We start from the raw sequence: 57671 nt of genomic DNA, 5'->3' as shown, positions 1-57671 counted from the left end.
TTTTGATGCGATGCTCGATCAGGAACTCGGTCGCATCGTTAACTTGAATCAAGAGGGTTTTATGCTGATTGGAGACAGTGTTAAAGAAAACTGTCTCTATCAGTTGAACTTCTTTTTGTCCGAGCCGATCGGCGACGTAAGCACGCTTAGTATTGGTGCAGAATGCCTTTGGGTAAGAGAAACCGTAGGCGACGACCGCAACTGGGCCGGTTTTCATATTCTTGATATTGCCGATGCCGATCTAAAGGTGATTGATGAATTGATCAGCCAAATTGACGATAACTAGGCTGCGAAAGTTCGCAGCCGTGGTTTGTACTTCACATCTGGCTATCGACAAAAGTTGATAGTGTAGAAAAGTTGATAGCTAAAGTTTGCTAAATACTTTTTCTGCAGCACTTAGGGTGAAGTCGATGTCATCTTCAGTGTGGGCTGCAGACATAAATGCCGCTTCGTAGGAAGCCGGTGCCAAATAGACTCCCTGCTCCAACATCCCGTGAAAAAAACGATTGAAGCGCTCATTGTTACAGGCCATAACCTGCTGGTAGTTGGTTATAGTTTTCTCTTCCGTGAAGAATCCGCCCCACATTGTGCCGACGTGATTAGTGGTAAAAGGAATACCGGCGACCTTGGCGATATCTTCCAAGCCTGCAACCAACCGAGACGTTTTCGCGAACAGTGGCTCGTAAAAGCCTGGCTGGGCGATTTTATTCAGGGTTGTTAGGCCGGCGGCCATAGCCACAGGATTCCCCGATAGCGTGCCCGCTTGGTATACAGGGCCAAGTGGCGCAATGTGATTCATCACCTCTTCTTTGCCCGCGAACGCGCCCACAGGCATGCCGCCACCCATTACCTTGCCGAAGGTGGTCAAGTCTGGCTCTATGCCGTAGTAGCCTTGTGCGCCGGTTAATCCTAAGCGGAACCCTGTCATCACTTCGTCCAAGATCAGCTGTGCGCCTGATGCGCTACACACTTCACGCAAAGCCTCCAGAAACCCGGGCACGGGTGGTATGCAGTTCATGTTGCCGGCAACGGGCTCAACAATCACACAGGCAATTTGCTCGCCCTGTTCTGCAAAAAAGCGGCGCACCTGCTCAGTATCGTTATAGGTAAGCGTTACTGTGTGCTCCGCCAAGCAGGCGGGAACTCCGGGTGAACTGGGTACCCCAAGGGTGAGCGCGCCGCTACCGGCTTTAATTAATAGCGAATCGGAATGGCCGTGGTAGCAGCCTTCGAATTTAACGATTTTATCGCGCCCTGTGAAGCCGCGCGCCAACCGGATAGCGCTCATGGTGGCTTCGGTTCCTGAGCTGACAAAACGTATCTTGTCGCAGCCGGGCATAATCTCGCAGATGCGCTCGGCAAGGTCGGTTTCAATTTCGGTGGGTGCGCCAAAGCTCAGGCCTAGCTGCATCTTTTCTTGTACGGCAGATAATACGTCGTCATCGGCATGGCCGAGAATCATCGGCCCCCAAGAGAGTACGTAATCGACATATCGTTTATCGTGAATGTCGTAAAGGTAAGCCCCTTTCGCTCGCGCCACAAATACGGGTTCACCACCAACGGCCTTGAAGGCTCTGACCGGCGAGTTGACGCCGCCTGGAATGGTTTTTTGGGCGCGCTGGAAGGCGCTGCTGAATTCAGACATGTTAATACTCGCAGGGTTGAACGGGGAAAAGTGAACGCAAAGTTTGAACGCGGGATTGTACATCATCGCCGCTAAAAAGGTGGTGGCAAAGCGCGAGGCTATCGGCGCCGGCAGCATAAACCTCTGCGGCGTTGTTGGCATTGATACCACCGATGGCGACGATGGGTAACTGAAACCGAAGCTTTGCCTCTGCCAATATACTCAGTGGAGCATTCTCGGCGTTTGGCTTGGTGTGAGAGCTGAACAGCCGCCCAAAGGCCAGATAACTTGCACCGGCGTTATAAGCTTGCTGAGCGAGGTCGAGCGAGGCATGGCAGGTAGCGCCGATAATGATTTTGTCGCCAAGACGTTCGCGTGCCACGGCTACGGGGGTGTCGCTTTGACCGAGGTGTAAGCCTGGGGCGTCAATGGCTTTTGCCAATTCTAGATCGTCATTAATAAAGAGCAGCGCACGGTGATCACTGCACAGTGTCATCAGCGCCGAAGCTTCTGCAAGTCGCTTGCGCTTATCCTTGGATTTATCGCGATACTGAACCCAGTGCACTCCGGCGGTAAGCGCTTGCTCGACTTTTTCCAAGAGCTGTATTCCTGGCATTAACTTGGAATCGGTTATGGCGTAAAGCGGGGCTACAGGGCTAATGTTCGCAGGCCTTGAGTTTGACGAGGGGCGGATCTGTGACACAGCAAGGCTTCCATAAGTCGATGAACGAGGGGCGGCATTCTAGCAGGTGCTGGGCCTATGCGCTCTGCTACGGCCTAGTGGTTGCGATGTGAAGCGGGCAGGCTTGTCGGTGCTTCGATATTTTGGTCGGCCCAAAAAAATCGGTGCGGGGTACGCTTGCCAAAACCGAGTTCGCGAGACGCCCGCAAGGTTTGCCAGGTGAAATTTTGCGCCTGCTCAATAGCTTGAATGGCGTCACTGCCGTGAGCCAAATAGGCCGCTGCGCTCATCGCCATAGTGCTTGATGCTCCGTGGCAGGTTGGCGCCTCTTGCTCCCACGAGTAGTGCTGAAATAGACCGCGGTCGAAATAACAGCTATTGCGGAATGCTGGGTGGTTCTCGCCGGTACCGGTGATCAGGGTATAGGTGCAACCGTTGCTGTTCAGCGCTCGGGCAGTGGTGGTAATGGTGTCGGTTTCTGCGGCGATGGTGCGGGCTTCGTAGAGTGAAAATATGCCAATTGTCGAGAGTGGAACAATTAACGAGTTAAACGCTTTTGGGTAGTCGATTTGGTCGCCTTGCTCTTCATCCCAAAGGCAGAGTGCTGGATGGGCGACGACGGGGACTTCTTCATAGTCACGTAAAATGGTATGCACGGCCTCAATGTTGGCAACTGAGCCCAAGAAGCCAATTTTTATCGCCGCGATTTGCATGTGCTCGAGCACGGAGCGCGCCTGGGATATTACTACGGGAGCTTCCGTCGCCAAGGTTTCGGTATGACTGGCGAAGCCTTCTAGGGCCGATGCCGTCGCAATTGGCGCGCAGTGGCAGCCGAGACTTGCGGCTGTTTCAATATCCGCAGAAAGACCGCCAGAACCAGACGGGTCCAGAGTTGCAAAGCTAAGAATAATGGGTGGGTTTGCACTGTATGGCATCATGGGTATTTGCCTCTATTGTACGACGTCACCTATGTTTCGCTGCGTGTTGTTGAGAGGGCTGTGCGAACTAGGGAGTTGCTAGCAGTTTAGCATAGCGGGCTTTGGCGTTAAGCTTATTTGGAGGTTTAACTGTTTGGAGGTTTTAGCGAGCTGGCAATTCCGCTGTCTTGCCAGCTCCTTGTCAGAAAGTACTAAAACGGCTGCTTTAGTACCACTAACAAAACGATCGCTATTAGTAAGACCGTGGGTAGTTCGTTAAACCATCTAAAAAAAACGTGGTTACGTGTCACCTTGTCTTTTTTGAATTGTTTTACGTAATAGCCACAGACGTGGTGATAAATCACCAGCACTAGAACCAGGGCAATCTTTATCCAAAACCAGGTGCTTGCGAAGTAGTATTCCCAAGCATAAACCACGGCCCAGGCGCCAAATCCCAAGGTTGCGATTAATGAAGGGACACCGATCCCATAATAAAGGCGACGTTCCATAATTTTAAACTGTTCGCGCAGGGTGTCGTTGTCCGCCATGGCGTGATAAACAAACAGTCGCGGCAAATAAAATAACACCGCAAACCAGCATACGACGGAAATAATATGAAGGGCTTTAACCCACAGCATTTTTGAACTCCTTCGGTTGATAATAGTTTTCGATGGCCGTTAAAGTCACAATTCCCAGCACGTCGCCGGATAGCGGTGAAAAGGGTTTGGAGATAAAGAGACCTTCGGTATTTTTGGCCTTTATGGCTTTTAATGCTTCAAGCAGGCTTGCTGACTCGTGAATTGGTGCAAGGTTGATGCGGCGGCCCGCGATCTCGCTGAGGTCTATCTCTTGCGCAGTCGTTACTTCGTCGCTGGTATCTTTATTTTCACTTGCGGCTAATTCTTGCTCAAAGGCAATTTTCTTTTCGGCTTCTACCGCTTTCGCTAGATCGGCTGCGAGAATCGCGTGTTTACTACCGTCCTCTTCGTATACCACCCAAACAGGGCCCTTCTCAAGTAACCTTTGGGCTTCGCTCAGGCTGACTTTTATCGTGCCGTTGGCAAAGCGTGTATTCATAATACTCCGCACCCCTGCACGGCGCAGTGCTTGGTTGGCTGGGCCGAAATCCAAGGTGCGGCCGGTGTATTTTAATTGTTCAATAAAAATACTATTCAGTTTGAAAAACTGACGAGTGCTCACGCAAGCGACGACGATTACTAGCATCGCGGGGAAAATCATATTGGGGTTATAACTGAGTTCTAACACTGCGACTAACGCCGCCAGTGGAGCATTTAGTGCTGCGGCCATCATACCGGTCATGCCGAGAATAACGTAAATTCCGATGCTGGTATCGAGTTGAGGAAATAGTGTGCTAATTAAAATTTCCATTGCTCCACCAACGCAGGCGCCAATGACCAGAAGTGGGCCAATAACGCCGCCGGGAATACCGAGAGCGATAACCACGGGGGTGACACATAATTTCGCTATTGCAATGATTACTAACGCGCCGAGTAGCAGTTCGCCCGTCATAGCTTGATTCACTGTATCGTAACCTAGCCCCATTATTTCGGGCACTTGAGAGGCGACCAAAGCCGTAAGCGCGCCAGCGGCCAACAGACGCGGCAATATCGGATAGGTTTGAAAGCGTAGTACGATAATATTCAACTTGATATAAGTTGCGGCGCAGATGGCGATAACCAAGCCAACAGCCACCATATAGGGAAGCTCTAGCAGGCTGTTGATGTCGCTACTGCCGGTGAGAATTAGCCCGCTTTGGCCAAATGCGGCTTGGCTGATCATGGTGCCCATTACCGATGCCATAATGACCGGAACAAAGCCGATAATGGTGTATTCCATCATAATCACTTCCATGGCGAAAATAACTCCCGCCATGGGGGTGTCAAACGATGCAGCGATGGCAGCCGCTACACCGCAAGCGATTAGGGTGTGCATGCTGTTGTTGGGTAGTTTTAACCAGCGGCCGAACATGCTGGCGATGCCGGCGCCCAAGTGGACGGCCGGCCCCTCGCGGCCAACTGACTGGCCGCTTATTAGAGCCACCGCCGCGCCGCTAAATTGCAACATCCAATTTGCCGCTGGCAGTTTGCCTTGATAATTGTGGAGACGATCCAAAACGTGGCTGACACTAAGGTCACGAAACTTCTTGTCAGAAAAGTGAATGAGAATCGCGAGTGCGAAAACGCCGCCAAAGATCAGTAGGGTACGATCATTTACGGAGAGCAATTCAAACGAGTCCGATTTGCCATCCAAAAAAAAGGCTAATGGGCTATCTACAACAAAACGAAATAGAACAATAAAACAGCCAGTGATAGTGCCAATAAAAAAGCCGAGCAGGGTCAGCTGAGGGAGGGCGTCAATATACGCAAGCGAATGGCGAAAGCGAGTGAGGTGTTCGTTGAATTTGGCGCGATAAGGTTTAATTTTCATGCTCAGCGAACGGGTTCCTTTCTGTTTGGCGTAAAGAACTTTATCATACGCGGTTCGTGTTGGGGCCTCGCCTAGGTTAAGTTAGCTTAACTTTTGCTGTGAATCATCAGGTCTTTGAATTGTTATCTTGTGCAGTGTTGCCCTGTGAGTTCACCTCGGCAGCAATAGAGAGGGGAAGTTTAGTGATTAAAGTCGGCATTGTCGGTGGTACGGGCTATACCGGAGTGGAACTGTTGCGTCTTTTGGCTCAGCATCCAGAGGTAAGCGTAGACGTTATTACTTCTCGAGGAGAGGCGGGCAAACCCGTCTCGGACCTATTCCCGAACTTGCGCGGCCACTATAGCCTTTGTTTCAGCGAGCCGGATTTGGATCAGTTGTTGGCGTGCGATGTCGTGTTTTTCGCAACGCCACATGGCGTTGCGCAATCGATGATGCAGAGCCTTATTAGCGGCGGCGCTCGAGTCATTGATCTCTCTGCCGATTTCCGGATTAAAGATATCCCCACCTGGGAGAAATGGTACGGCCAAGCTCATGGCTGTCCAGACTTGGTGGCGGAGGCCGTTTACGGTTTGCCTGAGGTTAATCGAGCCGCGATTAAAACCGCGAGGTTAATTGCTTGCCCTGGGTGTTATCCTACCTCCGTTCAGCTCGGCTTCCTCCCGCTACTTGAAAATGATCTAGTCGATCCGGAACATCTGATCGCCAACTCCGCGTCTGGTAGCAGCGGCGCGGGGCGCCAAGGCAAAATTGACTTCTTATTGTCCGAAGTGTCCGATAGTTTTAAAGCTTACGGTGTTGCTGGGCATCGTCACCTACCCGAAATTGAACAGGGTTTGCGGGCTTTCCAGCCTTCTGGGACTAGCCCAGCGTCGGTGACGTTTGTGCCTCATTTACTGCCTATGGTTCGCGGCATTCACTCCACCCTTTATGCGCGGCTTAAAACATCTGGCACCGATTTGCAGTCACTTTATGAGCAACGATACGCCAGCGAACCTTTTGTGGATGTAATGCCTCAGGGTAGTTGCCCTCAAACACGCTCGGTCAAAAGTTCTAATATGTGCAGATTGTCCATAATCGAACCCCAGGAAAAGGGTACCGTGGTGGTTATGGCTGTGATTGATAATTTGACTAAAGGTGCATCCGGTCAAGGTATTCAAAATATGAATATTATGTTTGGATTTAGTGAAACGCTTGGCTTAGAGGCGCCAGCGCTATTGCCGTAGCAGGCCACAATAAAAATAACAAAAGGAGAGATGATGCCGGTTGTAAAAGGTACTAAGCTGCGCCCGCTTAAAGTGGTCGAGAATCGACCTTGGCAGCGTATGTTATTCATTCTTGTACTGTTGCTGACTGCCGCAGCTGGCGTTCGTGGAGCTTATTTTAAGGGGCTGCTAGATGGCAAGGCTGGGCAGGCGCAAACATCTGCGGATCTCGCGCGGCTTGAGCAGGAATTGGCAACTAGTCGCGTTAGCGTTGAGGAGTTGCAGCAGCAATTGGCAAATATCAATCTAGGTGCAGAGGTCGATCGGCAATCTGCGGAGAGTGTGCGTCAGGAAGTTATCCAGTTGAAAGACCAGCTATCTCAGCTGGAAGAGGAAAACAGTTTTTATCGCAATTTAATGGCGCCTACGGATAACAAGCGTGGTTTGAATTTTGGCGCGGTTGAGATCGTGGAAACCGATAAAACTCGTGCGTTCGGTTACAAGGTCGTATTGCAGCAGTTAGCAACTAATCACGAGCTTTTGACCGGTACATTGACGTTTAATATCATCGGCCGATTAAACGGCTTTGACGCTACGTTTTCGTTGAATCAGTTGTCTGACTCTGTTTCGGAAAAGGCTATTCGGTTGCGATTTAAGTATTTTCAAACTGTGCAGGGGGTACTCTCTCTGCCTGAAGGTTTTGAGCCAGAACGGATCGAACTGGTAGCAAAATCAACTGGCAAAACGCCGGTAACTGTAGAAAAACGATTCGGCTGGCTGGTTGAGGAGACCTAGGCAATGTTTAAGAAAAAAGAAAACCCATTTGCAAACGGTGGGCATACGATTTTTGATCACCCTTTAGCAATCGAAGGGAATGTTCGTTTCGCCGGTACCCTTGATATTGAAGGCACGGTGCACGGCAATGTTTCTGCAGAAAAGGGTGCGGATGCACTCGTTCGAGTTCGTACCAAAGGTGTTGTTAACGGTGAAATTCACGCGCCAAAAATTATTATTAATGGCAGTGTGAATGGCGATGTCTATTGCAGTAAGCATTTGGAGTTAGCGGCTAAAGCGGTCGTTAATGGCAATGTTCACTATCGCGTAATAGAGATGGTTAAAGGCGCCGAGGTTAATGGAAATTTGGTGCATATGACCGAAAAAGCTGAGGCCGAGTCTGCATCACGGTCAACGCCAGCCAAGCCGGAGCCCGTTAAGGCATCATCGCAGCCTGTGAATGCAGGCTAGCGTCATAATACTTGACCAAATTGCTTGGTTAATTGGATAATCCATCTCGGTTTACGTAATTCATATGCGCAGCAGCTGCTTGCTGCGCTCTCAGGAGCTGACATGGCTGATTCTTCAGGTGCACAAACCTTCGTTCCAGAACCCCTTTTGGTTACCGAAAATGCGGTGGCCAAGGTGCGAAGCTTGGTTGATGAGGAGGGCAATCCGGACTTAAAACTGCGGGTATACGTTACTGGCGGCGGTTGTTCCGGGTTCCAGTACGGCTTTGCTTTTGACGAAGCTTGCGGTGAGGATGATGCTCGTATCGAGCGCGAAGGCGTTACCGTGGTGGTCGATTCGATGAGCTACCCCTATTTGGTTGGCGCTCGCCTTGATTATCAGGAGGGTTTACAGGGGTCAAAATTTACGGTGGAAAACCCTAACGCCTCCAGTACTTGTGGCTGCGGCTCTTCCTTTTCCATCTAATTCTCTTAGTTTTCGTTAAATTATCCCCTTCTTTTGGTTGTGAGCACGCTTTACCCGCGTGTTCACGCCTACTTCTATATTTCCGTCTCTTGGGTGTTCGTCGAGCTTTCGATGGCGTATCTACCTGCAATTCCTCGCTCCGACTGAGTATCGCCTAGGGTTTCGCCTATTCTTTGCGAAAATTGAGGAAAAATAATGTTATTCACCGAGATAGATTGAGCTGTAGCCCCATTGTTTGGTAACGTGGCGCCTGAGTTGACTAGACAATCGCGCTGTACCCACTTCGGTGGTTGCGGGGAGGAAAGTCCGGGCTCCATAGGGTAGAACGCCAGGTAACGCCTGGGGGGCGCGAGCCTACGGAAAGTGCAGCAGAAAGGAAACCGCCGGATGTTCGCATTCGGTAAGGGTGAAAAGGTGCGGTAAGAGCGCACCGCGCAGCTGGCAACAGTCTGCGGCGATGGTAAACCCCGTTCGGAGCAAGACCAAATAGGAATCCTACAGGTGCGACCCGCACTGGATTCGGGTAGGTCGCTAGAGGCCTGTGGTGACGCAGGTGCGAGATGAATGATTGTCCACGACAGAACCCGGCTTATCGGTCGACTCAATTTTTTTAGTTAGCTTCAGCAGTAATTTCGTTAGAACTTTTCACGCCAAATCGGCTCTTAATTAGCCAGATGAATTGTGATGTTGGTCGTAATTGGCTTCTATAGGCCAGTTCAATAATGGTCTGTGAGCGTTGCTGAAACTCGGTACTTGGAGAATAATAATGAGAAAAACTCTTTTAAATCATATGTTTGTACGTACGTGTTTGGTTGCTATTGGTGTTGTGTTTACATCTTTCGCAAGTGCATACCCAGAAAATAATCAATATTTTCGGTTTGATGACTATTCTAATTGGGTAAATGAAAATAAAGCCCAGCTACTTGAGGTCGTAACACTATTCAAGGCGGAAGATAGTTTGTTCGCAATTGAATATGCGGACAATAAACTTAAGTCTCGAGGCGGTCATACGGACAAGCCAAAAATCTATACCGGTGCCAATACTAAAGTCTACCGAGCGGTTCTGTCGGAAGGTTATGTCACCATGATGCTAAAGAAAAAAGATTCAGTTGGGCTATTGCTACCGGAAAAGCATCGTTGTTCGTACAAAAACTGTACCGTCGAAGTACTCTATTCTAAAGCGGCTCCGGAGCTGCCAGCTTGTCAGCACGGTATCCTTTCTGGGTCTGAAGGCAAGTGTGTTTTTGATATGGGTGAAAGCTGGTACTTGCAATATTTTTGGCGCTAGCAGCTAGGTAAGAGCCAGTAGATATACTGCTAAAAAGCCGAACTTTAGATATTTAGAGTTCGGCTTTTTTGTGCCTGTATGTAAGTGATGGTCGCTTCTGTGATACCGCTCAAGTGGTTGGCGCAGTAATCATCGACCCTTGCTACTTTCGTCTTATTGCCTCGCTTGGAGCGCGGTGCGACACTAGGCTTGATTGTTTTTTATCCACACCAGAATAATAAGTCAGGGAAGGTTGTGATGGACGTCATTTGGAATCCGCAAGCAGGCGAAGCCGCCGATTCAGTCACTCTCGCCGATGAAATGGCGCGATATCAAAGAGCTATGCTCGGCAGCGGCCACGGGTTTTGGGAGTGGGATCTACTCAATAACAAGATGTATTGGTTTGGCAGTTTTTGGCGTGAGCTGGGCTATAGCGAAGCCGAAGCGTTAACCATGACCGAGCCGCGGGTAATGCTGCGCTATGTACATCACCTCGATCGACATAATTTGGATTCGGCCTTAAAGCAGACGATCAAGTACGGAGCTGCGCTCGACCTTTGCTATAGAGTTCGCAGTAAGCTTGGCTACTATATTTGGGTGCGCGTGAGTGGGCGAGATTTTCGCAACTCAGCGGGTAAGGTGGTGCAGCTGGCTGGGGTCAATTACAACATCTCGCAGTTGAAGCAAACTGAGCAGGCGCTGCGGGCGAGCGAAGCGCGATACAGTCGTATCGTGGCGGGCACTCGAGATGCGATTTGGGATTGGGATATTGAGACCGGTAAAATTGAATTTGCCGATGTTTGTTGGGAGCAAATTGGATTTTCTCTAGAGGAGGTACGAAGTAAGAACCTCTACGATATTGCTGATTGGGGCGCACGGATGTCGACCCATGATGTGGAGCGGTTTAGCCTGCTGCTGCGTCAGCATATTCTTGAGCGAGTGCCGTTTGATATCGAATATCAAATTAAAGCGAAAGATGGGTCGATGCGCTGGCTGCGTGCGCGGGCTGAAGCGACCTACAACAAGGATGGCAGGGCAACGCGTGTCTCTGGTAGCAATATGGATGTGACTGAGCTGAAAACAACACAGCTAGCGGTGGTGCAAGCAAAGATCGCGGCAGAAAAAGCTAATCAGGCTAAGTCTGAATTCTTGAGCAGTATGAGCCATGAGTTGCGAACGCCGTTAAATGCAATTTTGGGTTATACCCAGTTATTTGATTACGACTCCAATCTGCAGTTAGAGCAAACTGAAAATCTCACCGAAATCCGTCAAGCGGGTACCCATCTACTACACCTCATTAACGAAGTTTTAGACTTGGCGCGGATCGAGGCTGGCAAGCTGACGTTATCGCTGGAACCGGTAATCCCCGAGCGTGTGTTGGATGATTGCTTTAGGCTGTTACAGCCGTTGGCGGAGGAGCGCAAGGTACGCTTACTCAGGCAGGGAGAATCGCTAGGGCAAATAACGTTGTTCGCCGATAACACGCGTTTGAAGCAAGCCTTAATTAACTTAATTAGCAATGCCATTAAATATAACCGCGTTGCTGGTGAGGTGGTTGTGTCGCTGGAGCAGCCTAATTCTAGTCATTTACGTATATTGATTCGCGATACTGGTTATGGGATACCAGAAGATAAGCATAGCCAGGTCTTCGAGCCGTTCAATCGATTAAATGCAGATCGCGGTGTGATCGAGGGCTCAGGCGTGGGCCTGGTGATTACGAAGCGGCTAGTCGAAATGATGAAGGGCCAAATTGGCTTTCAAAGCAAAGACGGTGCAGGCTCGCAGTTCTGGATTGATCTGCCGATCGCGAAAGATGGCGAGATGGCTGTGTCGATCCGGGCTGACGAAGCCTTTAGTGCTAAGCGGCGCGAGCTTCAGCTCAGTCGTCGCTGTAAAGTGCTTTATATTGAAGACAACCCCGCCAATACGCGACTATTTGAAAAAATTATTGCCCGCTTCGAGCAGCTCGAAGTAAAAACGATTATGGAGCCAGTTTTGGGGTTGTACGAAGCGCGTACCAACCCTCCCGATATTATTGTGTTGGATATCAACCTTCCCGATCTAGACGGTTACGAAGTTCTCGAGATTCTAAAAAGTGATGCGCTGACCAGTGCAATACCGGTCGTAGCGCTTTCGGCAAATGCTATGGCGCTAGATGTAAAGAAAGGGCTCGGTGCGGGATTTGCCGACTACTTAACCAAGCCTGTTGATGTGAATCGCTTGATTGATGTCTTTAATCGCCATTTGACTTAATTGAATATCTTCATGCTTTGCGTGTTTACTTTTCGGGCCGAAAGCCGCTATATTTCGGCTTGCCTGTATTAACGTCAGCTGGGTTCATCCAGCCCCTTGTTATATTCCCTCCGGGTCTAACTTCACCCTCTTTATAACTCCAAACAGTCTTTCTCTTAAAGTAGATTCTAGCTACATATCTCAAGCTGTTGTTATTGCTTGAGATTTTCCTTTCGCCCCCCGTTGTTACACTGTCTATCCGTACTGTAAAACTCCACTAAATTCAATGGCTTACGCGCTATTTCACCGGTTAATTCCTTGACTTTGGCTGGATGCGAAATATAGTGTGCATAAGTGGTGTAAAGTGGTGTTAAGTGGATTTTTGTGGTTTAAGTGGTCTGCTCGGTGGGGTTCTGCCGATATGGCACGTGTTTCACTCACTTCATACGGGCAGATCAATAACGAAAGGCGAGAAGAAAGTGTTTCAAGGGAGTCATTCAATCAATTTAGACGCCAAAGGGCGCATGGCTATTCCGGCTAAATATCGGGATACGCTGGCGGCTGCTTGTGGTGGAAGAATTGTAATGACAGCCCACACTCAGGATCGCTGTGTGTTGGTGTATCCGGAAGTTGAGTGGCAAACCATCCTGCCAAAAATTGAAGCCTTGCCAACCTTTAATAAGGCTGCATTGCGAGCACAGCGTTTGCTGATCGGCTATGCCTGCCCCTTAGAGTTGGATGGTAATGGCCGGGTGCTTGTGCCCCCAACGCTGCGCGATTACGCAGGCTTGGAAAAAAAGTTGATGTTGGTGGGGTTAGGCAAAAAATTTGAATTGTGGAGTGAAGAGGCGTGGCTTGCCTCGGTAGCGGATCTCGATACCGACGAAGCTTTGCCTGAAGAGATGATGTCTCTGTCCCTGTAATTGTATTCAAAAAAACAAACAAAGCAGGTTGACGATGACTACGCATTTTTCCGTTTTGCTCAAAGAGTCTGTTGCTGGGTTGGTAACAGATCCGAATGGTGTCTATATCGATGGCACCTTTGGTCGTGGGGGGCATAGTAGGGCAATTCTTGCAGCGCTTGCGGAGGGGGGAAGGTTAATCGCCTTCGATAAAGATCCGGAAGCCGTCGCCGAGGGGGAAAGGTTGGCAGCGGAAGATCCTCGATTCGCCATCATTCATGGATCTTTTGTCAATCTTGATCGTGCGCGCGAGAGTGTTCTACTCACCAGCGAGCAGCGCCAGCAGGGGTTTAGTGGGGTGCTGCTCGATCTGGGGGTTTCCTCTCCGCAGCTGGATGTGGCTGAGCGTGGTTTTAGTTTTTTAAATGACGGCCCGCTCGATATGCGCATGAATAATGCCGCAGGCCCTACCGCTGCAGATTGGGTAAATAGCGCAGAGGAAGATGAAATTGTTTTTGTTCTGCGTGAGTACGGCGAAGAAAAGTTTGCGCGACGCATGGCGCGAGCCGTGCTCGCCGCACGCGAGCTGGCGCCGATAACAACTACCGCGCAGTTCGCCAAGATTATTAGTGAAGCCAACCCGCGATGGGAAAAAGGTAAGAATCCTGCAACACGAGCATTCCAGGCTGTAAGAATTCATATCAATCAAGAATTAGATGATTTGAAGCTTGTGCTCGCGGAAGGGTTATCACTATTGGGAGTGGGTGGTCGCTTGGTTGTTATTAGTTTTCACTCGCTAGAAGATCGGTTGGTTAAGCGATTTTTCCGCGATCAAGCACGCGGTAAGCAGTTCCCTGCTGGGATACCGGTTACCGAAGATATGCTTGATAGAACGCTTAAGTGTCTGGGGAAATCAATAAAAGCCGGACCTGAAGAGTTGCGAGAAAATAATCGATCGCGCAGTGCGGTTATGCGTATTGCCGAAAAGCTCTAGGTAATGGAGGCAACGGTTGGTGTTGCCTTGATACTGATGCTGATTGAGCGATCCGTCTGTGTGCGAATCGTATACGAGGAAGTTGCCCATGAAGGCTAAGCGCAAATTTGAACAGAATAATGTTGAGCCTGTTGGCGGGCTGTCGACGTTTGCAACCATGTTGTTTTTGGCATTGTGGCTTGGTTGTTTTGTGAGTGCCTTGGGGGTGGTGTACACCACGTTTAAATCGCGTACTGCTACCCAAAGTTTGGAGGTGTTACGCCGCGAGTCGACACAGTTGCAAGTTGCCTCAGGTCAATATCTATTAGAAAAAAGTTCGTGGGCGGCTTACTCGCGGGTAGAGCAGGTTGCGGTGAATAAATTAAAAATGAAGGTCCCTAAGTCGGAACAAACGGTATTGGTTTATAGAAAATGAAACTTGTGAGCCAGCTGGCAAATTGGCGTTTTTGGATAATGGGCGGACTGCTTTGCACTCTGCCCATTTCGCTTATTTGGCATTTGGCAAATTTACAAGTTATGCCGAATAACGATCGCGGTTTTGAGTTTCTGCAAAGCGAGGGTGAGGCAAGAACGTTACGAAGTGAATTACTGCAGGGGTATCGAGGTGTCATTACCGACCGCAATGGTGAGTTGTTGGCGGTTAGTACTCCAGTAAAGACCGTTTATGCGAATCCGCAGCTACTGGATCCGGCTCAGCACGATCAGTTAGCTGCCGCTCTAGATATGACTTCTGCAAAGCTGCGTGAGCGTATTCGTTTGTATGCCAACAAGCAGTTTGTGTATTTGGCTCGCCACCTACCGCCACACGAAGCAGACAAAATATTGTCGCAAGGTTTTAAGGGCGTAAGTGCAGAAATAGAATACCGGCGCTTTTATCCCGCTGGCGAAGTTACCGCGCATGTGGTCGGCTTTACCGATATTAATGATGAGGGCCAAGAGGGCGTAGAACTCGCATTCGAAAAATATCTAGCCGGTACCGTTGGCTATAAGCGTGTACTTAAAGATTTAAAAGGCAATATTGTTCGTGAAGATGGAATTTTAAAAGCACCGATGTCCGGCAGTGATCTAAGCCTAAGTATTGACTTGCGTTTGCAGTACTTGGCGTACCGAGAGTTAAAGTCAGCGGTGGCTAAACAGGGGGCTAAGTCAGGCTCCGTCGTTATTATGGATGTCGATTCCGGCGAGATTTTGGCAATGGTCAATCAGCCTTCTTACAACCCGAATGATCGCGCCGTTATTGACGTTAATCAACTTCGTAATCGCGCGTTAACAGATGTGTTTGAACCAGGTTCAACCATGAAGCCTTTTACTGTAATGGCTGCGTTGGAAACGGGTAAATACGATGCGGACTACACCATCAACACAAGTCCGGGATACGTAATGGTCGGAAAGAAAGCCTTACTAGATCCTGTGGACTACGGAGTGATGAGTTTAACTAAAATCATTACCAAGTCGAGCCAAGTCGGAATAACCAAGCTGGCTTTAGATTTGGGTGTGGATCCGATTCGCGATCTGTTTTATCGAGTTGGCCTAGGGCAGGGTACTGGGATTGGTTTTCCGGGAGAGAGTATCGGTTCTTTACCGAGTCGCAACCGTTGGCATCCAATTGAAGTTGCGAACTTGGCGTTTGGTTACGGTTTAAATGTTAACGCTGTGCAACTGGCGCAGGCTTATACGCTAATCGCTAGCGGTGGAGAATTTAAAAATGCTTCTCTTATCAAGAACCAGCAATCAGCGTCATTTGATCGTGTTGTTGATGAGTCTATAGCGAAAACAATTACAGATATGTTGAAAACGGTACCGCAAAAAGGCGGCACAGCTACTCGAGCGCAAGTAGAGGCTTATCCGGTTGCGGGCAAGACAGGCACGGCGCACAAAGTTGGTAGCGAGGGTTATGTGCAGGATAAACACACGGCGTTATTCGCGGGCTTTGCGCCAGCGAATAATCCAAGGTTGGTTGCGGTTGTTATTATCAACGAGCCTAGCGATGGTCACTACTATGGTGGTGAGGCCGCAGCGCCAGTTTTTGCACAAATTATTGATGGAGCGTTAAAAGTTTTACGGGTTCCTCCAAAACGGAATGTGGCGTTGGCTGCAAACGTGATAACGCGAGGTGTGCAATGAGCTTTCGTCGCAGTGAAAGATATCGATTAAGGCCTTTAGCCGAATTTTCTTGCTCATTAACAGCACTGTTAGCCGGCGTGAAATTTGAAGCGGTAAACGCGATTGATTTTGATGTGCAGGTAACTGATATAACGCTTGATAGTCGTAACGTTTGTGCAGGTGGTGTGTTTCTAGCGGTAAAAGGTTCGCAAAGCGACGGTAGAAATTATATTGAGCAGGCAGTGGCCAGTGGTGCCACCGTGGTGATCGCCGAGGCAGAGAATGGTTTTGTTTTACCCGATATCCAAGTGCCTTTACTGCTGGTGCCTAATCTAGCGGCGTCGGTAAGTCTTATTGCAGGCAATTTCTACCAGCACCCGTCAGCAAAAATGAAGGTGTTTGGTGTTACCGGAACAAATGGTAAAACAACCTGCGTTCAATTGCTGCAGCAGCTCTTTTCAATTTTAGGTGAAGCGGCGGCTTCGATTGGCACAATGGGCTATGGGTTTGACACCAATACATTAATTGATACGGGGTTAACCACCCCGGATGCTATTAGTTGCCAAAGAATTCTGGCGCAATTGTATGGAAGTGGTGCCCGCAATGTGGCGATGGAAGTTTCATCGCACGCGTTAGCTCAGGGCAGAGTAAATGCAATTCAGTTTAACGGGGCGGTATTTACCAACTTAAGTCGGGACCACTTAGATTTTCATGCGAGTATTGATGAATACCGACAGGTGAAAACACAGTTATTTTCCCATTTCGAATTAGCGTTTGCGATTATTAATAGCGATGACACTGCAGCTCCACACATGGCAAAGAGCTGTGGTACTAGTACAGCTATATATGGTTACAGCCTTGGTGTTAACCGGGTACTAAATTTGTCCGAATCAATACGCGGAAGTAATCTCGTATTTGGGCGTGAAGGAGTAGAGGTAGCCATTGAGTCACCTTGGGGTAACGCTTTAGTTAAAGCTGGGCTGATAGGGCGTTTTAATGTTTACAACCTATTAGCTGTAGTCGCGACTGCGTGCGCTACAGGTTACAGTTTGGCTCAGGTTAATGAGGCGGTATTAAAATTGCGTCCGGTAAAGGGGCGAATGCAACGCGTCAGTGATGTGCAGGATGAGGTGTTAGTTTGTGTTGATTACGCGCACACCCCAGACGCTCTCGAGCAGGCACTTGTAACGCTTGAAGAGCAAAAGCAGCGACGTATTTGGTTGATATTTGGTTGTGGCGGAGATCGCGATATTGGCAAGCGACCTTTGATGGGCACGATTGCTCAGCGCCTTGCCAATCGAACGCTTATTACCTCGGACAACCCTCGTAGCGAGAGTCCGTTTGAGATTGTAAGTGATATTGCCAAGGGTATAGCAAGCGAAAAAAGTTTGGAACTCAGTAATGGTTACGGACGGTTAACCGACTCAATCGAAATTATTCTTGACCGAAAAGTGGCGATTGAAACCGCGATTGAGCTAGCTGAGATTGGCGACATTATTTTAATTGCAGGTAAAGGACACGAAAGCTATCAAATTGTGGGCGACGAAAAAATTCCTTTTGATGACAGCGTAATTGCTCAAGCCGCACTTGCTCAACGTGCCAAGTATTCTGTCACAGTCGGTGGGGGCGAGCGATGATGTTGAGTTCACTAGCGCCACACATTGATGGTGTATTGCGGGGAGAGGATTGCGACTTTAATACGCTGAGTACCGACACTCGCACAATTGAGTCGGGTGCCTTGTTTGTTGCGCTGCGCGGAGAAAATTTTGACGGTCACGCCTATCTAGACACGGCGCAACGCAAAGGCGCTGTGGCAGCGGTAGTTGATACTTTAAACCCTAATTGCAGCTTACCTCAACTGGAGGTTAACGATACTACCCGCGCACTAGGGAAAATTGCAGCCTATAATCGCACGCATTTTTCTCACCCATTGGTTGCAATTACGGGCAGCTGCGGCAAGACAAGCGTTAAAGGTATGCTGCAGTCTATTTGTGAGCTTGCTGGTACAGCGTTAGCTACGCGCGGAAATTTTAATAACCATATCGGCGTGCCGCTAACGCTGATGCAACTAAATGCCGATCAGCAGTACGCAATCATCGAGGCGGGAACAAGTGGCCGCGGTGAAATTGATTATCTGGCCAAACTCATTCAGCCGGACGTGGCTTTAGTCAATAACATAATGCCCGCACATATCGCAGGGTTTGGCTCAGTAGATGCTATCGCAGAAGAAAAATCCGCACTGTATCGTGGCGATAAGCTGACCACTGGTGTGGTGAATCTAGATGATAGCTACGCAAAAAAGTTTATTGATTTACTGGCGAATAAGCACGTTATTGGTTTTTCGCGTCACGCCTTAGAAGGCAATATCCCGGTTGGTGTTGATCGTGTAGTTATTGCACGCAACGCACATTGTGATAAGAACGGTTGCTGGACATTTGTTGTGGCTGAAACCGACTTAACTGTCACTACCGAGGAAACAGCAATTACCTTACAAGTTCCGGGTGAACACAGTATCGCCAATGCGCTTGCGGCTGCCGCATTGGCGCGAGCGCTAAACATAGATTGGGCAACAATTAATTTGGGGCTAAATAAATTTGGCGGAGTTAGTGGGCGGATGCAACCTGTTAGCTCGAGTTTTTGCGCTCGGCTTATCGATGATAGCTACAACGCAAACCCAGGTTCTATGCGCGCGGCAATTGATTTTCTGGCGCGCTATGAACACAGCTTATTGATAGCGGGCGATATGGGTGAACTTGGCGATTCTGCTGAAGCAGAGCACGCTGAACTTGGACGTTACGCAAGGCATGCTGGCGTAAAAACTGTGCTTGCCGTCGGCGCTCTCTCTGAACATACCGCCGCTGGATTTGGTCATGGGGCGACTTGGTTTGCAACGCGCGAGCAGCTGCTAATTTATTTGAATCATCAAACTACTCAACAACAAGAAGCATTTAAGAAAATGACAATACTCATTAAAGGTTCTCGCAGCGCTCATATGGAGTTGGTTGTGAATGAGCTAGCACGGCAAGGGAGCGCAGAATAATGTTGCTATGGCTAGCCGAATTTTTACAGACTTACATAAAAGGCTTCGCGGTATTTCAGTATCTTACGCTGCGCGGAATTCTGAGTGTGTTAACCGCACTTGGTATTTCGATGATGCTCGGTCCTTGGTTTATCCGAAAGTTGAATGAGTTGCAAATTGGGCAGTCGATTCGTAGCGACGGGCCAGAAAGCCATCTAAGTAAATCCGGTACACCGACCATGGGTGGAACCTTGATTCTATTTGCGATTGTAATCTCTACTTTATTGTGGGGGGAGTTATCCAATCGCTATGTGTTAGCCGTGTTGTTCGTCACCATTAGCTACGGCCTTATTGGCTGGGTTGATGATTACCGCAAGGTGATCGAAAAAAATTCGAAGGGTTTGCCCGCGCGTTGGAAATACTTTTGGCAGTCGTTGCTAGGTTTTGTTGTTGCGACTGGCTTGTATGTTACCGCTGTTTTGCCCGCTGAAACGACGTTGTATATTCCCTTTTTTAAAAATGTTGCCTGGCAAATGGGGCCACTATTTATCTTGTTAACCTATCTGATGATTGTCGGCTTTAGTAATGCCGTTAACCTTACGGATGGCTTAGATGGCCTGGCGATTATGCCAACGGTTATGGTCGGCTCAGCACTGGGAATAATTGCGTATCTAACCGGTAACGTGAACTTTGCTAGCTATCTTCATATTGCGCATATCCCAGGCGCTGGCGAGCTGGTTATTTTTTGTGGGGCTTTAAGTGGCGCCGGATTGGGCTTCTTGTGGTTTAACACCTATCCCGCGCAGGTTTTTATGGGGGATGTTGGTGCTCTAGCTCTAGGTGCGGCTCTAGGTGTTATTGCGGTAATCGTTAGGCACGAAATTGTCTTCTTTATCATGTCGGGTATTTTTGTGATGGAGACGGTGTCGGTTATTTTACAAGTAGCGTCATTTAAGTTAACCGGTCGTCGCATCTTTCGCATGGCACCGCTGCATCATCACTTCGAACTGAAAGGCTGGCCTGAGCCGCGGGTTATTGTGCGTTTTTGGATTATTACGGTGATGTTGGTTTTATTTGGTTTGGCAACTCTAAAGTTGCGCTAGTGTATTTTCTACCCATTGTATTCGGCTTGTTTAAATAGGTGTTTGTAACAAAAAAATGACACAGCTAATTGTCTCTGATAGCTATAGCGTGATTCTCGGTTTGGGTAAGACTGGGCTTTCTGTCGCGCGCTATTTTGGGCGTAGAGGGCATCGCTGTGTAGTAATTGATACGCGATTGAATCCACCTGGCCTGCAGGAATTAAAAGCGGAACAACCGGATACATTAGTATTTTTGGGTGAGACAGACGAATCTTTAAATGACTTTATTCTCGCTGCCAGCCAGGTCGTCATTAGTCCCGGAATCTCGAGAAGCTTACCCTTGGCGCAGGTTGCTATTAATAATTCTATCCCCTTAGTTGGTGACGTAGATTTATTTCTACAGGAAGTGCAGGTGCCGACAATTGGCATAACCGGCTCAAATGGTAAAACCACGGTTGCGACTTTAATGGGCAATATCGCAACACGTGCGGGCATCAAAACATCGGTTGCAGGGAATATCGGAATTCCTGTACTCGATACGTTAGATATGGATGTAGAACTCTACGTTTTAGAATTATCGAGCTTTCAGCTAGAAAGTGTACGGCGTCCAGACTTAACCGTTGCTTGTGTGCTCAATGTTACCGAAGATCATATGGATCGCTACACAAGTTTGGCCAGCTATTGTATGGCTAAGCAGCGTATCTATTGGGGCGCAAAAAATGTGGTTTATAACCTAGATGACAAGCTGACAGTGCCACCCATTATTGCCGGTGTGCAGCGGAGCGGATTTGGCTTTGGTCAACACCATGAACAGGGTGATATTAAATATTTATACGACGCGGTAACCAAAACTTTGAGTCGACAGGGTGAAACCCTATTGGATCGTGCGGAGATTAGAATGTTTGGTCGCCACAATGTCGCTAACGCGCTCGCGTTAATGGCTTTATGTGATGCTGCCGAAATTGATCTCAAGTACTGTTTTGCCGAATTGGAGGAGTTTGTTGGCTTACCACATCGATGTCAGTGGGTCGCGAACCATAACCAAGTAACGTTTATAAATGATTCGAAAGCGACAAATGTCGGCGCAAGCATTGCTGCCGTAGTCGGCATTAAAGATGATTTTAATGGTGTAGTTATTATTGCTGGCGGCGATTCAAAGGGCGCGGACTTTTCAGTGTTTGGTCGAGTATTGGCTGAACAGGTGGCCGCTGTTGTATTGATCGGGCGGGATGCAGAGCAGATAGCAGCAGCGCTTCCTGCAACGGTTATGGTTGTAAAGTGCGCTTCGCTAGACGATGCCGTAGAACAAGCCTACCAGTTATCAAAATCGGGTGGCGCTGTATTGCTTTCACCTGCGTGTGCCAGCTTTGATATGTTTAAAGGATTTGAGGACAGGGGTGAGCAGTTTGTTCGCTGTGTTGCGAGGTTGGCCGCATGATGCCGATCGCCTTAGCGAGCTTCACTCCGCCGCGAGTGATAGATATTAAATTGTTACTTCCAGTTTTGATCTTGTTGAGCTTAGGTATTGTGATGGTAGCTTCTAGCTCGTTAGATTTTGCCAATGCTCGCTATCAAGACCCGTGGTTCTTTGTAAAAAAACAAAGCGTTTATTTGTTGTTGGGCCTGACCTTGGCAATATTGGTAGCATCGGTGCCGTTGGCCATTTGGCAAAAGTTTTCTGGTGTTTTTTTGTTGCTGGCGATAGGTGTTTTGTTAGTGGTACTGGTGCCAGGCATAGGTAAAGTCGTAAACGGCAGTCGTCGCTGGTTACAGCTCGGGCCAGTAAGTATGCAGGCATCTGAATTAGCTAAAATCTGTTTAGTTATTTACTTCTCTAGCTATCTCGCCAGAAAAAACCTTGAAGTACGTGAGCGCTGGTCTGGATTTGTGAAGATGGTAACGATTATTGCCATTGTGGTTTTTCTACTGCTGATAGAGCCAGATTTTGGTAGCTCCGTCGTTATCTGTATGTCCTTGGGGGCGATGATGTTTGTCGCCGGTGTGCCGATCGTTCGCTTTCTTATGTTGGCGGCGAGTGGGCTGGGTTTTTTGATTTTAATGGCAGTGGTTTCCCCTTATCGATGGGAGCGTCTGGTTTCGTTTATGGACCCTTGGTCACGCCAATTTGATTCGGGCTATCAGTTGGTGCAGTCACTTATAGCTTTTGGTCGTGGTGAATGGTTGGGTTTGGGTTTGGGGAATAGTCTACAGAAATTGTTTTTTCTACCGGAAGCGCATACGGACTTTATTTTTGCGATCTACGCAGAAGAATTCGGGCTGATTGGCGCTTTGGTGTTAATCGGTATCTATACCTATTTTATAAAACGTATGCTGTTGCTCGCGAAGCGCGCTTATATGGGCGGCAATCTATTTGGTAGCTTTTTGGTATTTGGAATCGCCGTGATGTTTGCTGTTCAGGCATTTATCAATATGGGCGTCGCCTCGGGCCTGTTACCAACTAAAGGTTTAACACTACCTTTTATTAGTTATGGCGGGAGTAGTTTGTTGATCTGCTGTGCACTTGCGGCATTAGTCTTCCGAGTATCGTGGGAAGAGCGAGGCAGCGATGACTAGTTTAAGTCAGAAGAAAAAAACTGTATTGATTATGGCCGGTGGTACAGGCGGTCATGTATTTCCCGGATTGGCGTTGGCGGAAGTGATGAAGCAGCGTGGTTATCAAGTTGAGTGGCTAGGTACCGAGGCTGGTATAGAGTCGAAACTGGTGCCGGCGGCGAATATCCCGCTACATACTATTGGTGTGCGCGGTGTTCGCGGTCGTGGTGTAAAAGCACTTATAGAAGCGCCATTTAACATTATTCGAGCGGTAAGTTCTGCTCGTAAAACGATTAAAAAGATCAAGCCTAGCGTTATTGTTGGCTTAGGTGGTTTCGTGGCTGGCCCGGGTGGTGTGGCTGCGAAACTGTGTGGTATTCCATTAGTGATCCACGAGCAAAATGCAGTCGCGGGTACAACTAATCGTCTGTTAGCGCGATTCGCAAATGCTGTGATTAGCGGATTTCCTGATGTATTGCCAAAAACTCAACATCTAGGCAATCCCGTACGCGCTGATTTTTTTGCGAATTCAACCTCTGGTAATTCAGTTTTGGTTAAACCCGAACGCTTGCAGGAAGGGGAGATCAAAATTCTCGTTTTTGGCGGGAGTCGTGGCGCAGTGGCGATAAATGCACTTTTACCCGACGTCGTTGTACTTTTGAAAAACGCTGGCTGTGTTTTTAAGTTGCGCCATCAAACGGGAGAGTTTGGCTACGATGCTAGCCTGGCGCAGTATCGTGACTTAGGTATTACAGTCGATAGCGAAAATGTTTGTGTGACGCCGTTTATCGACAACATGAGTGAGGCATTACGCTGGGCTGACTTGGTGATCTGTCGATCCGGCGCGTTAACCGTCGCTGAATTATCAGCTGTTGGGGTCGCGTCAATATTAGTACCGTTTCCGTTTGCGATTGACGACCATCAAACCGCCAACGCGCGTTATTTGGCCGATGACGGCGCGGCGATATTGCGCCAGCAAAATGAACTGAATGCAGAAGAACTGAGCAACACTATTGTGCAGCTATGGCAGCAACCTGAGCGGGTTGAGCGAATGGCCCTAGCTGCAAAGGAAAAAGCCAAGCCGCTAGCAACCGAGAGATTTGCTGACATTTGTGAATCATTACTTGCTAGGCAGGCGTGTAGTTAAATCGCTGCGGCATAAAAATTAGAGATCGTAATATGACAAACTTTAAAAGCTTTCCAATCCCTGAGATGCGCCGCATTCGTCGCATTCATTTTATTGGGATTGGTGGCGCTGGTATGAGCGGAATCGCGGAGGTATTACTAAACCAAGGTTACGAAATTTCGGGGTCTGATCTGCGTGAGTCACAGGTAACGCGACGCTTAACCGCAATGGGCGCAAAAGTGTTTATTGGTCACCACGCCAATAATGTTGTCGGTGCAGATGTAGTGGTTAATTCAAGTGCTGTTCTGGCGACTAACCCCGAATTAGTAGAAGCGCGCAATAATCGAACCCCCGTTGTGCGCCGCGCCGAAATGCTGGGCGAGCTTATGCGTTATCGACATGGTATCGCTGTAGCCGGAACCCATGGCAAGACAACAACAACTAGCCTGATCGCCAGTATTTTTGCCGAGGCGGAGCTGGATCCAACTTTCGTTATAGGCGGTTTGTTAAATAGCGCGGGTAGTAATGCTGGCTTAGGTGAGAGTCGCTACTTAGTCGCCGAGGCCGATGAAAGTGATGCGTCGTTTTTACATTTACAACCAATGGTTGCGGTTGTAACGAATATAGATGCCGACCATATGGACACCTATGGTGGTGATTTTAATGTGCTTAAAAAAACTTTTATTGAGTTTTTGCACAATCTTCCTTTTTACGGGATCGCGGTATTGTGTACCGATGACAGTGTTGTTGAAGAAATAATCCCCGATGTTGCGCGTGGTGTTATTACCTACGGATTCTCGGCTAGTGCTGATTTTCAAGCCTACGATATTCAGCAGGACGCCGGACGCCAACGTTTTAAGGTAAAGCGTCCTGGGAAAGAGAAGCCATTGCATGTGTTTCTGAATATGCCCGGTGAGCATAATGTTTTAAACGCGACCGCGGCAATCGCCGTTGCCACCGATGAAGGTATTGGTGACGAATATATTCAAAATGGTTTGGCGCAATTCTTAGGTGTGGGTAGACGGTTTGAGATTTATGGTGAATACCATGTCGGTGGCAGTGAAACGGTAATGTTGGTGGACGATTACGGTCACCATCCACGCGAAGTAGCCGCAACAATTAAGGCCGTGCGCGACGGCTGGCCAAAGCGACGTTTAGTTATGGTTTATCAACCTCATCGGTATTCGCGAACTCGTGACTTATACGAAGATTTTGTCGAGGTATTATCAAGTGTTGATCAATTGGTTTTGCTCGAAGTCTATGCGGCTGGTGAAGATCCAATTCAAGGTGCGGATAGCCGACATTTAAGTCGTAGCATTCGTATTCGCGGCCAGGTCGACCCGATTTTTATCGAAGGTGTAGAAGGCGTGCCGAGTGTAATTAAAGACATCGTTCAGCCGGGTGATATTGTTATTACGCAAGGGGCTGGTAATGTTGGCACATTGGCGGCCGAGCTGGCAAAACGAGAATTTAAATAAGCGCATATCAGTTGTTGATATTAATCGCTGAGATAAATAGTTGGCATAGGAAGTAGAAAAAGCACTTGAACGATAGGTTAAATGAAAAATTGAGCGATAAGTTGAACATGACAGATTATAGAAGCCAAGTCTCCAATACTGCAGAGCTGCCAAACTTTGGTCGCGTGGCGGTGTTGTATGGCGGTGTTTCCGCTGAGCGAGACGTGTCTTTAAAAAGCGGAAGGGCTGTCGCGGCTGGGCTTCGTGAAAAGTCGATTGATGTGGTCGAGCTGGATATCGGTGAACACCCAGTAGCGCAATTATTACAGGCAAAGTGTGACCGCGCTTTTATTGCGTTACATGGTGCAGGTGGTGAAGACGGTAAGATGCAAGCGCTACTAGACCTGATGGGAATCCCCTATACCGGTAGTCGCCATCAAGCCTCGGCAATTGCCATGGATAAGTTAAAAACAAAGCAAATCTGGAGCAGCGTTGGTTTGCCAACGCCAAAACATGCGCTGTTAACAGAGTCCGCAGATTGGGGAAGTGTATTGCAAAGCCTTCATGGAGAAGCCTTTGTAAAGCCAATCCATGAAGGTTCAAGTATTGGTATGCGTTTTGTTGTTACCGCGTCCGAACTGAAAAGCGCCTTTGATGAGGCGAAACATTACGATCGCGCAGTTCTTGCTGAAGCGAAGGTAACCGGTGCGGAATATACGGTGGCAATTTTAAATGGCCAAGCGCTGCCGCCGATCAAGCTGGAAACCGATCACGTTTTTTACGACTACGACGCTAAATACGTGTCGAATACCACTCGTTATCTATGCCCTTGCGGGCTAAGCGAAGAAAAATCGATGGAGCTAAAAACCCTCGCGTTAGCGGCGTTTAACGCAATAGGGTGTAGCGCTTGGGGGCGAGTCGATATTATGCAAAATCGCAACGGTGAATTTTATTTATTAGAAGTGAATACCGTTCCGGGAATGACCGACCATAGTTTGGTGCCGATGGCAGCCAAGGAAGCCGGGTTGACATTTAGTGATCTTGTTACTGAAATCTTGTTGCAAACAATATGATAAAGAAGATTTTTTTGATTACAGACCATTTGTATTGCGTGTTCGGTAAGCGCGATGTAAATGTGCGCGCGGACAAAAAATCAAAAACTAAAAGTAAGTCGGTAAGTAAAGTAGCTGCAAAATCCCCCAGCAATGTTAGGCGCTCCAAGCGCGTGAGCGTTAAGCCGGCTCCGCGCTCACATGTGCGTGGGGCAAGTGGTCGAACTAAAGCACCGCTTGTAAGGCTTGGGCAGCTGTGGTTTCTCTTTAAGTGGAGTGCATTGTGTGTTGTTTTGGCGGGTGGTTATATGTCCGTAAACTGGCAGGCAGCTCTCGATAGAGTGTCGATGTCGGTCAGTCGTCCGATCGCCAATATTTCAATTAAAGGCGATTTTCAATGGGTTGGTAAAGGTGCGATACAGGAATTAATTGCTGACAAGCTTAATGGCAATTTTGTTGATATTAATCTGCTGGAGTTAAAGCAGCATCTGGAGCTGAACCCTTGGGTAAAAGCGGCGAGTGTACAGCGAGTTTGGCCGGATGGAATGGTGGTGGAAATTCGTGAGCAGCGACCAATAGCACGTTGGGGGTCGTCGGCATATATCAACGAGAGTGGCACCATTATAGAAATTACAGGCAATAGTCAACTTGCCCATTTGCCAATATTCCATGGTGATGAAACGTTAAGCCGGCAGATCACCAAAACCTATGTAGAGATGACAGAAATGCTTTCTGGGCATGGTATGAGCATTGTTGGTATTGACGTTGACGCCACTATGGCTTGGACCTTAAGTCTAGCCAGCGGAATTGAAATTAAAATGGGCCAGTATGATTCGATTGCAAAGTTGAGGAATTTTTTGTTGGTGTATGAACAGCAGTTGGCGCAGGTGCAACAACAAGTAAAAACGGTAGATATGCGTTACGAAGGTGGACTAGCTGTTGCCTGGGTTAATGATGTAGTGGCCGCCGCACAGACACAGTAAAGATAAGATTGTAAGTATAAGTAAGTGTCAATTACGGCAAGTTTGAGATCACAGTACTCCATAGATATGGATGTTATAGGGACTGTAAATATGAATATGTTAAAAGGTGATTAGATGGCACATTCTAGCGGGGGGCGCATGATTGTCGGCTTGGATATAGGAACGTCCAAGGTCGTAGCAATTGTGGGTGAGGTGTCAGCAGACGGTGACCTATCAATTGTTGGAATAGGTTCGCATAAGTCTGTTGGTATGAAGAAAGGTGTGGTGGTTAATATTGAATCCACGGTGCAGTCTATTCAGCGAGCGGTAGAAGAAGCGGAGCTGATGGCCGGTTGTGAAATTCATTCGGTCTACGTGGGAATTGCGGGCAGTCATATTAGAAGTTTGAACTCCCACGGGATTGTCGCCATAAAAGATCGCGAAGTTTACTCGCAGGATTTGGATCGAGTAATTGATGCCGCGCAGGCCGTCGCGATTCCGGCGGATCAAAAAATACTGCATATACTACCGCAGGAATATTTAATCGATGAGCAAGAGGGTGTAAAAGAGCCGCTGGGTATGTCCGGCGTTCGCTTGGAAGCTAAAGTACATTTGGTTACCTGTGCGGTAAATGCAGCGCAAAATATTGAAAAGTGTATTCGCCGCTGCGGTTTGGAAGTAGAAGATATTATTTTAGAGCAGCTCGCATCTAGTTATTCGGTGTTAACTGAAGATGAGAAAGAACTGGGTGTATGTTTGGTCGATATCGGCGGTGGCACGACCGATATCGCGATCTTTACCGAAGGCGCGATTCGTCATACTGGTGTTATTCCCATTGCGGGAGATCAGGTCACTAACGATATCGCGATGGCGCTGCGTACGCCAACTCAGTACGCAGAAGAAATTAAAATTAAATATGCATGCGCATTGGCTAAATTGACTGGCGCTGAGGAAACTATCAAGGTTCCAAGTGTGGGGGATCGTCCGTCGCGCGACCTATCCCGCCAAGCCTTGGCAGAAGTTGTAGAGCCTCGTTATGACGAGTTGTTTACCTTGGTGCAATCTGAATTGCGCCGCAGTGGCTTTGAAGATTTGGTCGCCGCCGGCATTGTACTGACTGGCGGAACCTCAAAGATGGAGGGCGTTATTGAACTGGCAGAGGAGATATTCCATATGCCGGTAAGATTAGGTGCGCCGCAAAATATTAAAGGGTTAAAGGATATTGTGAATAACCCAATTTATTCCACCGGTGTTGGTCTTTTGCAGTATGGGATTAAGCATCACGGGGAAAGTATGTATGAAGTTGAAAGTCGCGAAGGTCTATTTGAACGAATGAAAAGTTGGTTTCAAAAAAACTTATAGCGTTATTTCGGTTTGTCAAAATCGTAAATGTTGTGATTAACAATAATTTTTTTCAGGGGTCAAAGAGGGGAACTCTTATGTTTGAATTAGTCGATAGTATTCCGCAAAATGCGGTCATTAAAGTTATAGGTATTGGTGGCGGTGGCGGTAACGCCGTTAAGCACATGATTTCCAACGCAGTAGATGGCGTTGAATTTATTTGCGCTAATACGGATGCTCAGGCACTTAAAAATGTAGATGCTCGAACGGTGCTGCAGTTGGGGAATGGACTAACTAAAGGCTTGGGGGCTGGCGCTAATCCGTCGATTGGACGTCAGGCCGCGCTGGAAGATCACGACCGTATTGCCGAGGTGTTGGAAGGCGCAGATATGGTTTTCATTACTGCCGGTATGGGTGGCGGTACTGGAACTGGTGGTGCACCAGTAGTCGCTGAGATTGCAAAAGAACTTGGCATTCTAACCGTAGCTATTGTGACTAAGCCGTTTCCTTTTGAAGGCCGCAAGCGTATGGCGTTAGCTGAGGAAGGTATCAAGCAGCTGCAAGATCGCGTTGATTCATTGATTACTATTCCTAACGAAAAACTGTTACAGGTACTGGGTAAGACCACTACGTTATTGGATGCTTTCAAAGCGGCCAACGACGTTTTGCTCGGTGCGGTACAAGGTATTGCCGACCTTATTATTCGCCCGGGTATGATTAACGTCGACTTCGCGGATGTTCGCACCGTAATGTCCGAGATGGGTATGGCGATGATGGGTAGCGGTAGCGCATGTGGTGAAAACCGCGCGCGCGAGGCAGCTGAGGCGGCGATTCGTAGCCCGCTCTTGGAAGATATTAACTTACAGGGTGCGCGTGGCATCTTGGTTAATATTACTGCTGGCATGGACTTGTCTCTCGGCGAGTTCAGTGAAGTCGGCGACACCATTGAAGAGTTTGCCTCTGGTGACGCAACCGTTGTGGTCGGCACTGTGATTGATCCAGAAATGAAGGATGAGTTGCGGGTAACTGTGGTTGCGACCGGTCTTGGTGGCCCTGTACGCGAATCTGCACAACCAGCGAAAACTAAGGTGGTGGTAGATAACACCCGCACAACAGCGGATGGCAAGCCAAATTATGCGGCGCTGGATAAGCCAACCGTTATGCGAGCCAACAAAAGTGCAAGTGCGACGCCAGCTCTAGATTTACAGGATAAGGATATGGAATACCTCGATATTCCAGCATTTCTGCGTCGTCAGGCTGACTAGATTGAACTGCGGCGCAGGTTGAGCTCAAGGACGTGTTTGGAGAGTTGTTGAAAGGGGGCGAGACGTTCCCCCTCTGCACTTCTTTCGCAAAACTTCTCTGGGCGAGCTCGAATGCGTCACTCAATCGTCATTTTTACTACGTCAATGTCGTTGATAGGAACTATTCCAAGGAATATATCTCGAAATAGGCGTAATTTAGCAACAAATCGCGACAGTGTCGTGTTGTACAAAAAATGCTCAGGGCTGTTGGTTTGGCTTTTGCGTTCTGTTATGATGCGCGCCGCTTCCCAGCCCCACCTTTGAGACCAAGTGAATGATCAAACAGCGTACCCTCAAGAACGAAATTCGTGCTACTGGCGTTGGCCTCCATAATGGACAAAAAGTGTATCTCACTTTGCGACCGGCCCCTGTAGATGCTGGTATCGTTTTTCGACGTGTCGATCTGTCTCCAGTCGTAGAAATCGAAGCTAAGGCCACCAACGTTGGTGATACTACGCTTTCAACGACCTTAATGAATGGCGATGTGCGTGTTTCTACCGTAGAGCATTTATTATCGGCGATGGCTGGGTTAGGTATTGATAACGCTATTATCGACGTTAGTTCCGACGAAGTTCCGATTATGGATGGTAGCGCTGGTCCATTTGTTTTCTTGATTCAGTCAGCTGGAATTCAAGAGCAAAATGCGGCGAAGAAGTTTATCCGTATAAAGAAGAAGGTCGTGGTTAGAGACGGCGATAAAGAGGCAATTTTCTTGCCGTTTGAAGGGTTCAAGGTTTCCTTCTCAATCGATTTCGATCACCCCGTATTTAAAGGCCGCAAGCTAGATGCTACGGTCGACTTTTCGAGCACCTCATTTGTTAAAGAGGTATCGCGCGCTCGAACATTTGGTTTCATGCATGAAATCGAGTATTTGCGTTCCAAGGGTTTGGCTAAAGGCGGCAGTGTTGATAACGCCATAGTTGTTGATAAATACAGAATCCTGAATGAAGACGGCCTGCGCTATGAGGACGAATTCGTTAAGCATAAGGTTTTAGATGCCATTGGTGACCTCTACCTTCTCGGAAAGAGTTTGATCGGTGAGTTTCGCGCTCACAAGTCAGGTCATGGGCTGAACAATAAATCTTTGCGTGAACTCATTAAACAAGAGGATGCGTGGGAGATGGTGACCTTTGAAAACGACGAGCCCGCCCCAATTTCCTACATTAAGCCCCTGTTAGCGGTTTAACCTTTCTTTGTGTTTGTTCGTTTAGGGCGCAAACGGTGTAGATGCTCCTAAGGTTGGGGCTTTCGCCTTGCCAATTTAAAGGTAAATATGCCATAGTCCTTGGCGCCTGAATTGATAGTTAATGAAAGTTGACGTCAAATTGGCACTATTCTCCTAATTTATTGGGAGTTTAGGCGTTTTTATTCAGGGATTAGTGCTATATATTTATCATGTCTCGCAAGAGTAGGTAAGGGTTCTGGTTGCTGTCACGGTTGTGCTGCCGAATCTATGGTTGTTCCGTTTAGAGGGTTGGAGGTGATAGCAGTAACGCCTTAGGCGCGTTTCTGGGTCATCCCGGTCGTTATTAGAACTATAAAGCCGTACTTACTCCGGCGTAATAAAAGATCGTTATTGGGGCATTCTGCTTACTAGATTTAACAATGAAAATTATCGTTGTCAGTAAACGTCATGGAAACACGCGCAGCTTTACGCTGGGCGGGTGGACGCGTGCGTTACTTTCAGCCTGTATTGTTGGGATTCCCGTTGGTGCTGCGACTATAGCCGGCATCCATTTATCGAGTCTAAAAGGCTCTGACCTCCTTACCCCCGAATCGACACAAGCTTGGGTCGAAGCGCTCGATGGCCAACAGGTCGAAATTGAGCAGGCTAAACTTGAAGCAGAGCAAAAACTCGCGGCGTTAACTTTACGTGTGGCAGAGCTGCAAGCGCGATTGGTACGTTTGGATGCTCTAGGTGAACGCCTGACAACCATGGCTAAGCTTGATAACGGTGAGTTTGACTTTAGCACCGTGCCGGCGCTGGGCGGGCCAGAGATGAGTGTCGATGACGACAACTATACCGCCCCAGATTTTCATCAAGTCCTCGAACAATTGGGCGATCAAATAGATGATCGTCAACAGCAGTTGGGCACCTTGGAGGCCCTACTCGCAAAGCGTAAATTACAGAATGATGTGTTTATAGCGGGTCGCCCCGTCAAGAAAGGTTGGATGTCGTCTCGTTATGGGCGTCGTAGCGACCCGTTTACCGGTCGCATCGCTTGGCATGACGGGGTTGATTTTGCCGGTAAGGATGGCTCCGATATTATTGCCGTTGCGTCCGGTGTTGTTACCTGGTCTGGTAAGCGCCACGGCTACGGAATATTAATTGAAATCAATCACGGAAATGGATTTGTCACTCGTTATGGCCATAGTAAAGAAGCGTTAGTCCAAGTCGGCGATGTGGTAAAAAAGGGGCAAATTGTTGCTCTTATGGGGTCTAGCGGTCGCTCGACCGGCCCCCACGTACACTTTGAAGTCTACAAAAATGGTCGTACCGTCGACCCCTCTAGCTATATTCATCGCGCCAGTCGTTAATTATCTTCCCTCGCCAGCCGCCTAATGAGGTCGCTCGGTCCGTAAAACTCTGTATCATACACACCTAAAAAATTGGGCTGATAAATGGCCCCTGCAACAGTTGGAATTCTTATGTTAAGAAAAACTTTCCGCTCTATATTCGGTTCTAAAAACGACCGTGAACTAAAGCGCATGGGTAAGATTGTTAAGCGTATAAGTGCTTTGGAAGAGACCCTCCAAGGCTTAAGTGACGACGAGCTTAAAGCAAAGACGGCCGAATACCGTGCACGCTTTGAAGCGGGTGAGACACTTGACCAACTGTTGCCGGAGGCTTTTGCAACGGCTCGTGAGGCCAGTAAGCGTGCGATGGGAATGCGCCATTTTGATGTACAGCTTATCGGTGGTATTACGCTACATGAAGGCCGTATCGCTGAGATGAAGACGGGTGAAGGTAAAACCTTAGTGGCAACACTAGCGGTTTATCTGAATGCGATTCCCGGTACGGGCGTGCATGTCGTTACTGTTAACGATTACCTTGCTCGCCGTGATGCTGATTGGATGCGTCCAGTATATGAAGCGCTTGGCCTTACTGTTGGTTCAGTTGTGTCGATGCAGGCTCCAGAAGACAAACGCGCTGCTTATATGTGTGATATCACTTACGGCACAAATAATGAGTATGGTTTCGATTATCTCCGCGACAACATGGTGTTGCGTAAAGAAGACCGTATGCAGCGCCCTTTAAACTACGCCATTATCGATGAGGTCGATTCGATTCTTATCGACGAGGCGCGCACGCCGTTGATCATTTCTGGGGCAGCGGAAGATAGCTCCGCCCTTTATCGCAAGATAAATACATTGGTTCCGAGCTTAAAGCGCCAAGCTGAAGAGAGCGAGGAAATCGGTCACTACACGATCGACGAAAAAACACGACAGGTGGAGCTGACTGAAGAAGGTCACCAGCTAACAGAAGAGCTATTAATTGGTGAAGGCCTTCTTGGTGAAAACGAAAGCCTCTACTCTGCATCGAACCTAGGCCTGTTACACCACATGCATTCTGGGTTGCGGGCACACGCCTTATATCACCGCAATGTTGAATATATTGTGCAGGACCGGCAGGTGGTGTTAATCGACGAGCATACTGGCCGTACTATGCCTGGGCGTCGTTTGTCTGAAGGTCTACATCAGGCGATCGAAGCGAAAGAGGGTGTCGATATTCAAGCCGAAAGTCAGACAATGGCATCTACTACCTTCCAGAATTATTTCCGCCTCTACTCAAAATTAGCGGGTATGACGGGTACGGCTGATACCGAAGCGTTTGAGTTTAGACATATTTATGGCCTTGATGTGGTGGTTATTCCCACCAATAGAGAAGTAATACGAAAAGATATGAACGACCTTATCTTCCTGAATATGGATGATAAGTACGATGCGATTATTGAAGATGTAACGGAATTTCGAGTTAAGAACGCGCCAGTACTTGTGGGTACTGCATCGGTTGAGACGTCTGAAGAAGTCTCTAGCCGGTTGACTAAGGCTGGCGTTCAGCACGAAGTACTCAACGCAAAAAACCACGAACGCGAAGCCGATATTATCGCTCAGGCGGGTCGTCCTGGTGCGATTACCATTGCGACGAATATGGCTGGTCGTGGTACCGATATTAAGTTGGGTGGTAATTGGGAGGTTGAAGTATCGAAGCTTGATAATCCTACCGAAGAACAAATTGCCGCAGCCAAAGCCGATTGGCAGAACCGTCACGATATGGTTATTGCCGCTGGAGGTTTACATATCATCGGGACTGAGCGTCACGAATCGCGCCGTATCGATAATCAGTTGCGTGGCCGAGCGGGGCGCCAGGGCGACCCAGGTTTATCACGTTTTTACTTGTCGCTTGAAGATAACCTGATGCGTATTTTCGCCTCTGATCGTATGCGCAGCATCATGCAAACGCTCGGCATGGAGCAGGGTGAAGCGATTGAGCACCGTATGGTGACCAATGCCATTGAGAAGGCCCAGCGTAAAGTTGAAGGCCGTAACTTTGACTATCGTAAGCAACTGTTGGAATACGATGACGTTGCGAACGATCAGCGTCGCGTTGTTTATACCCAGCGAAATGAGTTGTTGGATGTAGAAGATATTGCCGAGGCAATTGCGGGGATTCGTGAAGACGTTATTCACGATCAGGTCGCCACTTTTATTCCACCTCAGTCGGTGGAAGAACAGTGGGATATTGCTGGTTTAGAAAAAACCTTTGAGCAAGATTATGGAATTAAGGTTCCTGTTCAGCAATGGCTAGATGAAGATAGCAAGCTGCACGAAGAGACCTTAAAAGAAAAATTGCTGGTGGTTATGAATGACTACTATGCGGAGAAAGAGACCAAAATCGGCCCCATTATGCGTACTCTGGAAAAGCAACTCATGCTGCAGGTGCTAGATACCCTGTGGAAAGAGCACTTACAGAGTATGGATAGTTTGCGCCAGGGTATTGGTTTGCGCGCTTACGCACAGCGCAACCCTAAGCAAGAATACAAGCGTGAGGCGTTCGCCTTGTTCGAAGAAATGCTGCAAACATTGAAGCACGATATTACCCGAGTGCTGTATCGTATCGAGCCCATAAGTGAAGAGCAGTTGGCGGAAATGGATCGCCGTCGTCGCGCTGAGGCGGAAGCGCTAAAAATGCGGATGCAGCACGAAAGTGTGAATGCCCTTGAACAAGAGCGCAATATAGAAGAGGTTCAGCCGGATCGCCCTTATGTCCGCGATGGCAAAAAAATTGGCCGAAATGATTCCTGTCCTTGTGGTTCAGGTAAAAAATATAAGTCGTGTCACGGTAAGTTAGTTTAATCGCGACCGATAAGGTTCAACTCAATTTAGAGCAGAGAATATGGCGGTAGGTGAAATAGCGCTGGGGCCGATATACCCGGTTCCCGGTATTCGCTTGGGGGCGGCAGCGGCGGGCATTAAGCGAAAAAATCGTGACGATGTTTTGTTGATCGCCCTAGATGAAGGTTCGAGTTGCGCGGGTGTGTTTACCCAAAATGCTTTTTGCGCGGCGCCAGTAACCATTGCGCGACAGCATTTAGATACCGCCGCAACGCGGTATTTACTGGTTAACTCCGGTAATGCAAATGCCTGTACGGGAGCACCTGGAACGGCTGCCGCTTTTGATACTTTGCGTGCAGTTTCGTCACTCGGCGATGTTCCTATGGCGAGCGTGTTGCCATTTTCGACTGGCGTTATTGGTGAACTGTTACCGGCACAAAAAATTATCGATGCGCTACCTGAAGCGTTTAGCGCGCTGACTGAAGATGGTTGGCAAGCGGCCGCTGCAGCGATTATGACGACGGATACACGACCCAAGCTCGCGAGTGTTAAGTTGGATATTGAGGGTGCTGAGATTGTCGTTACGGGTATCGCCAAGGGTGCAGGTATGATTCGCCCCAATATGGCAACCATGTTGGGTTATATCGCTACTAATGCCAAGATTGATCAGTCGCTTCTGGTGCAGCTTTCTCTGCAGGCGGCAAACAAGTCTTTTAATCGCATCACGATTGATGGCGATACCTCGACCAACGACGCTTGTATCTTGATGGCCTCAGGCTGTTCAGAGATGACGGAAATAAGCTCGGCAAACAATGCCGGCTATCAGCTGTTGCGGAGCGCAATCATCGAGGTGTATCAATCCTTATCGCAGCAGATTGTGCGCGATGGCGAAGGTGCGACCAAGTTTGTAACCATCAATGTGACTGGTGGTGAGAACCTGCAAGAGTGTCTCGATATTGCCTATTCCATAGCTCACTCGCCACTGGTAAAAACCGCTATGTTTGCGTCCGATCCGAACTGGGGGCGTATTGTCTGCGCTATTGGTAATGCCGGTATAGCCGAGCTTGATGTCAGTAAGATCGATGTTAGTGTTGGCGGCGTAAAAATTGTCGAGCAAGGCGGACGCTGTTCGAGTTATCGGGAGGAGGCTGGGCAAGCGGTGTTTAGTCAGCCTGAGTTTGCGATCGATATTAGCTTGGGGCGCGGTGATTTTAGCGAAACCATCTGGACCACCGATCTATCTCACGAATACGTAAAAATTAACGCGGAGTATCGTACCTGATGCAGTTTCAGTCGGCGTTGGCAAGGTATCAAACCCTGTGACGGCGGAACTTGATTCAAGCCTCACGAAAGCTTCAAGCGCTGTTAAGGTTGCAGTTGGCGTTGTGTTTAACTCTGCGGGAGACGTATTGATCGCACGGCGTACCAATACCGATCACTTGGCAGGTTACTGGGAGTTCCCCGGCGGCAAAATCGAGTCGGGTGAAACCGCTACGGTCGCGCTAGCGCGTGAGTTGGCAGAAGAGGTGGGTATCCGAGTCGAGCATTGCCGCCCGTTACTCACTATTTCACACCAGTATGCGGAAAAATTTGTGGTGCTGGATGTGCGTCGTGTCGACGCCTTTTCCGGCGAGGCGGTTGGCCTTGAAGGGCAAGAAGTACGCTGGGTGAAACCGGCTGAACTGTTGCAATACCAGTTGCCTGAGGCAAATAAGCCAATCGTTACCGCGGTTAGCTTGCCATCGCAAATGCTTATTACCGGTGTGTTTGTTAACGAGCAGGACTTGCTGAACAAATGTATAAGTGCGACTGACCACGGTTTTTCACACATTCAGTTTCGTGCGCCTTGGCTGCCGCCGCAGAAGTACGTAGAGCTACTAAAGCTTTTGGATCGGGAGTTGCGACCGCGCGGTGTGAAAGTCTTCGCAAATACTAATTTTCAACTCTGGGGCATGTTCGATTACCCCTACAAGCATCTATCAAGTCATCGGCTGTTACAGTTCAGTAAAGATCAGCTGCGGCAAACTGAACTCATATCCGCGTCTTGTCATAATCTGCAAGAGTTACAGTCGGCTGAAAAGCTGGGTGTAGATTTCGTTTACTTTTCGCCGGTAAAGTTTACCCGTAGTCATCCACACGCGGAGCCAGCGGGGTGGCAGGCGCTTATTGATTTTTGTGCCGAGGCGACGGTGCCGGTATATGCATTAGGTGGTTTGGGCAGTGATGACCTAGTTCAGGCCCAAGCGAGCGGAGCGCAAGGTGTTGCTTCTATCTCTGCCTATTGGCGGTAGCATTACCGACAATACCTACACTAGGCTAATCAAAATCTCGCTGCTCAGACCATAGTTCGTCCTCAACAGATTCCCCTTCTATACGTTGGTTTTCCGACGCCCAATCACCAAAATCAATCATCTTGCAGCGATCGCTACAAAAGGGTCGGTGCGGGAATTCTTCTGTCATTAAGACTGGGGATTTACATACAGGGCAGGCTACAGATAGCGTTTTTACGGTCATGGGCTCAGTGCGTTTAATAGCGAGTGATGGAGTTCGACAACTTGCAGCTGAGTTTGCTCACGGCTGCCAGAGTTGTCGATAACGTAATCGGCCTGCGCTAAACGCTCAGTGCGAGTGAGTTGGCTAGCGATAATGGCTCGTATTTGATCGGCGCCCACTTTATCGCGCTGTGTGGTCCGCTGCAACTGCAGTTGTTCGCTGATATCAACCACTGCAAGCTGATCTACTTTGTCCCGTTGCTTGGTTTCCAATAGCAGTGCCGCTGAATAAATCACATAGGGTTGAGCGGAGTTTGCAGCAGCGGTGATTAGGTCGGAGGTAGTGCGTGCTTGTATGGCGGGGTGTAGCAGGTTTTCGAGCCACTGTTTTTCGAGTGGTTTAGCGAAGATAATTTCTCGTAGGAGGGCGCGATTCAGCTCTCCGGTGGCTTGCAGGATACCTGCGCCAAAATGATCCTGAATGCGCGCTAAGCATTCCGAGCTGGGTTCTACGATCTTACGCGCGACAAGGTCGGCATCTACAACGCTAACCCCCAGGGTTTGAAAACCGTCAGTAACAAGGGTTTTCCCGCAACCGATCCCCCCCGTCACACCGAGTACAAACATGCTGCTAGGGCTGTAGTAGCTGCAGATAGCTGTTGGTTAACATCTCGCCCCAGAAAAACGCTACCCAGCCAGCAACGGCAAGATAGGGGCCGAAAGGGATAGGGATATTCTTATCGCGCCCCTGAATGATAATGCCCGCGATACCAATAATGGCACCGACTAAGGCGGATAAAATCACAATAAGCGGCAACATTTGCCAGCCCATCCAAGCGCCTAGTGCGGCAAGTAGTTTGAAGTCGCCGAACCCCATACCATCTTTGCCAGTCGCCAGCTTAAACAGCCAGAAAACGCTCCATAACACGCCGTAACCGAACACTGCACCCAGAACCGCGGAGTTCAGATCGGTATAGATACCACCAACATTCGCTAACAAGCCCAACCAAAGTAGCGGAAGTGTTATTGAGTCGGGTAGTAATTGGTGGTCGACATCAATCATGGTGAGCGATATTAAACACCAAGTGAAAATGAGCGCTAAGCCACCTGCAGCCGTCAAACCAAATTGGTAGATACAGAAAGCCGTGAGAGCGGCGCTGACAAGCTCAATAATGGGGTAGCGCAAAGATATAGTAGCTTTACAGCTGGCGCATTTTCCGTGGAGTAACAGGTAGCTAAGTACGGGGATATTTTGCCATGCTTTTACTGGCGCCTTGCACTGGGGGCAGTGCGAGTTTGGGAAAGCAATATTAAAGGTTTCGCCGCTGTCGTCATCCCCTTTGGGGTTTTCTTCTAAGTACTGTACACACTCCTGACGCCAGTTTCGTAGCATCGAAACAGGAAGGCGGTAGATCACCACATTGAGAAAGCTGCCGACCACCAAGCCCAGTAGGACAACACTAAAAAGAATGTAGAGTGCCATGTTTAAATCGACGGTGTCGAAGAGTCCCATGTTTAAACCACCTGGCCCATTTGGAAGATGGGCAGGTACATGGCGATCATCAAGCCGCCAACCAAAATGCCGAGCACGGACATGATAAGCGGTTCCAATAATGAGGTGAGGCTATCGACGAGGTTATCTACGGCCTCTTCGTAATAATTTGCGACTTTGCTTAGCATTTCATCTAGCGCGCCAGACTCCTCACCAATAGCTGTCATTTGCACCAACATAGGCGGAAATCGATTTGTGTTTGCGATCGCAGTATTTAGTTGCGTACCAGTGCTTACTTCGTCTCGAATTCGGATAACGGCGTTCTCAAACAGGGAGTTGCCGGTAGCCCCTGCTACCGATGAAAGGGCATCAATAAGGGGAACGCCTGCGGCAAATGTCGTAGATAGCGTACGGGCGAAGCGAGCGATGATTGATTGGTAGATGATATTGCCAACAATTGGGACTTTTAAGATGTAGCGATCGGAGGCGTCGCGAACTGTTTTACTTCTTGCTTTTAGTTTGCCAAACCCGTAGATACTTGCTGCGGTTATGATTATTCCCTGCAGCCAGTAAGCTTGGGCGAGCTCAGATAAATGTAATACGAAAAGCGTAAATGCCGGTAGCTCTGCACCGAAACTACCAAAAGTTTCGGCAAATTGAGGTACAACTTTAACTAAAAGAATTCCAGTGACGACGATGGCAACCGCAACGACGGCTATCGGGTAGCTGAGTGCTTTTTTAATTTTGGCTTTTAGTTGTTCTGTTTTTTCCTTATAGGTGGCAATTCGGTCAAGCATGGTTTCCAGTGCGCCAGATTGTTCGCCAGATTCAACCAAGTTACAAAACAGCTCATCAAAATACTTAGGATGTTTACGCAAGGAGGGCGCAAAGCCGGTGCCGGCAGCCACATCTTCACGAATCGCGCCAACAAGTTCGCGAATACCTTTGTTTTCGGAGCCGCCTTTAACGATGTCAAAGCTCTGTACCAGGGGAACGCCCGCTTTCATCATGGTTGCCATTTGGCGAGTGAACAGTGCAATGTCCATAGGTTTGATTTTGGCGCTTCCGCCGCCGCCAAATAATGGCTTGGCTTTACGTTTAACATTCGACGCTCTAATGCCTTGTTTTAAAAGTTGTGCCTTCGCCATGGCCGCACTAGAGCTAGCAACTTCGCCACTAACCTTGTTGCCGCGTTTGTCCTGCCCTTTGTAAGTGAAGGTATGAGTTGATGCAGTAGCCATAGAACCTTAATCCTTAGTCACGCGATTGGCTTCTTCGAGGCTGGTAACCCCCATAGAAGCTTTGCGAAGCGCAGAAACGCGCAAGTTATTGAAGCCAGCTCGTTTAGCAGCCTCGGCAATCTGTATGGAGTTGCCGCCCTCCATTATAATGCGGGATATTTCCGGTGTGATGCGAACAACTTCATATACCCCGACCCTTCCCTTATAACCATCAGTACATTTCTCACAGCCGACTGGATGGAATAGTGTGATTTCTTCGCGAGAATAGCCTATCTCGTCGAACCCTTCTTCCGTCAAAATTTCATCTGGGATGTCGGTAGCGGGTATTTTACACGCGGCGCAGAGCCGGCGAGCGAGACGCTGCGCAATAATCAGGCTGACAGTCGTTGCTACGTTAAATGTGGGAACCCCCATATTCATAAGGCGGGTTAGGGTTTCGGCGGCGCTGTTGGTGTGTAGAGTGGACAGCACCAAGTGGCCTGTTTGAGCGGCTTTAATGGCGATTTCCGCGGTGGTAAGGTCGCGAATCTCGCCGACCATTACAATATCAGGGTCTTGCCGCAAGAATGAACGTAGCGCCTCGGCAAAGGTTAAGCCTACGCGGGTATTCATGTTGACTTGGTTGATACCCTCAAGGTTAATCTCCACAGGGTCTTCCGCTGTCGAAATGTTACGCTCAGGGGTATTCAGGATATTTAGGCCAGTATAGAGCGAAACGGTTTTACCTGAACCCGTCGGCCCGGTCACAAGAATCATCCCTTGTGGCTGTGCGAGGGTATCCATAAACATTTTCTTTTGGATGTCCTCATAGCCCAAAGCGTCGATACCGAGCTTGGCGCTAGAGGGGTCGAGAATACGCAAAACAATTTTTTCGCCGAATAGGGTAGGCAGGGAGTTAACGCGGAAGTCGATCGCGCGATTCTTCGAGATTTTCATCTTAATACGGCCATCCTGCGGAACACGCCGTTCAGAGATGTCCATTTGCGACATAACTTTTAAGCGGGCGGCAAGCCTGCCGGACAAGTTCTGTGGTGGTCGCGCCATCTCTTTAAGAATGCCGTCGGTTCTAAAGCGAACGCGGTAGCTTTTTTCGTAGGGCTCAAAGTGGATATCCGAAGCGCCAATTTTAATCGCATCCAGCAATACTTTGTTAACGAAGCGCACGATAGGTGCCTCGTCGACTTCGCCGGTTTCATCAGCGGCACCGCGATTGTCTTCATCGACCGCCTCAATGTCTAAATCGTCTAGCGAGTCTTCATCGAGGCCGCCAAGTGCTTCACCGAGTGTTTCTTCCTCGGCGTTTAAAAACCTTTCGATGGCAACGGCGAGCTTGTCTGCCTCAGCAATTAGGGCTTCGGTGTTGAGGCCCGTATTAAATTTAATTTCGTCCAGCGCGTGCAGGTTTGTTGGGTCGCACACGGCAATAAATAAGCGATTACCGCGCTTAAACAGCGGCAGCGCGAAGTGTTTGCGAATAAGTTTAGAGTCGACAATTCCTCTAGGAATCGAGTCTGAGGTAATCGCGGAGATATCGACGAGCGGAGTGCCAAACTCGTCAGCCGCTGCGGTTGCCACGGCGAAAGGGCTAACCGTGCCCTTATTAGATAGAAATATGGGTAGCGGCAACTGCTCTTTAGCGGCGGCATCAAGCGCCTTTTCGGCGTCTGCGTGGTTAAGCAGTTCGTCACGCACAAGCCTGCGCGCCAAACCACTGAGGTTAGTGACAGTGTTCATGCGGGTTTCTGTCCTGAGTAAACGATCATTTAAAGCAAGTGTTACATGCAGTTGACGGCGCCCTATATTAGGAGGCCAAAGCTTTTAAGTCAGTATTATTTAAAGTGCTAGTTAAACTCTACCACTTTTTTTAGATTCAACCAGTAACTCGCTGTAATTTTTAAACTTTTTTGTCCAAATCGGTAACAGGCGGCGGTATTTAAATATTGTATGCGTTGTTCTCCGGTAGTATCTGACCAAACTACGGCACGCGGTTTAAAGTTTGAATGGTATGTGGTGACGATATTTGGGTGCTCATGACAAAAAATGTCACTTCTAGTGCATGCGGTTAGGTAGTGTGTTTCTCCTGTAAGTCTTTTGTATGCCTCTGCGCCCTAATAATTACGGCGTAAGTGTAAAAAAAACCAACATTGGCACAGTAGTTGTATTGTTAATAGTGTCTCTTGATACCCCCCTAATGAGGATTTACAGATGAAGAAAGTAGAACAAGGTTTTACATTGATTGAATTAATGATCGTAGTTGCGATTATCGGTATTTTGGCTGCAGTTGCATTGCCTGCCTACCAAGATTATTTGACACGCGCTCAAGTTTCTGAAGCATTGGCACTTGCCGGTGGGCTGAAGACGACCGTAGGTGAGTTTTACACCGATGAAGGCGAGCTTACTAATATTCAAAATGGCTATCGTGGTATCCCCGCGGCAAACCAGTTCGCTGGAAAGTATGTTACTGGTGTGGCGATTTCTGGTGGCGTTATTACCGCGACTATGGGCAACGCAGCGTCAGCGGTTATTGCTACTAAAGTACTTGTGTTATCTCCTATTACCTCTGCTGGATCAATGGGCTGGAGTTGTACGGCTGCTGCTGGCACTGATATTGAGACCAAGTATCTGCCTACTGCGTGTAAGTGAAATTAGTGTAGCAATTTAAAAAGCCGCCTTCGGGCGGCTTTTTTACGTTTGGAACCTCTAATAATATGAAAAAAACGGTATTTGCCTTATTCGTACTTATGTTGGTGGCGTTGGTTTGCCTTTACCCAGGGTTGAGCGGTGGCTTTCTTCTCGATGATTACGGCACCTTGCCACCTTTGGGGGCTTGGGGGGGGCTCACTAGTTGGGTTGAGCTACGGGAGTATGTATTTGGCGGATTCACTGGCCCTACTGGCCGTCCCGTGTCACTACTGAGTTTTGCCTTGAATGGTGGCGCCTGGCCCGATCATCCCAGCTGGTTTTTGTCTGTTAATGTCGCTATTCATTTACTGAACGGTATACTCGCTTACTGGGTAATAGCCAAGCTACTTATTGCTGCGAGAGTTCAATCCGCTCAACTTATCGCATTTGTAACAACCGCTTTTTGGGTGCTGCACCCCGCTCAGGTGTCAACCGTTTTGTATATAGTTCAGCGGATGACGCAGTTGGAGTGCCTATTTAACCTGCTGTGTATCGCAAGTTTTATTTCGTTGCGAAACACTTTGGCTAGCAATGCGCTAACGCGCGCGGGCGCTTGGTTTTGCGTTTTTGGCGCTGCGGGTGTGCTTGCCTTGCTGAGCAAGGAAAATGCCGTCCTAATCCCGCTGCAACTACTGTTAATTGATAGATATTTAGTCTGGGCTGGTGCGCCCTGTAGTACGGCTAGCTATCGGTGGTTTCGCATCTGTTGTGTGTTGTTGCCAAGCGTGATTGTGATTGGGTACTTGGCGAATCGCTGGTATTTGTATATTGCTACAGGCCAAAGCCATTCAGGTAGAGGGTTTACGGTATGGCAGCGCCAGCTAACAGAGTTTAGGGTGGTGGGCGACTACTTGCTTTTGTATCTAGTACCCAAAATACAAACAGCGGGTGTTTTCCAGGATGGTTACCCCAAGTCAACCGGTTGGCTGTCACCTGCTTCTACCTTGATATGGTTTTTTGTACACAGTGCAATTGTGGGGGGGGCCGTATGGGCCAGAAAGAAACTACCCGTAATCGCCTTCGGTGTTTTGTGGTTTTACGTTGGTCATTTGCTGGAGTCCACAGTGATTCAACTGGAGTTAAAGTTCGAGCATCGTAACTACTTACCGAGCTTGGGTTTTGCGCTGTGCATGGCCTATGGTTTAAGTCGCTTGCCCCTACCAAGAAAAAGCCAGCTAGGGGTAATGTTGGCTGTTGGCTTGTACTACAGTGTTTGCCTGTTTATGCGTGCAAGCCTATGGGGGAACCAGTTGATGGCGGTAGATGTTTGGGCGCGAGAGAACCCGAACTCTCACCGCGCGTTAGAGTTTGCCGCGATGGTGCATCTTAGGCACCCCGATGGCCGCCCAGCTGCGGTAGCTTACCTGCAGCGCGCGCTAGCGCTTTCAAACGAAGATCCAGCGGTCGAGCTTAAGCTTATAACCTATACTTGTGATTATCTTGCGGTTACTCCGCAGCAGGTTAGCTCCTTAGAGCAGCGCCTTCCTTCTGCACCAATGAACTGGCAAATAGGCGACCTAATGGCAGTTATAGGTGGTGCAGTAATAGAGCGCCGCTGCATTGGGGTGGCAGCTGAAGAGTTTCGGCGGCTAATAAATGCCAGCTTAAAAAACCCGCATTTTAGCGCAACGCGTGTAACCTATAAGCTCTGGTTCGAATGGATAAAAGTCGATCTGGCAGTCGGAGACCCTGAGCGAGCTGCTCGTAACGCAATGAATGTATTCGGTAAGCCGAATGTGCCACTAGGTATTGTTATGCGAGTAGCCATTATGCTGGCTTCGTCGGGAAACCCGGAGGCAGGGTACAAAATAATAGATATCGCGTTAACGTCAGGGGGCGCGAGTCTAGGGTCATCCGCATTTTTAATTAGCCAGGCGAAAGAAATTCGAGAAAATATAAAGCGCGATCTTTAAAGATCAGAAAAATAATGAGCTGGGCCAATGAATATGAAGGTTTCTGTTGTAATACCTGCGAAGAATGAAGCAGAAGGTCTCAAGACTTTTTTACCCGAGCTGGTCGGCGTGCCGGAGGTTCATGAAATAATCGTGGTGGACGACGGTAGTGCAGACTCTACTGTTGCTGTATGTGAAGAGTTTGGAGCAACTGTTTACTCACACCCTTATAGTATGGGTAACGGTGCTGCGATAAAGACCGGTGCAAGAAAGGCAACCGGTGATGTTATTGTTTTTATGGATGGCGATGGGCAGCATTCGCCAAAAGATATTCCGCGCCTGTTAGCTGAGTATGAAAAAGGCTTTTCAATGGTGGTTGGCGCTCGAGGAAAGGGCTCTCAGGCAAGTGCTGGCCGTTGGCTTGCAAATAGTTTCTACAATAAATTTGCGGGTTGGATGACTGGGCGGAACGTAGAAGATTTAACTTCGGGCTTTAGGGTGGCAAACGCAAAAAAGTTTAGGGAGTTTTTGCCATTGTTACCCAATGGGTTTTCATACCCTACAACCTCGACCATGGCTTTTTTCCGGTCTGGGTATGGCGTAAGTTATGTACCGATAAATGTGAAGGATCGTGTTGGGACTAGTCATATAAGAATAGTAAAAGATGGTGTGCGGTTTCTGCTCATCATATTCAAGGTCGGGACTCTTTACTCGCCGTTAAAGGTGTTTTTTCCGGTTAGCCTGGTGGTGTTTTTAATGGGATTTAGCTACTACGCGTTTACTTTTTTCACTGCTGGTCGGTTCACCAATATGAGTGCATTACTTTTCACCACGTCGTTAATGATATTTATGATGGGGCTTATTTCGGAGCAAATTACCACGTTGTTGTATACGAAGAAGTAGAAAACCAAGGTAGATTAAGGAACCCTGGATGTTGGGGGATTAGATTTTTCGCTAAAATAAGCCGATGACTCTCGATTTGGTAGGGCGGTCGAATGGCTTATACACGCAAAAACAATTGAGGCCCCTATATCACCATAACTTTTCAATTAAGGTCTCGTAGTGTCACATTATTCCTTTTATCGCCAGTGTATGTCGTATCTCACCTCAAGAGAGCAGCGGGACTATTACCTGGTTTTGGTGCTGGGAGTTATGTCAGCCATGGGGGAACTACTGGGCTTGGCATCGATTGTCCCTGTGATTACGGTGATTACCGGATCGGAAATGCCCGTTTATATGGATCAGCTTACTGAATATACCTCGCATGACTTGGCTGTGAGTACACTAGGTGCACTATGTATATTAACTCTAATTCTGAGCGCAATAATTAATGCGACATACTCATTTGCCAGAAATCGTTACGCTATGAGAGTTGGTGCAAGGCTTTCGACGGCGGCAATTCGGAATTACCTGTCTCAAGATCCGGTTTTATTTTGGAGTAGAAGTGAAGCCGAGTTTTCTAGGAATATTGGAGATGTAGGTGGACGAGTCTCAATGGGGGTTGTACAAAATTCTTTGCATATGGTGTCTAGGTTTGCGCTGACCGCCATTGCTGCTGCCGGACTGCTTTGGATTAACCCGCTTCTCACGGTGGCAATTTGTTTGACTTTGGCAGTGCTCTATACCCTGATTCATGTCAGTATAAAAAATTATATACAAGTAGCAACCTTAACTATATTTTCCGACTCTAAATTTCTACACCGAACTAAAATAAATTCATATAAAGCTTTCAGGTTAGCGAAAATCAGCGGGGCAGAGAATTACGTTGCGGATATTTTTTCTCATTATCGAAAGCGTTCAGCAAGGCTTTCCGCCAATATCAGCATAATGGGCGAGTTACCTAAGAATGTTATTGAAACGGCGGGTTTGGTGGTGCTTGTCGTGATGGCTCTTATTATGGATCGCTCGATAGTGTCTGATAAAATTATTCCCAATATGTCGATATTTGCGTTAGCTGCCTACCGTATTCTCCCATCGCTACAACAGATATTTCAGGGATATAATAACCTCACTGCTGTAAAGGCATTGGAGCCAACGATTGCCAATGCCCTAGAGGAAAAAATCGACAATAAGATTTCTGCGAAAGCCATGACGAATGGAGCTGAAAAAACTCAATTTAACATTCTAGAGCTAAAGACTTTAAGTTTTAGTTATCTAGCGTCTGGTCGCGAGCTTTTTAAAAGCCTCAATCAAAAAATGGAATTAAAGGGCGTCTGGGTGCTACAGGCTCCCTCAGGAGCTGGGAAAAGTACGCTGTTCGATCTGTTGATGGGCTTTCAGCGGCCAATAAAAGGCAGCGTTCAAGTCGATGGCGTTAATCTAGCAGATCTGAAAAATGAATGGTGGGAAAATATATCGTACGTTCCGTCGAGTTATGTTTCGTTTGGAAGTAGTCTAAAGTCAGAGGTTAGTTTTGGCCGTGTGGGTGAGGTCGATAACCATCGCTTAAAAGTTGCCCTCGATGTATCTGGGTTTTCAGATGTAATGAATCGGCATAATTTGACTGTGGATTCTTCACTGGATTGTCTGGACTTGTCTTCTGGAGAAGAGTCTAGGCTAATGATTGCGAGGGCTCTTTATCGAGGGGCAAATATTTTGTTTATGGATGAAGCTCTATCAAAGCTGGATCTACTGTCGGCTAAGGCCGTTCTAAGTGCTATTCAGGAAGAATATACTGGCATGTGTTTATTTATTGTCACGCATCGTATTGAAGAACTTTCCGATGTGAACTATCAATCAATACTTCTAACTTCGGACTCAAGTAAAGTGGTAGAGAGAGTAGAATAAATGAAAAAAGTTCTTTATAAGCTATTTATTAAAATACTATTGCCGTTTCGTGTTGCTATCAGGTTCGAGATTAAGCGAGAGCTGAAAGTTATTTCTGATCAGAATGCTGAAATTCTGAGAGAGCTTAAATTAATCGATAAACGTCAAAACCTTGCGCATAAAATCCAGTCTGAAGCTAGTAGATCTACGGCTAATTTTATAATCGAAAAAATGAACTCAGCAAAGCTCTTTGACGATAAACTTAAATTGATAGATTATGCTTTGGCTCTGACCAAAAATCCACGTAATGCGATAATTCTTGAGTTCGGAGTGTTTGAAGGTGAAACACTAAACTATATGGCATCAAAATGGCTTGGTAAGCTTTACGGGTTTGATAGTTTTGAAGGCCTTCCTGAAGATTGGCGGGCTGGTTTTGGAAAAGGTTTTTTTGCTACGGGTAATATACCAATAGTGCCAGAGAATGTTGAACTCATTAAAGGTTGGTTTGAAGAAACGTTACCAAAATTTGTAGAGAGTAATGAAGAGGATATTGCAATAGTGCATATTGATTGTGACCTCTATAGCTCAACTAAGACGGTTTTTGAAGTGTTATCTGGAAGGTTGAAGCCGGGTACTTTAATTATTTTCGATGAATACTTTAATTATCCGGGGTGGGAAATGGGAGAGCATAAGGCGATGCTTGAATTTGCTAAGTCAAAAAAAGTTGGTTTCGAATATTTGGCGTACAATCAAATGCATGAGCAGGTTTTGGTTAGGCTTATTTGACGAGTATTTAAAAAAACCTTCCTCAGATAGGTCGATTTAATAACATTTTTTTAGGTGGTTCATGAGAGTTGTTGCGGTAGTGGTAACCTATAATAGAGTAGAGCTTTTGAAAGAAACGCTCGATGCAATTCTTTCAAATAATACCCTAGTTTCTGAAATTATAGTTATTAATAATGCAAGTCAGGACGGCACAAAGCAGTACCTTCAAAATTATAAGTCAGAACAGTTATTCCCTGTGCATATGGCCTGTAATCTTGGTGGGGCAGGGGGGTTTAAATATGGTATAAAGCTTGCTGAGGAAAGAGGAGCGCAATGGATATGGTGTATGGATGACGATTGCATACCGCATTCTTCTGCATTAACAGCAATGCTAGACTCTATACCTTCTTTGGGGAGGTTCGGCGAAATTGGATATCTCGCATCAAGGGTAGAGTGGGTTGATCAAACTCTATGCTTTATGAATATTCCCGTTGCGCATTGGCTTTGGTCTGATACTCATCGAGAGGTGCCAAATGCTTCCAGAATAATTGGTTCTTCGTTTGTTTCTATACTTTTAAATACAAATGCAGTAAGAACCGTTGGGCTTCCTGTCTCTGAGTTCTTCATTTGGTTTGATGATGCTGAATATAGTAGACGGATATCATCAAAATATCCTTGCTATTTAATTTCTAATAGCGTCGTAGTACATAAAACACCCAAAAACTTCCTTCCTTTAGATTATGCTCAGCTGAACGATGACTCCCTATGGAAATATAAATATGGAATTCGTAATGAGATGAGTTTTCATGTGTATAACGGGTCTTATATGAATGCGTTGGTGTTTGTGTTTAAGAATGCTAGAAGGCTATTGAAAGAAAAGAAACATAAATATATTTTATCCGTATTGGGTGCAATCATAAGTGGTTTATGTTTTAACTATAAAAAGTACATCGAGTATTCAGGGTAGGGGGGGGTATGCCACCTTTGGTTTCAGTTGTCATTCCGACATATAACTATGGGCACTACCTTCGGTCTTCGGTTCAAAGTGTATTGAGGCAAACCTACAATAATATTGAAGTTATAATTGTTGATGATGGCTCAACGGATGATACTAAAAGAGTGGTGGAGGAGTTTGGCGATAGCGTAATTTATCATTATAAGTCCAATGCAGGGTTGTCCGCTGCAAGAAATACTGGTATTGAAATTGCAAAAGGGAAGTACATACAATTTTTAGACTCAGATGATTTGCTTGGGGAGAACAGCATAGAGTCTAGGGTTGCACTCCTAGAGGTTGATGACGATGCTGCATTCGTGATTTGCCGTAATCTGTTTTTCAAGTATACGCTGGGGAAAATCCCTATACCCTGGTTGGGATGGAAGTTGCCCGATGAAGAATTATTTGCACTTGCTCTTTCATATTTTAATATAGGTCCTCCCCATGCTCTGCTTTGTAGGCTGGATGTTATCGTTGATAATCAGTTAATGTTTGATGAGTCTCTTATGGCCTGTGAAGACTATGATTTTTGGCTTAAGCTTTTCAAGGTTGGCGGTGCTCCTAAGTACTGTAATGTAGGCAGAGTCTACTACCGCAGGCACTCTCTTAGTATGTCAAAGAATATTTCACGGCAGGCGCATTTTGACAGTGTTTTAGCATATCGGGTACTCGATATGATTTCTAAAGGTGACTTTCCTGGGGACTCAAAACGCTACCTAATTACTAATTTGGCTTCTTCACTTTCGATATTTAGAGAGCTCTATTATTTAGATGAGGGCAAGGCTTTGGGGTTTTATAATAAACATATTGCTAGGCTTGTTCGAGCTCTTGATAAGGAGGCTGATGGGCTCGTTGATCTTCATTTGACGGCAATTTACCGCCTTGAAATCTATGCATTGGTAATTAAATGTACCCTCAAGGACGAATCAATTTCACGAAGTGACGCTAGATCGCTATTGTCATTAAGTGCGAGTGAAACAATCCTTTTTAGGGATTTTATTGGCAGTAATGAATCATGGTTTTCTGTCGTTGTTAAAACAATTGAATTTGTGAAGTATAGATTTTTACTTCGCTTATTTCTTTTAAAGCATAGGGCGTGTGGGCTATAGTTAAATGCTTTATGGAAGGGTGCGAGTTACTTGATATGTTCTTTTTGGTTAGTGAAAAGTATAAGTTTGTTATCGGATGGTCCGCAAAATGTGGCTGCTCTAGTTTGAAGAGGTGGTATCTAAAGCTGCATGACGTTGATGCGCCCAACAATATGACGCATCAGGTTGTAGGTTACGGGGATACAGCTTATTCGAACGTTGATTGGAGGCGTAAAGGCTATTTGGCTGACTTTAAGAAGTATGCCATTGTCAGAAACCCTTATAGCCGATTGGTTAGCGGATTTACGAACAAGTATGTTAATGAGAGAATGCCGACCAACGGCTGGAATAGTTTCCGCGAGTTTGTCGAGGTACTGCATAAAGATAGATATTTTAGGAAGGTAGATAAACATCACTTTACTCCTCAGTTTTCAGAGGCATATGAAAGCTTTAGCAAGAAGGGGATGGTATTCGACAAGGTGATTGATGTTGGTGATATGCAGCAAGGGCTATCAGAAATTAGTACGGAATTATCAATTCCCCGTGTTGTAGTTCCTCACGTTAATAGAACGAGCTATAGGGAGGCAGGCGAAATTAATATGATTTCTATATCTGAAATGACCATAAAAGAATTGCAGGCTATTGAGCACATGCCTTCTTACGAACACTTTTACAATCAGCATGCTTTGAATAGTGTAAGGGAAATTTATGGTAAGGATTTTTCAGAGCTACGAAGGTATGGCATTGAATACCCGACACCGGAATTACTTGATAGCTAATTTATTTTTTCTGTCATTCTATTATATGTAGTAGCTCGTTTTATGTTTACTGTGGGGGGCTTTAATTGTCAACCGTTTGATTTTTTTTAGTTTGATTCATTAGGACAGGTAAAATTTTAATTTGATTGTGGCGTTCGCTACGTGTAAATAATCCATGAAACATGCCTTTTGCGTAGGATTTTATTTGTGCTATTCGATACTCCTCGTAAGTTAAGGTAAAGATCGAGCGTAATAATAAAGATACGCATGTATATACAGCGCTACAGTGGCCGTGAGCGAGTCTAGCGTTCCAAATCCTGTTTCTCACGTCGTAGTATCGCCTCCACGGAGGCATTTTCAAGCAGCTAAACTTTTTCCCGAAGACTTTGATGGTATAGCGAGGTATAGCTGGATGAGTTAATCTACTATTTTTTACGGCAATTAGCTTGCCTCCATTAGTTACGCATCTGATGTTCATTTCCACGTCGTCCCCAGATATGAAGTAGTCGCTATTAGGGAGCCCGATAACAGCTAGTTTCTCTTTACTGATAGCCATCCCTAGGAACGTGATAATCGAAACCTCTTCTAGTTCCGATAGCTCAGCATATCGCGATTTAGTTTGTTGGCACGTCTTGCCGTCGTTAATAATCGGCAGTGGCCAGCATAGTTCACCAGAGGCGCTGCCTTTGGATAGTGCGACACTTCCATACACGTTGTTCGGGTCGGCAGCTGCATCTGATATAGCTTGGATTGAGCCAATCTCCGGAACCGCATCATCATCGCTCATCCATACCCAATCTATTTGCTGTTCGGTTGCCAGTAATGCTCCGCGATAAAATCCTCCGGCTCCCCCTGTGTTATTTTTTTCCGTGTAATAAGAAAAATTCCCACCCCATTGGTTTTGGTGTTTCTGTAATAGTTGTAACGTATCGTCTGTGGACGCATTGTTTACTACAATGATCGAGAAAAATTCTTCTCTCATATTGTATAGACGCTCTAGCGTAATGTTCAAATCAGCGCTTCGGTTATAGGTTACAATGACTACACATATCTTAGGTGTACAATTATTCACAGTGAATTCTCGAGTGAGCGTGAAGTAAAATTATTGGCTTGACCCTGCTAGTAGCGCTTTAATCAGTCAGCGAGTTACTCATTAGTATACATATTATAGACTAATGTTCCGCCAGTTTAGCTCCGCATAATTTTGCTTGTCTGATTCTGTCGGTGCAATACAATTATATTGATTTACTAGTGTTTCATTCTTGTTCGGTAATTATTTTTTAGCAACAAATACCATTTGGTGGCAGTGGTAAGGATCTATTTTTTCTAATGGGGGCTGCATAAAGTTCGGGAGCGGGTACAGTCCAAAGCCGTATCCTTTTACACTTTTAAAGCCTGCTAATTCTAGGTACGACTTTAAGACTCTGTAGCTAAAAACAACTAAATGACGATGGCTGGGTGTATCGCTGTCTGCATCGCTTTGCATATTGTCAGCACTTACTTTAAATAGTTCTTCTTGTTTTAATAGCATTTCCGAATCTGGGTGTGGGCCACTTGAAGGCATTTTTCCTAGCAGAATTAATGCAGCTGTAAAAAAGGTACTTATATTAGGGGTTAATAGTATGAGAGTGCCATCATCGCTAAGAGTCCGGTAACATTCGGTAATATATCGGCACGGAAATAAGAGATGCTCTAAAACAGAAAGACCAAAAATCGTATTAAACTCATTATTGTTAAAAGGTAAAGGTTTGTTTAAATCACCATGGATGATGTTAATGTTTTTTGATCGTGCTACGTTAATAAGAGGTTGGCTCCATTCTATGCCGTGGTATTCTTCCGGTTGAATATCGGTCTCTTTTTTGAGGAGAATATATTTTTGGCCTTCGCTGGCTCCGCAATCTAAGCATTTTCCCCCTTGTATTACGCTATTAATAATTTCTTGGTGCGCAAGCGCGTATGCTTCGGTCATAGTTCGATGGTATAGGTTTTTAAAGTACTTTTTTAGCATGATCGGCTCTTAAGGCGGGCGTTTGCAATTGGTAAGCTGCTTGAGCTTTGCGTTTGAGGATGTATCTTCAGTAGGGGGCCAAGAGGCGTGGCAGTGTCTTGCTGCGCTCTTGCAGTTTCTCGGCTCCCAATTACTAGTCAGGATAACTATAAAAATTTTAAAATAAAGCAAATCATGATCCGTAGTCAACACGGCGGCACCTGAAATAGCTTGTATTGATCTAATCTTCAGAGTCGAATTATTATCACTGTCGAATTCACTTTGCGAGGTAGATATCGTTGAGTGTATTGGCCTCAATTATAGGCTATCTCCCTCGTGTCACACGTGTTTGGTGGTGTCCATTTGACATTGTTTGCCCGTGCGTTATTCTTCTAGTGTCCTCCCATTCTATCTTAGTGCATATATAGCTATTATTAGTACTAACCATTTCTTATGTTCTTCATGGGTATCGAATTTTGTCCAAACCTAAATTCCTCGTAGTCGGTGCCGGTTTCGCTGGGGCAGTTATAGCCCGTGAGCTTGCCGACGCTATTGATTGCCATGTGGACGTTATTGATGTTCGCCCTCACTTGGCAGGTAACGCATACGAAAAAACCTGCTCCGAGACAGGGGCTAAATACCATGTGTACGGCCCGCATATTTTCCATACGAATGATGCAAGAATATATGACTACCTCTCACGGTTTACCGAGTGGCTTCCCTATAAACACAAGGTTTTAGCATCAGTTGAGGGGGTTGGGGACGTACCGCTCCCCGTAAATGCCGACACTATTAGCTTACTTACAGGTAAATCTATAGCCAATGCAGAGGAGTTGGAGGTTGTACTTGCCGAGGTAAGGGTAGATATTCCTAAGCCAGAGAATGCGTGGGAGTACGCGTTAAGTTATTACGGCGAGCAGGTTAGTGAGCTATTTTTTAGGCGCTATAGTTGGAAGATGTGGGGTATTGATTTGCGCGACCTCCCGGTATCGGTTTTGGCGCGTATTCCGTTTAGAACGGGAACTAACCCCTACTATTTCGATGACTCATTTCAGTCTATGCCAAAGGCGGGGTACACATCACTAATCGAAAAGATGTTGGATCACCCACGAATTTCAGTGTCTCTGAACGTACGGTTTTCCAAGGAAATGGAGCTGGGGTATTCCCACACTTTTTGCTCTATGCCCATTGATGAGTATTACGGATTCGAATTTGGAGAGCTCGGTTATCGCTCGATTGTGTTTGAGCACAGGCATGGTGAACAGTTTCCCCATGAGGTGCCGACAGTGAATTTTACTGATACTGGGCGCTATACCCGTAAAACAAATTGGGATCTGTACCCCGGGTTGGGCGGTGGCTGTGAAGCATTGGTTACATACGAAACGCCTTGTGACTACCGAGAAAATAATATGGAACGCTATTACCCAGTTAAAACTACCGATGGCCGATTCTCTAAAATTTATGAGTGTTATCGTGATGTGTCTAAGGCTAACGCTTCAATTACGTTTATTGGCCGTTGCGGCCAGTATCGGTATTTTGATATGCACCAAGTAGTCGCGAATAGTTTGACAATTGCGCGAAGGTTCCTATTAGCTCGTGGTTAAAGAAAATCGAGCTAAGCTATTGTGGTTGTGTAAAAAACGTTACATGCGTCAGGATGTAATAGATGACCGGTATGGTCGGCTTTTTCACTTGCCTGTGGAGCTTTCAGCCAATTTCGATGTTAGTGCGATTTGTATTGATTACAGGAGTCACGGGCGCCCGTTAGAAGTCTGTATTGATGGTGTGCGATTTGTTTCAGTTTTCTTGGGGCAATTTGCTTTCGGCGCGCTGGCTTTAGTGTTTTTTTTCCGTAAGTTGTTACTGCGAGAGAAGTATCATGTTGTGGTTTCCAGCTCTGATTGCCTTCAGGTACTACTTGGCTGTTATTTGGCAAAGCGGTTTGATGCAAAATTTATTGTAGATCTTTATGATAATTACGAATCATTTGGCCTAGCTAAACTGCCATTTGTTCGACGATATTACCGTAAGGCACTAAAGCAGGCTGACTTGGTAGTGGCTGTAAGTGGTACTTTAAAGAAATTTGTTGTCGGAAATTTCAACAAAAAATGTATTGTCGTTGAAAGTACGATTCAGGAGGGTATGTTTGCGCGCGTTGCTCCTGGTGCATTAAGCGAAAAAATTAGGGAGATTGGCGATGTGGTTGTTGGGGTTGGCGGCGGTTTAGACGCTGGGCATGACATCAACACTTTATTCGCAGCCATGAAGTCTATTACCGCGGACCATAAAAATATTCATTTTGTGTTTGCGGGTAAAGCATCTGCTGAGCTGTTGGCATGCTGTGATAGTAATATCCATGCAATCGGGCCGCTCAAGCACGCGCAGATGCCGGAATTTTTTTGTGCGCTAGACCTTACTGTTGTAGGGCTTGCGGATAACGATTTTGGGCGCTTTGCATTCCCGCAAAAAGCATATGAAATCCTTGCCTGCGAAACTCCCGTCGTCGTTGCCGATGTTGGTGCGCTGGCCGAGCTTTTTGTTGACTACCCGAATTTGCGGTACCGGCCTGGCGATTCCGAGTCTTTAGCTGAATGTATACTTATGCAGTTGGTGCAGCGTGAGGTGGTAGGGCTTAATGTCCCCACTTGGCAGCAAAAAGGATTAGTTCTAGCGGATCATATTGCTGCCTGTTTGGTCGAATAGCATTGCTATGCAGGTGTTGTGATCATATTTTCGGTAGGTCTCGAGATGTAGCGCAAAAATGTTTGAGGTGTCCGCGTCTTACTGATGTTTAGTGAGTGATGACAAGTAGTTCACAATGACTTGTGTCGGCGATTTTATTTGAGGGGGGGCATCTGATTTGTGATTTGGCAAATCGTCGAAAAATTGTGTGATTGTGTCGTTGTTGTAGTTGCTGATAACTACGTTATCGTTAATGCCTTCTTGCCGTTCGGTTGCTTCACGCATTAGGAGGCATGGCTTCCTTAAATAAAAGCATTCTTCTTGATTGCTCCCGCCGTCTGATACCACAAAGGTCGATGCTTGTATGAGTGTTACAAAATCTTTGTAGTCATAGCGTGGCCGTAATTCGATATTGCTGTTAGTCGACAATGTTTTGTACAAGTTGTAGCGTTTCAGCCGCTTCTCTGTTGGGCTATGCAATATAAATAAAAGTTTTGTGTGAGCGCTGATTTCTATAGTTTTATTGACAATAAATTCCAGTTTTTCTTTACTGAATATATTCTCAAATCTATGTATCGATACGATTCCAAACTTGATGCTAGGGATTGGAAGGTTTGGGTTGAGGGGTAGGGAGAGGATCGATTGTAGAGAGTCGTAAAGTGTATTCCCCTTGCTATCAATTTTTATACCGTTATATGACGCTACATTATTGATTGCCCATTCGCCAGGGCAAAAGAAATGATCGGTCATTTTGAAAACCAGAAGCCGTGTGATTTCCTCTGGGAAGGGGTGAAGTAAATTGTACGATCGGAGCCCAGATTCGATGTGCCCACAGCTCAGCCCGGAAAGCTTGCCCAGTATTGTTCCTAGTAGTGTTGAAAAAGTGTCGCCGTGGTTGAGCACGATACCGTCTCGGTCCTCCCGCCAGATTCTTTTTCGGTCAATGAGGCTGCGGTAGATAATCTTTATCATCCAAAGCAGCATCGCTGGTATAGAGTTAATATCTTTACCGCTGTGTAAAATTACATTGGGTTCTTTAACTCCGAAATTGTTACGCAAATCGTTTATAGTGTTTTGATGCTGCCCACTAAAAATAAAGTTGTACTCAATATTTCTATCCTGCAGCTCCCGCATTATTGGAGCCATTTTTATAAGCTGTGCTTTTGTTCCCAAAAAAATGTGAATCATGAGTGGGACGTCACCCTCATCGATAAATCCACAGCCATACAGTTCTTTGTCAAATCGCCAGTCGAAATAAAATCAATATCGAACGCTCGGTAAGCTTCTACCCTATCTGCCGTAACGTTCCCCGATAGCTCGATCTTTGTTTCCCCGCGTGGGATTGCGCAGGCTTGGGCGAGTTGTTCGATGGAAAAGTTGTCGAGCATTATTATGTCGGCACCGGCACTTAACGCGGCTTCGAATTCGGTTAGGCTTTCTACTTCCACTTCTACGGGTTTATTTGGTTCATTTTTACGGGCTTGGATTATGGCGTTTTTAATGCCGCCGCAGCCGAGT

The 57671-nt window shown here is 47.1% G+C and carries 51 protein-coding genes and 1 other RNA gene (1 of these 52 running past the window's edge); 38 read left to right on the top strand and 14 right to left on the bottom strand.

Annotated elements, in window-relative coordinates; all coding sequences use genetic code 11:
* Positions 1-286 carry the 3' portion of a hypothetical protein gene (locus tag IDZ20_RS02840; RefSeq protein ID WP_188149917.1) on the top strand. 59 nt of this gene lie to the left of the window's left edge, so 286 of the gene's 345 nt are visible here — the last part of the coding sequence; its start codon lies beyond the left edge, outside the window; it ends in the stop codon at positions 284-286.
* Between the two features lie 78 nt (positions 287-364).
* On the opposite strand, the gene hemL is transcribed toward IDZ20_RS02840, so the two are convergent.
* The 5 genes from hemL to IDZ20_RS02815 all read right to left on the bottom strand — a co-directional run bounded on the left by hemL (position 365) and on the right by IDZ20_RS02815 (position 5671).
* The gene (gene hemL, locus IDZ20_RS02835) at positions 365-1645 is read right to left on the bottom strand and encodes a glutamate-1-semialdehyde 2,1-aminomutase (protein ID WP_188149916.1); all 1281 of its coding nucleotides are present in this window, start codon (positions 1643-1645) and stop codon (positions 365-367) included.
* 1 nt (position 1646) lies between these two features.
* Complete coding sequence (gene thiE / locus IDZ20_RS02830; RefSeq protein WP_245792068.1) at positions 1647-2327, bottom strand: thiamine phosphate synthase; 681 nt, start codon at positions 2325-2327, stop codon at positions 1647-1649.
* Positions 2328-2401: 74 nt separating this feature from the next.
* A complete protein-coding gene (thiD, locus tag IDZ20_RS02825) occupies positions 2402-3244 on the bottom strand; it encodes a bifunctional hydroxymethylpyrimidine kinase/phosphomethylpyrimidine kinase (RefSeq protein ID WP_188149915.1) in 843 nt (280 codons plus the stop codon).
* A gap of 191 nt (positions 3245-3435) precedes the next feature.
* On the bottom strand, positions 3436-3861 hold the full coding sequence (gene hemJ, locus IDZ20_RS02820; protein WP_188149914.1) for a protoporphyrinogen oxidase HemJ: 426 nt from the start codon (positions 3859-3861) through the stop codon (positions 3436-3438).
* On the bottom strand, positions 3848-5671 hold the full coding sequence (locus IDZ20_RS02815; protein ID WP_188149913.1) for a chloride channel protein: 1824 nt from the start codon (positions 5669-5671) through the stop codon (positions 3848-3850). The genes hemJ and IDZ20_RS02815 overlap by 14 nt, the downstream gene beginning before the upstream one ends.
* Before the next feature lie 182 nt (positions 5672-5853).
* On the opposite strand from IDZ20_RS02815, the gene argC reads away from it, so the two are divergent.
* The 27 genes from argC (at position 5854) to IDZ20_RS02680 (ending at position 37605) form a co-directional block, all read left to right on the top strand.
* On the top strand, positions 5854-6894 hold the full coding sequence (argC, locus tag IDZ20_RS02810; protein WP_188149912.1) for an N-acetyl-gamma-glutamyl-phosphate reductase: 1041 nt from the start codon (positions 5854-5856) through the stop codon (positions 6892-6894).
* A 33-nt stretch (positions 6895-6927) separates the two neighbouring features.
* Complete coding sequence (locus IDZ20_RS02805) at positions 6928-7668, top strand: DUF6776 family protein (protein WP_188149911.1); 741 nt, start codon at positions 6928-6930, stop codon at positions 7666-7668.
* Positions 7669-7671: 3 nt separating this feature from the next.
* Positions 7672-8118: a bactofilin family protein gene (locus IDZ20_RS02800; RefSeq protein WP_188149910.1), complete on the top strand. Its 447-nt coding sequence runs from the start codon at positions 7672-7674 to the stop codon at positions 8116-8118.
* A gap of 102 nt (positions 8119-8220) precedes the next feature.
* Entirely contained in the window at positions 8221-8583 is a 363-nt protein-coding gene (gene erpA / locus IDZ20_RS02795; RefSeq protein WP_188149909.1) for an iron-sulfur cluster insertion protein ErpA, read from the top strand.
* A gap of 251 nt (positions 8584-8834) precedes the next feature.
* Positions 8835-9191: RNase P RNA component class A (gene rnpB / locus IDZ20_RS02790), an RNA gene on the top strand.
* 158 nt (positions 9192-9349) lie between these two features.
* Positions 9350-9871: a hypothetical protein gene (locus IDZ20_RS02785; RefSeq protein ID WP_188149908.1), complete on the top strand. Its 522-nt coding sequence runs from the start codon at positions 9350-9352 to the stop codon at positions 9869-9871.
* A gap of 237 nt (positions 9872-10108) precedes the next feature.
* Positions 10109-12103, top strand: a complete 1995-nt coding sequence (locus IDZ20_RS02780; RefSeq protein ID WP_245792067.1) for a hybrid sensor histidine kinase/response regulator — start codon at positions 10109-10111, stop codon at positions 12101-12103.
* Positions 12104-12561: 458 nt separating this feature from the next.
* Complete coding sequence (gene mraZ / locus IDZ20_RS02775) at positions 12562-13005, top strand: division/cell wall cluster transcriptional repressor MraZ (RefSeq protein ID WP_188149906.1); 444 nt, start codon at positions 12562-12564, stop codon at positions 13003-13005.
* 28 nt (positions 13006-13033) lie between these two features.
* Positions 13034-13978 (top strand): 16S rRNA (cytosine(1402)-N(4))-methyltransferase RsmH, encoded by a 945-nt coding sequence (gene rsmH / locus IDZ20_RS02770; protein ID WP_188149905.1) that lies wholly within the window; start codon positions 13034-13036, stop codon positions 13976-13978.
* An 88-nt stretch (positions 13979-14066) separates the two neighbouring features.
* Entirely contained in the window at positions 14067-14393 is a 327-nt protein-coding gene (ftsL, locus tag IDZ20_RS02765) for a cell division protein FtsL (protein WP_425443410.1), read from the top strand.
* Complete coding sequence (locus IDZ20_RS02760; protein ID WP_188149904.1) at positions 14390-16102, top strand: peptidoglycan D,D-transpeptidase FtsI family protein; 1713 nt, start codon at positions 14390-14392, stop codon at positions 16100-16102. Before ftsL ends, IDZ20_RS02760 begins: the two co-directional genes overlap by 4 nt.
* Positions 16099-17718, top strand: coding sequence for a UDP-N-acetylmuramoyl-L-alanyl-D-glutamate--2,6-diaminopimelate ligase (locus IDZ20_RS02755; RefSeq protein WP_188149903.1), 1620 nt, complete (start codon positions 16099-16101; stop codon positions 17716-17718). The genes IDZ20_RS02760 and IDZ20_RS02755 overlap by 4 nt, the downstream gene beginning before the upstream one ends.
* Complete coding sequence (locus tag IDZ20_RS02750; RefSeq protein WP_188149902.1) at positions 17715-19121, top strand: UDP-N-acetylmuramoyl-tripeptide--D-alanyl-D-alanine ligase; 1407 nt, start codon at positions 17715-17717, stop codon at positions 19119-19121. The genes IDZ20_RS02755 and IDZ20_RS02750 overlap by 4 nt, the downstream gene beginning before the upstream one ends.
* On the top strand, positions 19121-20203 hold the full coding sequence (gene mraY / locus IDZ20_RS02745) for a phospho-N-acetylmuramoyl-pentapeptide-transferase (protein ID WP_188149901.1): 1083 nt from the start codon (positions 19121-19123) through the stop codon (positions 20201-20203). The genes IDZ20_RS02750 and mraY overlap by 1 nt, the downstream gene beginning before the upstream one ends.
* A gap of 55 nt (positions 20204-20258) precedes the next feature.
* Positions 20259-21620 carry a UDP-N-acetylmuramoyl-L-alanine--D-glutamate ligase gene (murD, locus tag IDZ20_RS02740; RefSeq protein WP_188149900.1) on the top strand — a complete coding sequence of 454 codons (1362 nt, stop codon included), beginning with the start codon at positions 20259-20261 and terminating at the stop codon, positions 21618-21620.
* Positions 21617-22756: a putative lipid II flippase FtsW gene (gene ftsW / locus IDZ20_RS02735; protein WP_188149899.1), complete on the top strand. Its 1140-nt coding sequence runs from the start codon at positions 21617-21619 to the stop codon at positions 22754-22756. The genes murD and ftsW overlap by 4 nt, the downstream gene beginning before the upstream one ends.
* Positions 22749-23882 (top strand): undecaprenyldiphospho-muramoylpentapeptide beta-N-acetylglucosaminyltransferase, encoded by a 1134-nt coding sequence (murG, locus tag IDZ20_RS02730; protein ID WP_188149898.1) that lies wholly within the window; start codon positions 22749-22751, stop codon positions 23880-23882. Before ftsW ends, murG begins: the two co-directional genes overlap by 8 nt.
* A gap of 32 nt (positions 23883-23914) precedes the next feature.
* Positions 23915-25339, top strand: a complete 1425-nt coding sequence (gene murC / locus IDZ20_RS02725; RefSeq protein WP_188149897.1) for a UDP-N-acetylmuramate--L-alanine ligase — start codon at positions 23915-23917, stop codon at positions 25337-25339.
* A gap of 107 nt (positions 25340-25446) precedes the next feature.
* On the top strand, positions 25447-26391 hold the full coding sequence (locus IDZ20_RS02720) for a D-alanine--D-alanine ligase (RefSeq protein ID WP_188149896.1): 945 nt from the start codon (positions 25447-25449) through the stop codon (positions 26389-26391).
* 14 nt (positions 26392-26405) lie between these two features.
* Positions 26406-27353 (top strand): cell division protein FtsQ/DivIB, encoded by a 948-nt coding sequence (locus tag IDZ20_RS02715; RefSeq protein ID WP_188149895.1) that lies wholly within the window; start codon positions 26406-26408, stop codon positions 27351-27353.
* A gap of 114 nt (positions 27354-27467) precedes the next feature.
* Positions 27468-28694 (top strand): cell division protein FtsA, encoded by a 1227-nt coding sequence (gene ftsA, locus IDZ20_RS02710; protein WP_188149894.1) that lies wholly within the window; start codon positions 27468-27470, stop codon positions 28692-28694.
* A 77-nt stretch (positions 28695-28771) separates the two neighbouring features.
* Positions 28772-29938, top strand: coding sequence for a cell division protein FtsZ (gene ftsZ / locus IDZ20_RS02705; protein ID WP_188149893.1), 1167 nt, complete (start codon positions 28772-28774; stop codon positions 29936-29938).
* Between the two features lie 313 nt (positions 29939-30251).
* Entirely contained in the window at positions 30252-31163 is a 912-nt protein-coding gene (gene lpxC, locus IDZ20_RS02700; protein WP_188149892.1) for a UDP-3-O-acyl-N-acetylglucosamine deacetylase, read from the top strand.
* A 419-nt stretch (positions 31164-31582) separates the two neighbouring features.
* The gene (locus IDZ20_RS02695; RefSeq protein ID WP_188149891.1) at positions 31583-32515 is read left to right on the top strand and encodes a M23 family metallopeptidase; all 933 of its coding nucleotides are present in this window, start codon (positions 31583-31585) and stop codon (positions 32513-32515) included.
* A 111-nt stretch (positions 32516-32626) separates the two neighbouring features.
* A complete protein-coding gene (gene secA / locus IDZ20_RS02690; protein ID WP_188149890.1) occupies positions 32627-35335 on the top strand; it encodes a preprotein translocase subunit SecA in 2709 nt (902 codons plus the stop codon).
* A gap of 40 nt (positions 35336-35375) precedes the next feature.
* On the top strand, positions 35376-36596 hold the full coding sequence (argJ, locus tag IDZ20_RS02685; protein WP_188149889.1) for a bifunctional glutamate N-acetyltransferase/amino-acid acetyltransferase ArgJ: 1221 nt from the start codon (positions 35376-35378) through the stop codon (positions 36594-36596).
* Between the two features lie 37 nt (positions 36597-36633).
* Positions 36634-37605, top strand: coding sequence for a Nudix family hydrolase (locus IDZ20_RS02680; protein WP_188149888.1), 972 nt, complete (start codon positions 36634-36636; stop codon positions 37603-37605).
* A 25-nt stretch (positions 37606-37630) separates the two neighbouring features.
* Here IDZ20_RS02680 and IDZ20_RS02675 read toward each other — a convergent pair whose 3' ends face one another.
* The 5 genes from IDZ20_RS02675 to pilB are packed head-to-tail and all read right to left on the bottom strand — an operon-like array spanning position 37631 to position 42273.
* Positions 37631-37828, bottom strand: coding sequence for a DNA gyrase inhibitor YacG (locus tag IDZ20_RS02675; RefSeq protein ID WP_188149887.1), 198 nt, complete (start codon positions 37826-37828; stop codon positions 37631-37633).
* Positions 37825-38433: a dephospho-CoA kinase gene (gene coaE, locus IDZ20_RS02670; protein ID WP_188149886.1), complete on the bottom strand. Its 609-nt coding sequence runs from the start codon at positions 38431-38433 to the stop codon at positions 37825-37827. Before coaE ends, IDZ20_RS02675 begins: the two co-directional genes overlap by 4 nt.
* 4 nt (positions 38434-38437) lie before the next feature.
* Positions 38438-39319, bottom strand: coding sequence for a prepilin peptidase (locus tag IDZ20_RS02665; RefSeq protein ID WP_188149885.1), 882 nt, complete (start codon positions 39317-39319; stop codon positions 38438-38440).
* 2 nt (positions 39320-39321) lie between these two features.
* Entirely contained in the window at positions 39322-40539 is a 1218-nt protein-coding gene (locus IDZ20_RS02660) for a type II secretion system F family protein (RefSeq protein ID WP_188149884.1), read from the bottom strand.
* 6 nt (positions 40540-40545) lie between these two features.
* Positions 40546-42273 (bottom strand): type IV-A pilus assembly ATPase PilB, encoded by a 1728-nt coding sequence (gene pilB, locus IDZ20_RS02655; protein ID WP_188149883.1) that lies wholly within the window; start codon positions 42271-42273, stop codon positions 40546-40548.
* Positions 42274-42744: 471 nt separating this feature from the next.
* Here pilB and IDZ20_RS02650 point away from each other — a divergent pair, with 471 nt between their 5' ends.
* The 8 genes from IDZ20_RS02650 (at position 42745) to IDZ20_RS02615 (ending at position 51505) form a co-directional block, all read left to right on the top strand.
* Positions 42745-43182, top strand: a complete 438-nt coding sequence (locus tag IDZ20_RS02650; RefSeq protein WP_188149882.1) for a pilin — start codon at positions 42745-42747, stop codon at positions 43180-43182.
* A gap of 65 nt (positions 43183-43247) precedes the next feature.
* On the top strand, positions 43248-45134 hold the full coding sequence (locus IDZ20_RS02645; protein WP_188149881.1) for a hypothetical protein: 1887 nt from the start codon (positions 43248-43250) through the stop codon (positions 45132-45134).
* 27 nt (positions 45135-45161) lie between these two features.
* Positions 45162-46016: a glycosyltransferase family 2 protein gene (locus tag IDZ20_RS02640; protein ID WP_245792066.1), complete on the top strand. Its 855-nt coding sequence runs from the start codon at positions 45162-45164 to the stop codon at positions 46014-46016.
* A gap of 159 nt (positions 46017-46175) precedes the next feature.
* On the top strand, positions 46176-47900 hold the full coding sequence (locus IDZ20_RS02635; RefSeq protein ID WP_188149880.1) for an ATP-binding cassette domain-containing protein: 1725 nt from the start codon (positions 46176-46178) through the stop codon (positions 47898-47900).
* Entirely contained in the window at positions 47901-48665 is a 765-nt protein-coding gene (locus IDZ20_RS02630) for a class I SAM-dependent methyltransferase (protein WP_188149879.1), read from the top strand. It abuts the gene before it with no gap.
* Between the two features lie 61 nt (positions 48666-48726).
* Positions 48727-49611, top strand: a complete 885-nt coding sequence (locus IDZ20_RS02625; RefSeq protein ID WP_188149878.1) for a glycosyltransferase family 2 protein — start codon at positions 48727-48729, stop codon at positions 49609-49611.
* 8 nt (positions 49612-49619) lie between these two features.
* Positions 49620-50747, top strand: a complete 1128-nt coding sequence (locus IDZ20_RS02620) for a glycosyltransferase family 2 protein (protein ID WP_188149877.1) — start codon at positions 49620-49622, stop codon at positions 50745-50747.
* A 35-nt stretch (positions 50748-50782) separates the two neighbouring features.
* Positions 50783-51505 carry a sulfotransferase family 2 domain-containing protein gene (locus IDZ20_RS02615; protein ID WP_188149876.1) on the top strand — a complete coding sequence of 241 codons (723 nt, stop codon included), beginning with the start codon at positions 50783-50785 and terminating at the stop codon, positions 51503-51505.
* 61 nt (positions 51506-51566) lie between these two features.
* Here IDZ20_RS02615 and IDZ20_RS02610 read toward each other — a convergent pair whose 3' ends face one another.
* Both IDZ20_RS02610 and IDZ20_RS02605 read right to left on the bottom strand, forming a co-directional pair.
* Positions 51567-52556 carry a glycosyltransferase gene (locus IDZ20_RS02610; protein WP_188149875.1) on the bottom strand — a complete coding sequence of 330 codons (990 nt, stop codon included), beginning with the start codon at positions 52554-52556 and terminating at the stop codon, positions 51567-51569.
* 201 nt (positions 52557-52757) lie between these two features.
* A complete protein-coding gene (locus tag IDZ20_RS02605; RefSeq protein ID WP_188149874.1) occupies positions 52758-53453 on the bottom strand; it encodes a class I SAM-dependent methyltransferase in 696 nt (231 codons plus the stop codon).
* Between the two features lie 494 nt (positions 53454-53947).
* Here IDZ20_RS02605 and IDZ20_RS02600 point away from each other — a divergent pair, with 494 nt between their 5' ends.
* The gene (locus tag IDZ20_RS02600) at positions 53948-55075 is read left to right on the top strand and encodes a UDP-galactopyranose mutase (RefSeq protein ID WP_188149873.1); all 1128 of its coding nucleotides are present in this window, start codon (positions 53948-53950) and stop codon (positions 55073-55075) included.
* Positions 55068-56174: a glycosyltransferase gene (locus IDZ20_RS02595; protein WP_188149872.1), complete on the top strand. Its 1107-nt coding sequence runs from the start codon at positions 55068-55070 to the stop codon at positions 56172-56174. The genes IDZ20_RS02600 and IDZ20_RS02595 overlap by 8 nt, the downstream gene beginning before the upstream one ends.
* A 78-nt stretch (positions 56175-56252) precedes the next feature.
* On the opposite strand, the gene IDZ20_RS02590 is transcribed toward IDZ20_RS02595, so the two are convergent.
* The gene (locus tag IDZ20_RS02590; protein WP_188149871.1) at positions 56253-57341 is read right to left on the bottom strand and encodes a UDP-N-acetylglucosamine 2-epimerase; all 1089 of its coding nucleotides are present in this window, start codon (positions 57339-57341) and stop codon (positions 56253-56255) included.
* Positions 57338-57671: nicotinate-nucleotide diphosphorylase (locus tag IDZ20_RS02585; protein WP_425443409.1), on the bottom strand; the 334-nt coding region annotated here is incomplete at its 5' end. The genes IDZ20_RS02585 and IDZ20_RS02590, both read right to left, overlap by 4 nt.

This window comes from Teredinibacter waterburyi (assembly GCF_001922985.1).
In the GTDB taxonomy this organism is placed as follows: domain Bacteria; phylum Pseudomonadota; class Gammaproteobacteria; order Pseudomonadales; family Cellvibrionaceae; genus Teredinibacter; species Teredinibacter waterburyi.
Note: the sequence above shows the minus strand (reverse complement) of the source record. Positions and strands in the feature narration are given on the sequence as shown.

Coding starts and splice junctions, on each gene's coding strand:
- hemL (WP_188149916.1), bottom strand. CDS start 1,645: ATGTCTGAATTCAGCAGCGCCTTCCAGCGCGCCCAAAAAACCATTCCA.
- thiD (WP_188149915.1), bottom strand. CDS start 3,244: ATGATGCCATACAGTGCAAACCCACCCATTATTCTTAGCTTTGCAACT.
- hemJ (WP_188149914.1), bottom strand. CDS start 3,861: ATGCTGTGGGTTAAAGCCCTTCATATTATTTCCGTCGTATGCTGGTTT.
- IDZ20_RS02815 (WP_188149913.1), bottom strand. CDS start 5,671: ATGAAAATTAAACCTTATCGCGCCAAATTCAACGAACACCTCACTCGC.
- IDZ20_RS02805 (WP_188149911.1), top strand. CDS start 6,928: ATGCCGGTTGTAAAAGGTACTAAGCTGCGCCCGCTTAAAGTGGTCGAG.
- IDZ20_RS02800 (WP_188149910.1), top strand. CDS start 7,672: ATGTTTAAGAAAAAAGAAAACCCATTTGCAAACGGTGGGCATACGATT.
- erpA (WP_188149909.1), top strand. CDS start 8,221: ATGGCTGATTCTTCAGGTGCACAAACCTTCGTTCCAGAACCCCTTTTG.
- IDZ20_RS02785 (WP_188149908.1), top strand. CDS start 9,350: ATGAGAAAAACTCTTTTAAATCATATGTTTGTACGTACGTGTTTGGTT.
- IDZ20_RS02780 (WP_245792067.1), top strand. CDS start 10,109: ATGGACGTCATTTGGAATCCGCAAGCAGGCGAAGCCGCCGATTCAGTC.
- ftsL (WP_425443410.1), top strand. CDS start 14,067: ATGAAGGCTAAGCGCAAATTTGAACAGAATAATGTTGAGCCTGTTGGC.
- IDZ20_RS02760 (WP_188149904.1), top strand. CDS start 14,390: ATGAAACTTGTGAGCCAGCTGGCAAATTGGCGTTTTTGGATAATGGGC.
- IDZ20_RS02755 (WP_188149903.1), top strand. CDS start 16,099: ATGAGCTTTCGTCGCAGTGAAAGATATCGATTAAGGCCTTTAGCCGAA.
- IDZ20_RS02750 (WP_188149902.1), top strand. CDS start 17,715: ATGATGTTGAGTTCACTAGCGCCACACATTGATGGTGTATTGCGGGGA.
- mraY (WP_188149901.1), top strand. CDS start 19,121: ATGTTGCTATGGCTAGCCGAATTTTTACAGACTTACATAAAAGGCTTC.
- murD (WP_188149900.1), top strand. CDS start 20,259: ATGACACAGCTAATTGTCTCTGATAGCTATAGCGTGATTCTCGGTTTG.
- ftsW (WP_188149899.1), top strand. CDS start 21,617: ATGATGCCGATCGCCTTAGCGAGCTTCACTCCGCCGCGAGTGATAGAT.
- murG (WP_188149898.1), top strand. CDS start 22,749: ATGACTAGTTTAAGTCAGAAGAAAAAAACTGTATTGATTATGGCCGGT.
- murC (WP_188149897.1), top strand. CDS start 23,915: ATGACAAACTTTAAAAGCTTTCCAATCCCTGAGATGCGCCGCATTCGT.
- IDZ20_RS02720 (WP_188149896.1), top strand. CDS start 25,447: ATGACAGATTATAGAAGCCAAGTCTCCAATACTGCAGAGCTGCCAAAC.
- ftsA (WP_188149894.1), top strand. CDS start 27,468: ATGGCACATTCTAGCGGGGGGCGCATGATTGTCGGCTTGGATATAGGA.
- ftsZ (WP_188149893.1), top strand. CDS start 28,772: ATGTTTGAATTAGTCGATAGTATTCCGCAAAATGCGGTCATTAAAGTT.
- lpxC (WP_188149892.1), top strand. CDS start 30,252: ATGATCAAACAGCGTACCCTCAAGAACGAAATTCGTGCTACTGGCGTT.
- IDZ20_RS02695 (WP_188149891.1), top strand. CDS start 31,583: ATGAAAATTATCGTTGTCAGTAAACGTCATGGAAACACGCGCAGCTTT.
- secA (WP_188149890.1), top strand. CDS start 32,627: ATGTTAAGAAAAACTTTCCGCTCTATATTCGGTTCTAAAAACGACCGT.
- argJ (WP_188149889.1), top strand. CDS start 35,376: ATGGCGGTAGGTGAAATAGCGCTGGGGCCGATATACCCGGTTCCCGGT.
- IDZ20_RS02675 (WP_188149887.1), bottom strand. CDS start 37,828: ATGACCGTAAAAACGCTATCTGTAGCCTGCCCTGTATGTAAATCCCCA.
- coaE (WP_188149886.1), bottom strand. CDS start 38,433: ATGTTTGTACTCGGTGTGACGGGGGGGATCGGTTGCGGGAAAACCCTT.
- IDZ20_RS02665 (WP_188149885.1), bottom strand. CDS start 39,319: ATGGGACTCTTCGACACCGTCGATTTAAACATGGCACTCTACATTCTT.
- IDZ20_RS02660 (WP_188149884.1), bottom strand. CDS start 40,539: ATGGCTACTGCATCAACTCATACCTTCACTTACAAAGGGCAGGACAAA.
- pilB (WP_188149883.1), bottom strand. CDS start 42,273: ATGAACACTGTCACTAACCTCAGTGGTTTGGCGCGCAGGCTTGTGCGT.
- IDZ20_RS02650 (WP_188149882.1), top strand. CDS start 42,745: ATGAAGAAAGTAGAACAAGGTTTTACATTGATTGAATTAATGATCGTA.
- IDZ20_RS02645 (WP_188149881.1), top strand. CDS start 43,248: ATGAAAAAAACGGTATTTGCCTTATTCGTACTTATGTTGGTGGCGTTG.
- IDZ20_RS02640 (WP_245792066.1), top strand. CDS start 45,162: ATGAATATGAAGGTTTCTGTTGTAATACCTGCGAAGAATGAAGCAGAA.
- IDZ20_RS02630 (WP_188149879.1), top strand. CDS start 47,901: ATGAAAAAAGTTCTTTATAAGCTATTTATTAAAATACTATTGCCGTTT.
- IDZ20_RS02625 (WP_188149878.1), top strand. CDS start 48,727: ATGAGAGTTGTTGCGGTAGTGGTAACCTATAATAGAGTAGAGCTTTTG.
- IDZ20_RS02620 (WP_188149877.1), top strand. CDS start 49,620: ATGCCACCTTTGGTTTCAGTTGTCATTCCGACATATAACTATGGGCAC.
- IDZ20_RS02615 (WP_188149876.1), top strand. CDS start 50,783: ATGTTCTTTTTGGTTAGTGAAAAGTATAAGTTTGTTATCGGATGGTCC.
- IDZ20_RS02605 (WP_188149874.1), bottom strand. CDS start 53,453: ATGACCGAAGCATACGCGCTTGCGCACCAAGAAATTATTAATAGCGTA.
- IDZ20_RS02590 (WP_188149871.1), bottom strand. CDS start 57,341: ATGATTCACATTTTTTTGGGAACAAAAGCACAGCTTATAAAAATGGCT.